The following is a 48,445-nucleotide window of genomic DNA, read 5'->3' as shown; positions in this document are numbered from 1 at the left end:
CTCACGCTCTTTTAGTGTAAAATGAGAATAATGATTCATCGTTCCTCCTGGTTGATTGGTTTTCGTCGACACAATTTTACCAGAAAACGGTGGATCATTTTTTGTTGCACTTAGATTGTAAATTCAAGGAATAAAAAAACCGGGCCCGAAGGTCCGGCGAAGCAAACGGCAGAGGCTGTTTGCTTTTTTTATTACAGTTGTTTCTTTTTTCGGCTCTCGATAAGAATGGGTACCGTAAGGCCCGTGACGATGCAGAGGATGCCGGCAATTTTATAAAGAGATAGGGTTTCGCCTAATAGGGTCACGCCCATAATGGTGGCGCACATGGGGTTTAAGGCGCAGAACATGCCGGCCCGCTCCGGGGTGGTGTGGCGTTGGGCCACGGGCTGCAAGGTAAAGCCGAAGCCGGTGCAGACGACGGCCAGCATGAGGATGACGGTCCATTCCACATGATTTTCGGGCCACCGCGGCGTTTCCGTGAGAAAGGTGGCGAGGGATGAGAGGATAAAAATCCACAGTACCTGCAAAAAGCCCAGTTGGAAGGGGTCGTCGGTTGCGGCGAAGCGAGCGGTGAGGATGATGACCGTGGCGTAGTTCAGCGCCGCAATGAGGGCGAAGATTTCGCCGCGGGTCAGGGCGATCCTGCCCGGGGTGTAAGTTAAAAAGCCTACGCCTATAATAGTGATCACCGCGCCGAAAATGGCGGACTTCTTCGGCAGGGTGCGTGTAATGAGGGCGACTAAGAGTGGCACGAGAATGATGGAGGTGTTTTCCAAAAAGGACACGGTGGAAGAGGGGGATGTTTTTAAGGCCATAAACTCAAAGGCCATGACGGCGAAAAAGACCACGCCTAAAATCGTGCCGTGAAGAAGGGTGCTCTTTGTCATGGGATAAAGCCGCTTGTGAAACAAAAGGGTCAGGAGGAGGACGGCGACGAAGAAGCGGACGGCCAAGAGATTAAACACGTCAAGGCCCTCCATGCCGATTTTAATAAAGTAGTAGCTCGTGGCCCGGGCGATGATAACGGCGGCCAGGAGTACGGATGCACTTTTTTCGCTCATGATTGCTTCTTTCTATTGATGGTAGACAGTGATGTCTCGGGTGAGGAAATAAAGAATGATGTTTCCTGCCACAAAAATAAGAGTGAGCAGGGCGGCGTAGACGAGGGGCGCCTTGGTCATGACGCCGACGCCGATGAGTAAAATGGCGAAGCTGACCAAAAGGCTTCCCAGGCCGGAGAAAAAGGATTGTTTTGAATTTTTCGCCAGCTCTTGGGGATTGGTCCAATCGTAATTGGCGAATTTCCAGTCGAAGAACAGGGAGATGCCGTTGATGAAAAGGGCGTAGGCCAAGGGGCCGAAGAGATAAAAGGGCCAATACACGAGGTCGGGCCGTAAGTTTATAATGAGGAGCAGCCAGGCAATGATATAGGCGGGAGCGATAAGGCTTGCGGCCATAAAAAGCTTCCCGAGAAAAACCGACTGCCCCTTTAAAGGCAGGGTGTAGGTGTTATATGCACTCGCGCCTTCCAGAGAAAAGCCGAAGCCCGCTAGGTTCATCATGCCGGCGAGGCCGATGAGAATCAAAAAGATCGCCGCGTCCGGGGAGACGAAGGACTGGCTTTCTAAAAAGCCGAGAAACATTTCTTTCACGGCGGGCACGAAGAGAATGGCCGCGAGAATTACCGGGAGCACCGTGCCGAAAAAGCTGTTAAAGGCCACGGCGCTGTTGGAGAAAAAGAGCTGCCGTTCTTTTCGAATGAGGGCGGCATATTTTCTGCGCACCTTGTAGTCGCCGCCTTTCACTGCCTTCACCGTGCCGCGAGGGGCCAAGCTTTCCCCGATGGTAAAAAAATGTTTCGCCATGTAGTTAAGAAAGGCGTAGTATATGATCCCTGTCAAAAGAACAAAGACGAGGATAAGCCACAAATGATGATTCAGGGCGAAGGATACGGGCCGTGCCGCCGCGGGCAGGCGATTGTAAAAGCCCATGAAGACGACGAGGTCTTTAAAGTCCCGTGCCAGCTCCGTGTAAAAGCCCACCATAAAGACGACGAAGAGGAGAAAGCCGAAAAAGCTCTTCACGCCCTTTGACAATTGAAGGCGACTTCCGCCTTTTGCCGAGAAAATGCGCAGAAAGCAGCCCAGGCATTCGCCTAACTGATTGGCGCAAAAAAATACGACGAGGACGAGGATGGCCTTAATCAAAGAGCCCGTGGCCACGTAAGTAAGAATCATGGAGGGTAGGGTAAAGGCCAAGACCAAGGGAAGACTGAACACGGCCGGGCCCGTGTTTTTTGAAATAAGGATGAGCCGCGTGTCCACGGGCAGGCTCCACAATGTGGATTGGTCAAAGTCGTTGAAGTAGATATTTCGAATTTGAATAAAGGCGATGATGGCGCTGGCGAGAAAAAACGCGAGGGCCATGACGTCCATAGAGGAAAGAGTCCCCGCATCGTTTAATACAACCGACACGGAAAAGGCGCCGGCCTCGCCTTTCGAATCCAAAATCGCCATGGAGGCGAAGATGGGCAAGAGCCCGCCGATCCAAAAGTAGCCCCAAAGGGAAAGGAGATAGATTAAAATGCCGAAGGCCTTTTTCTTTTTCCCCTGGGTGAATTGATTAAAGGTGCGCTTTCTTTCCAGTCGGTTTAAAAGCCTAAGCTTGTTCATGGCTTTGCATCCTTTCCATGAACAGATCTTCCAAGCTGCCCTTTTGAAGCACCTCTTCCGTGGGACCGAAAAAGACCAAATGGCCTTCGCGAATAATGGCCACCTTGTTGCACAACTTTTCCGCCACTTCCAAGACGTGGGTGGAGAAGAGAATCGTCGTGCCCTTTTCCGCCGCCATTTTCTTAAAGGTTTCCCGAATGGATTTCGTGGCCATGGGATCCAGGCCCACAAAGGGTTCGTCCAAGACGATGAGCTTGGGATCGTGGATCAAAGCGGCGATGAGAGCCAGCTTTTGCTGCATGCCGTGGCTGTAATTGTCGATGGACTCGCCCAAGCGATCGCGAATGGCGAAGAGGTCGGCGTAGTATTCGATGCGGTCTCTGCGGGTTTCGTAATCCAGCTCAAACATGTCGGCGATGAAATTTAAGTACTCGATGCCCCGCATGAATTTATAGAGCTCCGGATTGTCCGGCACGTAGCTGTAAAGTTTTTTCGCTTCCAGAGGTTCCTTTTCGATGTCGTGGTCGCCGATGAGAATCTTTCCGCCGTCAAAGGGAATGAGTCCTAAGGCGGATTTGATGGTGGTGGTTTTCCCGGCGCCGTTGGATCCGATAAAGGCGCAAATGTCTCCGGGGTCCAATTCAAAACTCACGTCGTGAAGAATTTGTTTCTTGCCGTAATATTTAATTAAATGCTGTATTTGAAGCATAGAACCTCCTTTAATTGCGAACGATTTTCCATTATTAGAATATAGTACGGGGCGCGGGATTGCAAGAAAAGAGGGGAGGCGAACGGTGATTTAATCGGTAAAATTTGTGTTATAATTTTCTTCTAAGGAGGAAGAAATGCATCAGTACAGGGGACGATTAATTTTGCACACGGGGAGCATGTTTTCGGGAAAGACATCGAGCTTGGAGCGGGAAGTGAAGCGCTTTCGCATCGCCGGCTACAACACGCTGGTCTTGAAGCCCACGCTGGATACCCGCTTCATTCACTCTGCCATAACGAGCCACGACAACACGTCGCTTGAGGCCGTGGTGGTGGAAGACATCGCCGGTGTGCTTGAGGCGGCGGCGGAGCACAGGGCCGACGTGGTGGCCATCGACGAAGTGCAGTTTTTAGGCGGCGCGACCGATGAAATTCTCGCGGCCTTCGACACCCTTTTAGACGAGGGTAAGACCGTGGTCTGCGCGGGGCTGGACATGGATTACGAGGCCCATCCCTTTGAGATCGTGAAGGAAATCATGGCCGTGGCCGATTACGTGGAAAAGCACCACGCCGTCTGCGCCCACTGCGGCAGCGACGCCTGGGTGAGCCACCGCACGTCGGGGGAAGGAGGCCGTGTGGTCATCGGCGCCACGGAAAGCTACGAACCGCTGTGCCGCGCCTGTTTTAAGCGGATACAAAATCGCGGCGAAAGGGGGAGAAAATGAGTGAGAAAAAAGTTGCGGTCTTCGGCGGCTGCAATGTGGATATTAGCGGAAGGCCCTACGAGCATTTGGATCTTTACGACTCCAATCCCGGGGCCGTGGAGTTAAGTCCCGGCGGCGTGGGACGAAACATCGCCGCCACCATCGCCCGCTTGGGCATCGAGACGGCGCTCATTACGGCTTTCGGCGACGACGACAAGAAGGCCATGATCCTGGCGAGGGCGCCGGAAAAATTATCCTTCGATCACGCTTTTACCTTCGAAGGGGCGTCAACGGGCAGCTACCTGGTGCTCTTGGATCAAGAAGGGGAAATGCACGCGGCAGTCAACGACATGGCGGTCATGGAAAAGCTGAGCCCCGAGAAAATAAAAGCGCGCCGCCAATTGGCCGAGGCGGCGGATTACGTCGTGGTGGATGCCAATTTGCGGGAAGACACCTTGGCGGAAATTTTCTCCTGGAACATGAAGGCCGTGGTGGACGGGGTAAGCGCCGTGAAGGTAAAGAAATTTGCCTCTTTTCTTAATCGCATTCATGTGTTAAAATGTAACGTTCTGGAAGCGCAGGTATTAAGCGGCCGGGGAAGCGACGATGTCGCCACTCAGGGCGCCGCTTTACGAAGCATGGGCGTGGAGTATGTGGTGATTACGGCGGGAGCCGACGGAGCCTACTTGTTTAAGGACGAGGAAATGCTCCACTACACCACCAGTCCCATGACCATTCGGGGAGCCACCGGCGCCGGGGATGCCTTTTGCGCCATGTTGACGGCAGAGATGGCGAAGGGTAAGACGATTGACCATGCCGTCGTCGGCGCCATGGCCGCATCGCGCATGGTGCTGAAGAGCGATCAAAGTGAACTTCCTTTCTTTGATGCAAAAGAATGGGAAAAAGAGAAAAAGGAGATTCATTATGAAAGAAACTAATTTGAAGCAGTACATGGACATCGCCCCGGAAGTACAAAAGGCATTGGATGAAAACAAGCCCGTGGTGGCACTGGAATCCACCATTATCTCCCACGGCATGCCCTATCCGAAAAATGTTGAAATGGCCAAACACTGCGAAGCCATTTTGAGAGACGCCGGCGTCACCCCGGCCACGACGGCCATTATCGGCGGCCGCATTAAGGTGGGCCTTTCCGAAGAAGAAATCGAATTTATGGCCACCTCCGACGACATCGTGAAGAGCTCTACGAGAGACTACGCCCACATCGTCGCCGAAGGGAAAAACGGCGCCACCACCGTGGCCACCTCGGTCTTGACGGCGCGCCTCGCAGGCATTCCCATTCTCGTCACCGGCGGCATCGGCGGCGTGCACCGCGGCGCGGAAACCACCATGGACATCTCCCGCGATCTTCAGGAAATTGCGAACACGGACATCGCCGTGGTCTGCGCCGGCTGCAAATCCATTTTGGACATCGGCCTTACCTTGGAATATTTGGAAACCTTCGGCGTGCCGGTCATCGGCTACGAAACGGAAGAAATGCCCGCCTTCTTTACCCGCCGAAGCGGCCACAAACTGGACTACCGCTACGATGACCCCACAGCCATTGCAAAGCTTATGAAGACGAAATGGGATTTAGGCATCGACGGCGGCATCGTCGTGGCCAATCCCATTCCCGAAGCCGACGCCATGGACGAAGATACCATTAACGCCGCCATCGAAAAAGCCTTGGCCGATGCGGAAAAAGAAGGCATCTTCGGCAAAGCCTCTACGCCGTTCCTGCTCCAACGGGTGCTGGAAGTTACCGGCGGCAGCAGTTTGGAAGCGAACATCGCCCTCGTTTACAACAACACGAAATTGGGCGCGGCCATCGCCAAAGCATACAGCGAAAACAAGTAAAAGAAATTGCCCGCAGCGTTGCGGGCTTTTTTATTGGGCGAATCTATTGACCGAGGCGAAAAGGGCGTTTATAATACGATTATTGTTTAGTAAATTAAGATTAAAGTTTAGTGGTGATTATGAGCATCGGACAAAAAATTCGTCGCCTGAGGCAGGTGCAGCAACTTACCCAAGAGGAGCTGGCCCAACGAAGCGAGCTCACCAAGGGATTTATTTCCCAGGTGGAGCGGGACCTCACCAGCCCTTCTGTGGCGACATTTATGGACATATTGGAAGCATTGGGCGTCTCGCCGGAGGCTTTTTTTAAGGACGAAGAGGAAATGCAAATCGTCTTTTCCGAAGAAGACGCCTTTACTTTTGATGACGAGGTCGCGGGCTACGGCGTGGATTACATCGTGCCCAACGCCCAGAAAAATTCCATGGAACCCACTTTGTGGCGCATCGCGCCCATGGGTTCGTCGAAAGTTCTCGGTCCATTTGAGGGCGAATTTTTCGCCTACGTCCTCTCCGGGCGATTGGATTTCTGCCGAGGTGACGACGTATTTTCCGTGGAAGAAAAAGATACGATTTACGCGCCGGGGGATGCGCCCTGTTTTTTCAGGAACCTTTCATCCGAGGAAGCGACAGTCCTTTGGGTGAGTAACCCGCCGAATTTTTAGGAGGTGACAGGGGATGCAGTTAATTGAAATTAAAAACATGAAGAAATCCTTCGACGATACGCAGGTGCTCGACGGCATCGATTTAAGCGTGAGAGACGGTGAGTTTTTGACCCTTCTCGGTCCCAGCGGCTGCGGAAAGACCACGCTATTGAGGATCATCGCGGGCTTCGAGACCCCCGACGAGGGGGAGCTTCTCTTTCATGGCAAAGACATGCTCCGCATCAAACACTACGAGCGGCCGGTGAACACGGTTTTTCAAAAATACGCCCTGTTTCCGCATTTAAATGTCTACGACAATGTGGCCTTCGGCTTAAAGCTGAAGAAATTGCCGAAATCCACCATCGACAGCCGCGTGACGGAAATGCTGGAATTGGTGAATCTGCCACAGGTAGCCAAGCGAAACATTCAGTCTCTCTCCGGGGGCCAACAACAGCGCATCGCCATCGCCCGCGCCCTGGTCAACGATCCGAAGATTCTTCTCCTAGACGAACCTTTGGGCGCCCTGGATTTGAAGCTCAGAAAGCAGATGCAGTTTGAGCTGAAGCGGATTCAGGAGCAGGTAGGCATTACCTTTATCTACGTTACCCACGATCAGGAAGAGGCCCTGAGCATGAGCGACACGGTGGTGGTCATGCGAGACGGCGCCATTCAACAAATCGGCACGCCCACGGACATTTACAACGAGCCGGAAAATGCCTTCGTGGCCAATTTTATCGGCGAAAGCAATATTATTCGGGGCCGCTTCGTAAAGGACAAATTGATTTCTTTTTACGGCAGGGAATTTCAGTGCGTGGATGAGGGCTTCGAAGAAAATGCGCCGGTGCAAATCGTCATACGGCCGGAAGATGTGGAACTGAAAGCCGGCCGCGACGATCTCCTTCAGGGCACGGTTACATCCATTGTGTTTAAAGGCGTGCACTACGAAATGATTCTGGACGTCTACGGCGAGAAGTGGAAGGTACAGTCTACCGTGGCGCGGGAGCCCGGCGCGGTGGTGGGCATTTACGTGGAGCCGGATAATTTCCACGTTATGGAGGACGAGGCATGAGGCGTTACGCATCGGCCTATATTTTCTGGGCCATTTTATTTATCGTTCTGCCCCTGATCTTGGTTGTATTTATGAGCTTTAACGGCGCCGGAAACATGAGCATGGGGGATTACCGCTTTTCCACGGAGCAATTCGCCCGTTTCTTTCAGCCCCTTTACCTGAGGATTTTGTGGCGCTCCGTGGTCTTGGCCACTTTGTCCACGGCGGCCTGTCTCTTGGTGGGCTATCCGGCGGCCTACGCCATTGCGAGCACCAAGCCCAAGACGAGCTCCATGTTGATTCTCCTCTTCGTCATTCCTATGTGGATGAATTTTCTCTTGAGAACCTACGCGTGGATCACCCTCCTCGGGCGAAACGGCGTCTTAAACAAAGCCTTTCACCTCATCGGCCTGGGCCCCTTCGACATGATGTACAATCAGGGCGCCATTTTAATGGGGATGATCTATAATTTCCTTCCCTTTATGGTGCTTCCCATTTACACGATTTTACAGAAAATGGACCGCTCCTATCTGGAAGCGGCGCAGGATTTGGGGGCGAGTCCGGCCACGGCCTTTTTGAAAGTCACCTTGCCCCTGTCTTTGCCGGGCATTTACAGCGGCATTTTAATGTGCTTTATTCCGGCCCTGTCCACCTTCGTCATTTCCTCCCTGCTCGGGGGAAACAAGTATTATCTCGTGGGCAATATTATCGAGCAGCAATTCAGGCTCACGGGCAATTGGGCCTTCGGCTCCGCCATTGCCGTGGTGCTTATCGTTATTTTGATCGTCATGTTATTTGTCTTCCGCCTCGTCGGCGAGAAGCGGCCGAAAGGAGGCAGCCGTGGGAAATAAAATCAGAAACGCCTATTTGGGCCTCATGCTTTTGTTTTTGTATCTGCCCATTGCCGTGCTCATCGTCTTCAGCTTCAACGACACGAAACTTCGCGGCGTGTGGGCGGGCTTTACCACTCACTGGTACACGGATCTGTTTTCCGATCCCATTATCTTAAAAAGCTTTTACACCACGGTCTTGGTGGCCATCGTGGCCACGGTCATATCCACCGTGGTGGGCACCCTCTCCGCCATCGGCATCCGCGCCTTTTCCAAGCGCAGCCAGGCCGTGATTTTAAACATCAACTACCTCCCCGTCTTAAACCCCGACATCGTCACCGCCGTGGCCCTTATGAGCCTCTTCGGCTTTTTGGCCATGGAGCAGGGCCTACTCACCATGATCCTGTCCCATATCGTCTTCTGTCTGCCCTATGTGATTCTCTCTGTTTTGCCGAAATTGGATCAGCTGGACAACAACATCGTGGAGGCGGCCTACGACTTGGGCGCCAAGACGTCGGAAGTGCTGCGCTACGTCATCGTGCCCCAAATCAAACCGGGCATCGCCACCGGCGCACTCATGGCCTTCACCCTGTCCATCGACGATTTCATTATTTCATTTTTTACCACGGGTCAGGGCGTGAGCAATCTTTCCATCACCTTGTACTCCATGGCGAAAACCGGGATCAATCCCTCCATGAACGCATTGTCCACCCTGCTCTTTGTGGCCGTGCTGGCCCTCTTGCTCCTTCTGAACAAGCGGGACATCGATCTGGTGGATTTTGAGGTGTAATATGAAGCGATTATCCATTCTTCTTTTAATTTCGATTCTGTTTCTTACGGCCTGCGGCAAAGCAGGGGACGAGAAAGAAACCATTCACGTCTACAACTGGGGCGATTACGTGGACATGGACACGATACGCCAATTCGAAAAAGAAACGGGGATCAAGGTGATCTACGACACCTTCGCCTCCAACGAAGACCTGTACGTGAAGCTGAAAAAATCCAACGATCCCTACGACGTCATCGTGCCCTCGGAATACATGATCGAGCGCATGATTCGCGAAGACATGCTCCTGCCCTTGGACTACGATCAAATCCCCAATATGAAAAAGCTGGACAAGCGGATTTTAAACATGGATTACGATCCCGGGAACAAATACAGCGTGCCCTATTTCTGGGGAACACTGGGCATCGTGGTAAACACCGATTACGTGAAAGAGCCCATCGATTCCTGGAGCGCCCTGTGGGACAAAAAGTATAAAAACGAAATCATCATGTACAACTCCCAGCGGGATTCCATCGCCATTGCCCTGAAATATTTGGGCTACTCCATGAACAGCCGCTCCATGAAGGAGCTGGAAGAGGCGAAGGAAGTCTTAATCGCGCAAAAACCCCTGGTCTACGCCTACCTGGCCGACGAGGGGCGAGATGTGATGAGCCAGGGCGACGCGTCTTTATCCGTCATGTACTCCGGGGATGCGGCCATGATGCGCCAAGAAAATAAATCCCTGGAATACATTATCCCGAAAGAGGGTACAAATATATGGTACGATTCCTTTGCGATTCCGAAGCAATCGAAAAATCCGAAGGGAGCCATGGCTTTTATCAATTTCATGTCCCGCCCGGACATCGCCGCGAAAAACGCGGAGCACAATGTGGGTTATGCTACGCCCATTCCCGAAGCCATCGCCCTCTTGCCCGAGGAACTCAGGGAAGATCCCGTGGCCTATCCGGATTTGGACAGACTGCCCCCTTTGGAGGTATATCGGGACCTACACGATTTTGTAGAAGTTTATGATAGAATATGGACGGAAGTCACGGCAAGGTAAGCCGGCAGTGAATAAAGGAGGACAAATCGATTGAAAACATATAATTACTTGATCGTGGGCGCAGGCATCGCCGGCGTCACGGCGGCCAAAGAGATTCGAAAACACGACAAGGAAGGAAGCATCCTTCTTTTGGGAAACGAGAAAGTACGCCCCTATTTTCGGATTCAACTCACGGCACTATTAGGGGACGACGCACCCGAGATTCCCTATTTAGATAAAGAAGGCTGGGAAGAAAAACTCGCCCTGGACGTGAAGCTGGGCGCCGAAGTCGTGTCCGTGGATTTCGATGCCATGACCGTTACCTTGGCCGGCGGCGAAAAAATTCAAGGGGAAAAAATCCTCTTGGCAAACGGCAGCCACTCCAGCGTGCCACCCTTTAAAAATAATGAATTAAAGGGCATCTTTACCTTGAGAAACTGGGACGATCTCATGACTATTCAAAACTATATTAAGGGCTTCAAAGAGACGAAACACATCGCCGTCATCGGCGGCGGCCTTCTCGGTCTCGAAGCGGCAAACAGCCTGAAAAAAAGCGGCCACGTCGTCGCCATTATTAACCGCAGCGAATACCTGCTCTCCAAGCAATTGGACCGTGAGCTGGGCATGATGCTCAACGAAGAAATGAAAGATTTGGGCTTTATGGTCTTTACCGAAAAGAGCACCAAGGCCTTTATCGGCGAAGACGAGGTGCGGGGCATCGAATTCGACGACGGCACGGCGGCGGACTTCGACATGGTGCTGATCTCCGCAGGCGTGCGCCCCAATACGGAACTGTTTAAGGATACGGGCCTTGAAGTCAACAAAGGCGTCATCGTAGACAGCCACCTCATGACCAACAAGGCCAATGTATGGGCTGCAGGGGACGTGGCGGAAGTGGAAGGCCGCGTCATGGGTATTTGGCCCGCCTCCCGCGCCATGGGCAAAGTGGCCGGCGCCAACATGGCCGGCGGCGACGGAACCTACGAAAACCCGAAGGCCCACACGAAATTGGATTTAGACACGATCCAAATCTTCTCCGCGGGTAAAATCGGCGAAGGCGACGTCTATTTCTACGACGACGGCGACATTCACCATCGCCTCTACGCAACGGACGGCAAAGTCACCGGCGCCGTTCTCTACGGCGACACGAGCGCCATGGGCACCTTCCGCAAATTGGTGGAAGCCCACGCGCCCATCGAAGAAGCTCTGGACGGAGCCTATCCCTTCAAATCGGAAAAAGAATAAAAAAATCCCCTTTCGGGGACGAAGCTCGGCGACGGCCGAGCTTTTTTCTTTGATCAGGATTTTATTTTCTTTTGCGGGATAAGGGCCGGTTTCAGTTGCAGGCGAGAGCCGATGCCGATGTAGACGAACACATAGAAGACGGCATAAAATGCTTGCCACTGCGGGCCCTTGTCGGCGTAGTGCACGATGGCCATAGGTACGAAGACGACGGTGGCCACGGCGAAGAGAGACGCCAAAAAGAAATTTACCTTAGGCAAAAAAACCGTGCTGTTTTTCTTTTTTAAGTCGTAGGGCTTTTTGTTTTTACGAATGGCGGTGATTTCCTTACTGAAAATCGGCACGCCGACAAACAGCACCGCGATCACCACGGCGATGCGAAGGAGTGCCGCGTTTTCCATGAGCTTGCCCGCTTCGTTGTAAACGGGAAAGAAGGGATGGATAAAGGCCAATACGATCATGGTGAGCATGGCCAGGTAGTCAGTCGCTTTCAGTATATTTAAGAATTTGCTTTTTTCTATCGTCATGTCAACCTCCGCTTTTAGTATAGCATAGCTGCCTTTTCGTGAAAAGGTTTTTCAATTTATCGGTGATAATTGCGAAAGTATATGGTATGATAAGAAAAAATCAGTACGCATAAGGGGGATGACCATGCAGAAACAATTGAAAAATGGAATTCTATTTGTTGTTTTTTTATTATTGTGCTTTCTACTTACGTTCACACCCCTGATGATGGACAAAGTGGATTTGTCGTCGGAAGAGGAAAAAAATGCCGCTTTCGACGGATTGATCTTCGACGATCCCACGCGCATCGACAATCTGCAAGTGACTCGCCGCATTGAAAAGGGGCCGAAGATCTTGTATCGCTACGATGTGAAATTCCAATATCAGGGAAAAGATACCAGCGTGCGCCTCTTGGGCGTGCCTGTTCGAAACGTGTATCTGCCCAAAGGCGCCAACGGCTCCAAGAGCAAGGTGAAGCTCAAAGGCGAATACGACAAGATCAACGGCGCGGTCTACGACAATCTGCAGATGAATACCGTGCTGGGAAAGGAGAAGCTCACGTTCCAACCCGCATCGGAAATGCGCATCCCCTTAAGTGAAGAGGTGGAAGACTACGCCTTTACCGTGGTCACCGATCCCGCCACGGTGGTGTCCTATACGGGGCGAACCATGGCCGACATCGGCGTCTTCTTGACCAACGGGAAGGTGGATAAATTCTCCGACGCCCTGGGCATCGAAGACAAGGGCCTGCACCCGGAAACGTCGACAAAAACACAGTCCGGCGTCTACATCAACACCTTGGAACTCATGGATCAAGGGGTTATGGGAAGAGCCCATGCGGTAAAAACCGTGGCCACCGTCCTCACGATTCTTTCCGTAGTCGCGGGCCTTGTGATTCTCCTTTTGGATCGACGGAAACTTTATCCCGTGGTTTACGGCGCCATGGTGCTCTTTGCCTTTGCCGCCCCTGCCCTTCGCTTGAAGGCGCCGACCAACGGAGGCATTTTTATCGCCATGCCCGTGGCGGCCTTTGTCGCCTACCTGCTCTTTAAGCTCATGACCAGGAGCAATTTGAAATTAAAAGCACTCGACTTCAGACAAGGCCTGGGGATGGCCCTAATCGTCTTTGTGCTGGCCACCTACATCTTCGCCGTACCCAAAGGATTCTATTTATAGGAGAGATGAGCGTACCTCGCGGTGCGCTCTTTTTTTCGGAAAACCTTCTCTCGTTGAATTTTTGTATGAAGCATATTATAATGAAGTCAGATCAAATAAAGGGGGAAATTATGAAAAAAAGATCGCTACTACTTGCAGTGATGATGCTGTCCATTTTCGTGCTTACGGCATGCGGCGGCGCATCCAACGACAAAGCAGCTAACGATAACAAAGCTGCCAACAATGCAGCTGCCGACGCCGGCGACAAAAAAGACGGCGAAAAATTAAAAGTCGGTTTCGTAACCGACGAAGGCGGCATCAACGACCAATCCTTTAACCAAGGTGTATGGGAAGGTCTGCAAAAAGTCCACGACGACTTCGGTTTCGAGGTATCCTACCAAGAATCCAAAGAAGCCAACGACTACGCGCCCAATATCGAAACCTTGCTTGAAGCAGGAAACGACGTCATCGTCGCCGCCGGCTTCAACTTAGGCGACGCCATGCTGGAAGCGGCAGAAGCCAATCCCGACGTACAATTCTTAATCGTAGACTACACCTACGAAAACGCACCGGACAACTTGGCAGGCATTCAATTTAAAGCGGAAGAACCGTCCTTCCTCGTCGGCTACATTGCCGGTCTTACCACCGAAACCAACAAAGTCGGTTTTGTCGGCGGTCAAGAATCCACGGTTATTCAAGTCTTTGAATACGGCTACAAGGCCGGTGTCGATCAAGCGGCCAAAGAAAAAGGCCAAAAGGTCGAAGTGGTTAGCCAATACGTCGGTAAATTCTCCGACGCAGCCAAGGGCAAGAGCATTGCAACCAATATGTATCAACAAGGTTGCGACGTTATCTTCCACGCATCCGGCGGCGCAGGCGACGGCGTCATCGAAGCAGCCAAAGACCAAGACAAATGGGTCATCGGCGTGGACCGCGACCAAAACGACATCGCTCCCGACAATGTACTCACTTCGGCTATGAAACGTGCCGACAGTGCCGTTTACAAAGTGCTCGAAAGCATGTCCAAGGGCGAAGACTTCCCCGGCGGCCAAAATCTGAGCTACGGTCTTAAAGACGGCGACACCGTCGACATCGCTCCCACCAGCGACAAGAACGTTAAACCGGAAATCCTCGACAAGATCAAGACGATTAAAGAAAAAATCGTTAAGGGCGAAATCAAGGTTCCGGCAACGGCAGAAGATTACAAAAACTTTGAAGCAAAATAAATTTGATCGCGAAAAAGAGGGCTCGGCCCTCTTTTTTTATGCCTTTTAAAAGCGACTGCCGATAGTGTATAATGAAGCCAATAGATGAAGGGGGAAAAGGATGGTTGAAAAGAAACTCGCGCCGGCAGTAGAGATGCGCGGGATAACGAAATTATTCGGCGATTTCAAGGCCAATGACGGCATCGATCTCGTCGTGGAAAAAGGCGAAATTCACGCCTTGCTCGGCGAAAACGGCGCCGGCAAGAGCACGCTGATGAATGTATTGTACGGCCTGTACAAGCCGACTTTCGGCGAAGTGAAGATCAACGGGGAAGTCGTGGATTTTCAGGGGCCGAAAGACGCTATCGGAAAGGGCCTGGGCATGGTGCATCAACACTTTATGCTCTTTCAACCCTTTACCGTGGTGGAAAACATTATCTTAGGAGAAGAGCCCACAAAGGGCGCGGTTTTGGACAAGAAAATCGCCCGTGAAAAAGTGGTAGAGCTTTCCAATCGCTACGGATTAAAAATTGATCCGGATGCCAAGATCGAAGATATTTCCGTAGGTATGCAGCAACGGGTGGAAATCCTGAAGGCCCTCTATCGCGATGCGGAGATTTTAATTTTCGACGAGCCCACGGCGGTTTTAACGCCCCAGGAAATCGACGAGCTCATCGCCATTATTAAGGCCCTGGCCGCCGAAGGCAAGAGCATCATCATCATTACGCACAAGCTGAAAGAAATTAAAGCTCTGGCGGAAAAATGTACGATTATTCGCCGCGGACAGCGCATCGACACGGTGGATGTGGCAAACACCACGGAGGCCGATCTCGCCGAAATGATGGTGGGACGGGCCATCAAATTTAATGTCAATAAAAAACCCGTGGAAGCCGGGGATGTGGCCCTTCACATCGAAAACCTTCACGTCAAAGACGTGCGTGGCGTGGAAGTGGTGAAGGGACTGAATTTAGACGTCAGAAAAGGCGAAATTTTCGGCGTCGCCGGCGTAGACGGCAACGGCCAAAGCGAATTTTTAGAAGCCATTACGGGTCTCAGAAAAATCGAAGCGGGCAAAGTGATCATCGAAGGAATAGATGTCACCAATGCCACGCCGAAAGCCATTCGCGAGGCGGGCATGAACAATATTCCCGAAGACCGAAACAAGCGTGGCCTGGTGCAGGAATTTACCGTGGCGGAAAACATGGTGCTTCACAGCTACGGCGAAGCCCCCTACTCTTCCAAGGGCATTCTGCAGGAAGGGGCCATTACCGCCCACGCGGATAAGTTAATGGAATCCTTTGACATTCGCCCGAGAAAGAGCCGCTATTTGGCCGGCGATCTTTCCGGCGGTAACCAACAAAAGGTCATTCTCGCGAGGGAAATCGACGACGATCCCGATGTGTTAATCGCCGCCCAGCCCACCCGGGGCCTGGACGTCGGCGCCATCGAAAACATTCACCAATTTTTGGTGCAACAGCGGGACAAAGGCCGCGCCGTGCTCTTGGTGAGCTTCGAACTCGACGAGGTTATGAGCCTGTCCGATCGCATCGGCATTATTTACGAAGGGGCCATTACAAAGACCTTCAACGAAGGGGAAGCGGATCAAAAGGAACTGGGCTACTACATGGCGGGAGGTGTGGACAGTGAATAAAAAAATGCTATATTATACCGGCATGTCCATCCTCTTGGGCTTGGTCGTCGGGGCCGTGATCTTCGCCCTGGTCGGAGTCAATCCTCTGGAGGCCTACAAGGTCATGATTTTAGGCGCTTTCGGCAAGCCGAAGTTCATCTCTTGGACCATTGTGGAAGCCGTCCCCATTATTTTAACGGGGATCGCCGTGGCCTTCGCCTTTCAAACGGGGATCTTTAACATCGGCGCGGAAGGCCAGTTCATTATGGGCAGCCTCGCCGCAGTCATCGCCGGGGTGGTACTTCACTTGCCGCCGGTGATTCACGGCATCGTGGCCCTCTTGGTCGGCATTGTATTCGGCGCTCTGTGGGGCGGTCTCGTGGGCCTGTTTAAGGCGAAGCGCGGCGTCAACGAAGTTATCTCGTCCATTATGTTGAACTGGGTTGCCTTTTACTTGAGCAACTACATGCTCACCAAAGCTTTCTTGAGAAAGCCCGACAGCAACTATTCATTTAATATTCAGCCCTCGGCGAGCATCCGCATTTTAAACGAGTGGAAGCGCTCCGAGGCCGGGCGCGCCGTGTTGAAGAACAACGAATTTCTCCGCGGCATCTTGAATCCGCCCATTCACTGGGGGATTTTCATCGCCATTATCGTCGCCGTCCTGGCCTGGTTTATTTTGAAAAAAACCACCTTGGGCTATCAACTGAAAGCCGTGGGCTTCAACCGCTTCGCGGCGGAATACGGCGGCATCGACATTAAAAAGAACACCATGATCTCCATGGCCATTTCCGGCGGCCTGGCGGGCCTGGCCGGTGCGGTACAGGTTTTAGGCGTGTCGCAAAACATCGGCCTTTTGGCGGCCCAACAGGGCTACGGCTTTAACGGCATCGCCGTGTCCTTAATCGCGGCCAACCATCCCATTGCCTGCATCCCTTCGGGGATACTGTTCGCGGCCTTAAGCTACGGCGGCGGCAAACTCAACTCCGCGTTGAAGACCCCGTCGGAAGTCATTAATATCGTCATCGGAATTATCGTCTTGTTTATCGCCATGCCGCAATTTATGGATTGGATTCGCACGCGCTTTGCATCGAAGAAAGAAAAAGGAGGGGAACAAATTGGATAATTTTATCATGGGCTTTGCCGGCATCTTAGGCATTACGCTCCTCTACGCCGCTCCTTTAATCTACACGGCCATGGGCGGCGTCGTCAGTGAAAACACCGGCGTCGTCAACATCGGCTTGGAAGGCATGATGACCATCGGTGCCGTTGTCGGCGCCACCGTGGGCTACTATGTAGGCAATCCCTGGATCGCTTTTCTCTGCGCCGGCCTCGGCGGCATGGGCATCGCCCTTTTGCACGGCATCGCCACCATCCACTTCGGCGCCGACCACGTGGTCAGCGGGACGGCACTGAACCTACTCGGGCCGGGCCTTGCGATATTTCTCGCCCGCATGTTTTTCGACGGCGCGGCCATGACCAAGCCCATTCCGCTGAAAAATAAAATGCCGCGGGTTTTAAGCAATGTCTTCCCCGCGGGGAGCGCTCCCGACATTATTTTCGGCCAATACATTACGGTCTACATCGCCTTTGTCGTCGTGGCATTGGTTTACTTCATCCTCTACAAGACGAAATTGGGCCTCAGGATTCGCTCCGTCGGTGAGCACCCTCACGCGGCGGAAACCTTGGGCGTGGACGTCTATAAAATCAAATACATCGGCGTCTTGACTTCTGGCTTTTTAGCCGGCCTCGGCGGCGCCAGTTTATCCCTCGCCGTGGTTGCCAATTTCCGGGAAACCCTGATCTCCGGTCAAGGCTTTATCGCTTTGGCGGCGGTGATTTTCGGCGGCTGGAAACCCCACACCACGCTTTTGGCCTGCCTCTTGTTCGGCGCGGCGGAAGGTCTGGTCATCTTCTTGGGCTCCACGTCCTTGACGGTGGCGCCGGATTTGTTGAACATGCTTCCCTATGTGATTACCATGTTCGCCATGGTCGTCTTTGTCGGCGAAGCCCGAGGCCCCAGCGCCAACGGGATTCCCTACAAGCGGAATAAGTAAAGGAGAAGAACCATGGATTACAAAGTTTACGAAGACGGCATAATCGCCCTGCGCTTGGATCCCGGCGACGAAATTTGCGAAAGCATTTTGGCTTTGGCGGAAAAAGAAGACATTCAGGCGGCTACGGTGACAGGCCTTGGCGCCACCGACGACGTAGTCATCGGAATTATGGACACGAAGGCGAAAAAATACAACGACATTCCGTTGAAAGAGCCCTTTGAGCTCACCTCATTGATTGGAAATCTTTCGAGAAAAGACGGCGCGCCTTACCTCCATGCCCACGTTAATTTGGGGAACACGGAAGGCCGCGTCTTCGGCGGCCACTTGCAATTGGCGGTGATTTCCGTGACGGCGGAAATTTTCATTCGCCCGATTAAAGGCGCCATCGACCGAAAGTTCAACGACGGTATCGGCGTGAACCAAATGATTTTTTAAGTCTTGAAAATCTTGTAAAAGAGTCGGGGGACCGGCTCTTTTTTCTTGCCGATAACGGGAGAAGAAGTGAATTGGTGAAAAAAATATCTAAAATTCTCCTCGCAGGGTGGCGAATCGCCCCCGCTGTGCTAAAATGAAGAAAGTAAGAAGTAGAAAGAGTTCCTTTTCCGAAAGGTTCGCCCTTGGGGAAGAGGTAGGAGGTGTCTATGAACGAAAAATTGGGAATTATCGCCATTATCGTCGAGACCGGCTCCGGTGAAACCATTAAGAGGATCAACGATCTCTTACACGAGGAGCGGGACATTATCGTAGGACGATTGGGCATTCCCTACCCGAAACGCGGATTGTCACTCATCAGTGTCGTCGTCGACGGCAAACAAGATAAAATAAACGCCCTGTCGGGAAAACTGGGCATGCTGGAGGACGTCACTGTACGAACCACCTTGGCCGGGGATCTATGATTCAGGGAATATTCAGAAAAGTAGATGAAGGCCGAGGCCTGGAGAGAGACGACATACGCTATTTACTCGAAAACCGCGAGGCGGTGGAAGAGGCGGTCTTTGAAAAGGCGCGAGCCATCACCGACCTGCACTTCCACAAAAAGATTTACGTGCGCGGTTTAATTGAATTTACAAATCATTGCCATAACAATTGCTACTACTGCGGCATTCGCCGGGACAACGACGAGGTCGAGCGCTACCGAATCACCCCCGAAGAGCTGGAGTCGGCTGTGGCCGTCGGTGCCGAGGCTGGATTTCAAACCTTCGTCCTCCAAGGAGGCGAAGACGCCTACTTTACCGACGAGCGCTTGGCGGATTGGGTGCGGCGAATCAAAAAGATTCAGCCGAGCTGCGCCATTACCCTCTCCGTCGGCGAGCGGAGCATGGAAAGCTACGCCCGATTAAAAGAAGCCGGCGCCGACCGCTTTTTGTTGCGCCACGAAACCTACGATCCCGCCCATTACAAGAAGCTGCATCCGAAAGAAATGGATCAGCAAAAGCGGATGAAGTGCCTGATGGACTTAAAGGCCTTGGGCTACCAGGTGGGAAGCGGCTTTATGGTGGGCAGCCCTTATCAGACCATTGATAATTTGGTGGAGGACTTTATGTTCCTCCAAGAATTTCAACCGGCCATGATCGGCATCGGGCCCTATGTGCGCCACCACGCCACGCCCTTTCGCGATTTCGAAAACGGCAGCGTGGAGCTGACGGCCATGTGTATCGCCATTTTGCGCTTGCTTTTTCCCACGGCAAACATTCCGTCTACCACCGCCATGCAGACCTTGGCCGAAGACGGACGCAACCGAGGCATTTTAGCCGGGGCCAATGTGTTTATGCCCAATCTGTCGCCGCCCAGGGTGCGAAAAAGCTACGCCCTATACGACAACAAGGCGGCCTTTGCCTTGGAAGCGGCGGAAAACTTAAGGGATTTAAAAGAGCAAATTGCCCAATTGGGTTATGAAATTGTTATGAGTCGAGGAGATTTTACGGGAAGGGAGAACCACAATGTACAATAAAATGTCTGCAAAGGCAGAGGAATTTATCAATCACGACGAAATTATGGCCACGCTGGAAGAGGCCAACGCCAATCGCACAAACCGCGAAATGCAAGAGGCGATTTTAGAAAAAGGCCGGAAGATGGAGGGCCTGGACCACCGGGAAGCGGCGGTTCTTTTAATGTCGGAGCTGGATGACATTCGGGAATCCTTCCGTCAATTGGCGAGAGACATTAAAAAGAAATACTACGGCAATCGCATCGTGCTTTTCGCGCCCTTGTATCTATCCAACTACTGCGTCAACGGCTGCGTCTACTGCCCCTACCACTACAAAAACAAAAACTTGGACCGAGTCAAGCTTACGCAGGAACAAATCGAAAAGGAAGTTATCGCCCTTCAAGACTTGGGCCACAAGCGCCTGGCACTGGAGCTCGGCGAAGATCCGGTGAACAATCCCATCGAATACGTCTTGGAAAGCATCAAGACCATTTACTCCATTAAGCACAAAAACGGCGCCATTCGCCGCGTCAATGTAAACATCGCGGCCACCACCGTGGAAAATTACAGAAAGCTGAAAGAAGCGGAAATCGGCACCTACATTTTGTTCCAAGAAACTTACCACAAGGAAAATTACGAAGCCCTGCACCCGACGGGACCGAAATCCAACTGGGCCTACCACACGGAAGCCATGGACCGCGCCATGGAAGGGGGCATCGACGACGTGGGCCTCGGCGTCTTGTACGGCCTGAACAATTATCCCTACGACTTCGTGGGCCAATTAATGCACGCGGAACACTTGGAAGCTTACAAGGGCGTGGGACCCCACACCATTTCCGTGCCCCGGATTCGCCCCGCTGACGACATCGACCCCGACGAATTTGAAAACGGCGTGCCCGATGAAATTTTCGAAGACATTATCGCCTTGATTCGCGTGGCCGTTCCCTACACGGGCATGATTATCTCCACGCGGGAAAGTCAGGAAATGCGCAAAAAGGCTCTGGAACTGGGCGTATCCCAAATTAGCGGCGGCTCCAAAACCTCTGTCGGCGGCTACGACGAATCGAGAGAGGAAGACAACTCCGCCCAATTCGACACCGACGACTGCCGCAGCCTCGATGAAGTCATCCACTGGCTCCTGGACTTAGGCTATCTGCCCAGTTTCTGCACGGCCTGCTATCGGGCGGGACGCACCGGCGAAACCTTTATGGAAGAAGTGAAGAGCTTCCAAATCGCCAAATTCTGTCAGCCAAACGCCATTATGACCCTGCAGGAATACCTCTCCGACTACGCCGCCGACGATACCCGCCAATTAGGCGAAGAAAAGATCCACGACTTCTTAAAGGATGTGGAACGGGACGATCTGCGGGAAAAAGCCGCTGAATACGTGAAGCGCATTCAAGGCGGCGAACGGGACTTTAGGTTCTGATATGGAAACGCAAAGAGGACTTCGGCTGCACATCGCCATTTTCGGAAAGACCAACAGCGGAAAAAGCACTTTAATGAATCTGCTTACGGAGCAAACCACCTCCATGGTTTCGTCGAAGCCGGGCACCACCACGGATCCGGTGTATAAGAACATGGAAGTGGACGGTCTGGGGCCGGTGACCTTTATCGACACGGCGGGCACCGCCGATGAAACGGAGCTCGGCGAAGCGCGGGTGGCACGCACCATGAAAGTGGTGGATGAAATCGACGGTGCCATTTTAATCGGCGAGGTGGGCGACGATATTCTGGAGCCTTTGGCGAAAAAAGATCTGCCCGTATTAAAACTCAATCGCCCCTTTCCCGAGCGGAATGAAATTTTAAATTCCCTTACGGCCCTCTTCAAGGAAAAAAAGAAGGCCCCGGGCCTTTTCGACGGCATGGACATGGGAGAACACCTGCTCTTCGTTATGCCTCAAGACGAATCGGCGCCGAAGGGGCGGTTGATCTTGCCCCAAGTACAGGCCTTGAGAGAAGTCATCGATAAGGGCCTTACCGCCACGATTTGCGATTTGGACACCATGGACGGGGCCATCGAAAAACTGGCCGAGGCGCCGGATTGGATCGTCACCGACTCCCAAGTTTTTTCGGAAGTGTATAAGAAAAAGCCGGCGGAATCCAAGATCACGTCCTTTTCCATCTTGTTCGCTCGCGCCAAGGGCGACATCGACATTATGGTTCAGGGAGCGAAGACCTTGCGCAGCTTGCCGCCCGATGCGAAGATCCTTATGGCGGAGGCCTGCACCCACGCGCCCAAGGAAGAAGACATTGGCCGGGTCAAAATCCCCGCCATGCTCAGAAAGCGCTTGGGCGAGGAGATCACCGTAGACTTTACCCGGGGATTGAGTTTCCCGGAAACTGTCGGCGATTACGATTTGATCATTATGTGCGGCAGCTGCATGTTTCAGCGGCCCGTGGTGCAGGCCCGGGTGGCCAAGGCCTGTGAAAAAAACGTCCCCGTCACCAATTACGGCCTGGTCATCGCCGAAGCCAAGGGCATATTGGACAAAGTCGATTTTTAAGAAGCGAACGAGTCGGTTTGCAAAATAAATATAAATACGAAGCGGTGAGCCGAGCGCTCGCCGTTTCTTTATGGGAAGAAATGTTGTGAGATGTTGCCGTGTTCGATATAATAGTTCCCAGAAGGATTACGAGTGAGGTGTAAGTGTGAATGTATCAATTATTTTAGCGGCAGGCGAAGGCACGCGGATGAAATCCGACATGCCCAAGGTGCTGCATAAAGTTGCGGGAAAAGCCATATTAAGTTATGTGGTGGACAACTGCATCGCCAATGCCATGGACAAAACCGTGGTCATCGTCGGACACAAAAAGGCCGACGTCATGGACTATTTTAAAGACGCGCCGCTCACGTTTATCGAGCAGACCATGGGCGAAGGTGTTCCCTACGGCACGGGCTACGCCGTCTACTGTGCCATGGACGAATTTTCCGACGAGGACAAGGTCTATATTTTAACCGGCGACACGCCCCTTTTTAAAGAAGAGACCATCGCCAGATTCAGAGCTTATGTGGAAAGCCATGACTTCGACGCCTGCGTGTTAACCGCCGTAGTCAGCGATCCCTTCGGCTACGGTCGTATCATTCGGGACCAAGATTCCACCATCGCGGGCATCGTGGAAGAAAAAGACGCCACGGACAAAGAAAAAGCCATTACGGAAGTAAACACGGGCATCTTTGCCTTTACCGGCCGGGCCTTGAAAGAAAACATCGGCAATCTAAGCTCCAACAACAATCAGAGCGAACTTTACTTAACCGATGTGATCCAAATGCTCAAAGACGACGGAAAGAAAGTCGGCGGATTTACCATTTGCGACGAAGAGGAAATGCTCGGCGTCAATTCCCGCGTGCAACTTGCCGCCTGTGAAAAAATCATGCGCCGCAGGATCAACAAGTACCACATGGAAAACGGCGTCACCTTCCTCGACGACGCATCGACCTTAATCGACAGCGGCGTCAAGATCGGTCGCGACACGATTTTAGGGCCGAGCATCCACCTGGTAGGTGAGACCACCATCGGCGAAGCCTGCGTCATTCAAGGCGCGAGCCGCATCGTGGACAGCACCGTTGCAGACGGCGCCGTCATCGACTCATCCGTGGTCGAAAAATCCGTCGTGGGCTCGGGCGTCACCATGGGGCCCTACGCCCACCTGCGCCCCAACTGCGTATTGGAAGAAAATGTGCACATCGGCAATTTCGTGGAAGTGAAAAATTCCCACATCGGAAAAGGCACCAAGGCGGGCCACTTGGCCTACATCGGCGACGGCGACGTGGGAGAAAATGTCAACATCAGTTGCGGCGTGATCTTTTGCAACTACAACGGCAAGGAAAAATTTCGCACCACCATCGGCGACAATGCCTTTATCGGCTCCAATGTCAATTTGGTGGCTCCCATCGCCATCGGCGAAGGCGCCTTTATCGCCGCCGGAAGCACGGTGTCGAAAAATGTGGAAGACGGAAGTTTGGCAGTAGAGAGAAGTGAACAGAGAATGATTCCCGGTTGGAACCGGAGAAAGGACAGCTAGTATGAAGAATCACGGTGAAGTCGTCGTTATTGCGGGCAATTCCAACCAGCCCTTGGTGGAGAAAATCTGTAAGATTCTGGGCATCGAACAGAGCGCCTGCGAGGTCAAGCAATTCTCCGACGGGGAAATCTCCATCGACATCATGGATTCCGTGCGGGGCAGAGATGTATTCGTCATTCAACCCACCTCGGGTCCGGTAAACGACCATTTAATGGAACTTTTGATTTTAATCGACGCCTTAAAGCGTGCCTCCGCCGGCCGTATCAACGCCGTCGTGCCCTATTACGGCTACGCCCGTCAAGACAGAAAAGTGCGGGCAAGAGAACCGATTACGGCGAAACTCGTGGCCAATTTAATGACCGTAAGCGGCGCGGATCGCGTCATCTGCATGGACCTGCACGCCGGTCAAATTCAAGGCTACTTCGACATTCCCGTCGATCACTTAACCGCCGTTCCCTATTTGGCAAAATACTTTAAAGAACACATCGACACATCCAATATTGTCGCCGTCAGTCCCGACTTGGGCGGCGTCACCCGCACCCGTAAATTTGCCGAAGAAATCAACGGCGCCCCCATTGCCATTATCGAAAAGAGACGGCCCAAGGCCAACGAAAACGTGGTAATGAACGTCATCGGTTCCATCGAAGGCAAAGACTGCATTCTCGTGGACGATATTATCGACACGGCGGGCACGGTCTGCAAAGCTGCCGACGCCCTGAAAAAATACGGCGCCAAGAAAGTCTATGGCTGCGCCACCCACGGCGTGCTTTCGGGACCGGCCATCGAACGCATCGACAATTCCGTTATGGAACGCTTCGTCATTACCGACACCATCGACTTGCCGGCGGAAAAACACATCGACAAGATCGACATCGTGTCCGTGGCACCGATTCTCGCCAACGCCATTACGCGGGTAAATACCGACCGCTCCATCAGCAAGATCTTCGAAGAAGTGTAAAATGCTTATCGTCGGTTTAGGAAACCCGGGGGATCGCTACAAAAACACCAGACACAATGTGGGCTTTATGGCCGTGGACGCCATTTCAGACGCTTTAAACATCCCCGTAAGCTCCATTAAATTTAAAGGCCTTTACGGGGAAGGGCGCGCCTTTGGAAAGAAGGTGCGTCTTTTAAAGCCCACCACCTACATGAACGAGTCCGGCCAATCGGTGAGGGCCTGTATGGATTACTTTAAAATCGCGCCGGAAGATGTGCTGGTCTTGGTGGACGACATCGACATCGCCTTCGGCACCATTCGGCTTCGTAAATCCGGCAGTGCCGGCACCCACAACGGGCTGAAGTCCATTATTTACCAAGTGCAATCGGATCAATTTCCCCGACTGAAAATCGCCGTGGGAAAGAAAAATCCCCACATGGACTTGGCCGATTTCGTCCTCAGCACCTTTTCCGGGGGTGAGGAAAAAATCATGGACGAAACCATCGAAAAGGCGAAGGATGCCACGCTTTTGTTTATAAAAGAGGGGCTCGATGCCGCCATGAATACCTATAACGGAAAGTAGAAAGCAGCTCCAAGGGGCTGCTTTTTAGGAGGCAAAATGACGCGTATTTACAATGAGCTTTTTTCAAAAGATCCCTCCTTTCGACAAGTGTCAGACGGCCTGAGGGAGGGCGAATTTCCCATCGGCTGCTACGGCTTGGCGGAGGCGGCCATCGCCCCTGTCGTGGATACGATCCGCAGGGATCAAGAGAGGCCCGTGCTTCTGATGACCTACGACGTGGCTCGGGCGAAGCGATTGGCGGAAGACTTGTCTTACTACGCCGAGGATGGCGTCTTTCAGCTCCAGGCTCGGGAACTGTTTTTCTTTCAGCGGGACGCGGGAAGCAACGAGCTTTTAAGCGCCCGATTGAAAACCCTTCAGGCCATGCTGGACGGCCGGGCGAAGATTGTGGTCACCACGCCGGAGGCCTTAGGCGGCATTTTCCTGAAGCCGGCCTATTTAAAATCTGCGGCCTTTTCCCTGGCGGTAGAGGATATGATAGATACCGACGCCCTCGTGGAAAAGCTTTTGGCATCGGGCTACAAGCGCGTGGATTTCGTCGAGGGCATGGGCCAATTTTCCATTCGCGGCGGCATCATCGACATTTTTACGCCCCAAGATTACCCCTATCGAGTGGAGCTTTTCGACGTAGAGGTGGATTCCATACGCCGCTTCGATCCTGAGACCCAGCGTTCCGTGGAGGACGTGGATGTGGCGGAGATCTTTCCCGTCCACGATGTTATTTTCGACGACGCCCTTAAAGACAGCGTAGCCGCCGCCATCGAAAAAGATCTGAAGAAAATAAAAAAACTGAGCCGCGTCTCCCAAGATCGGGCGGAAGAAAAATTCATGCCCCTTGTGGAGCAGCTGAAAGATCGCGCCTTTTTGTCCCACACGGATCTTTTGCTTCCCTACATTCCCGAAAAAGAGCGGGCTTCTGTCGTCGACTACTTTAAGGAATCGCCGTTGATTTTTGTCGACGAGCCGCGCCGCATGAGGGAAGTGGCTGAGAAGCAGGAGCTTTCTCTCGTCGACACCCTGAGCGATTTGGCCGAGGCAGGGGAGCTGTTAAAGTCCCATTTAAGCATACAAATTGACTACGACGTCATCGAGGGGGACTTGACGGCACGGGATGTAATTATCTCCAGCCACATCGTCCGCGCTCCGGGAAATTATCAGCTGAAGCGCATTGCCAATTTCAATGTGAAGACCGTCACAAGTTTCGGCGGCCGCATGCGCTACTTCAAAGAAGAAATTCAGCGCTACCTGGACAGAGACTACGCCGTCGTCCTCTTAGGCGGCAGCGAGGAGAAGACCCGCCGGTTGGAGGACACGGTGCGGGACATGGGCTTTGCGCCCGCGCCTCTTAAGGATGTCTTAATGCCCGGGGTGATACAATTTGATTCCGGTCACGTCCACGGCGGCTTCGAGATGGAAGAAGTGCGCTTCGTCCTCTTAAATGCCACGGAAATTTTCGGCGAAACGAAAAAAAGAAAGCGGCGGCGCAAGAAAAAAGACGTCATCGACTTGGGCAGCCTTTCCGTAGGCGATTACGTGGTTCACGAAATGCACGGCATCGGAAAATTTATGGGCACCACCAATCTGGAGGTGCAGGGCATACGGCGGGACTACATCAGCCTCTTTTACCAAGGGGGCGACAAGCTCTTTTTGCCCATGGATCAAATGGCTTTGATTCACCGCTACATCGCCTCCGACGACGCGCCGGTGAAGATCAATCGCCTCAACACCCAAACCTGGAAAAACACCAAGGCCAAAGCCAAGCGCAGCGTGGAAGAAATGGCAGAGGATTTGATTCGCCTCTACGCCAAGCGTGAAGACGTGGCGGGCTACGCCTTTACCGAAGATCAGCCATGGCAGAAGGATTTCGAAGCGGCCTTTCAATACGAAGAAACCGACGGCCAATTGGAAGCCACGGAAGAAATTAAAAAGGACATGGAAGAGGCCAAGCCCATGGACCGCCTGCTCTGTGCCGACGTAGGCTACGGCAAGACCGAAGTGGCCCTTCGCGCGGCCTTCAAGGCGGTGTTGGACGGCAAGCAAGTGGCCTTTCTCGTGCCCACGACCATTCTCGCCCAGCAGCACTACAACACCATGCGGGAGCGCTTTGCCAATTTCCCCGTGGACCTGGCGATCCTCTCCCGCTTCCGTTCGAAAAAAGAACAGGAAGAGGATCTGGAGCGACTGAGGATCGGCGCCGTGGACATTGTGGTGGGCACCCATCGCCTCCTGTCCAAAGACGTAAAGTTTAAGGACCTGGGCCTTTTGATTATCGACGAGGAGCAGCGCTTCGGCGTGCGGCACAAGGAGCGTCTCAAGCTTTTAAAAGAAAGCGTGGACACCTTGACCCTGACGGCGACGCCCATCCCGAGGACTCTGCAAATGTCCCTCGCGGGCATTCGGGACATGTCCGTCATCGACGAGCCGCCCCGGGAGCGCTTCCCGGTGCAAACTTACGTGGTGGAATACAATCCCATGATGATTCGCGAAGCCATATTAAAGGAGCTGGACCGAGGCGGACAGATCTACTTCGTCTACAATCGGGTGCGCACCATGGAAAAAATGCTCGGCGACTTACAGGACTTGGTGCCCGAGGCCCGCTTCGCCATGGCCAACGGCCAAATGAGCGAGCGGGAGCTGGAAAACACCATGCTCCGGTTTTACAATCGGGACATCGACGTGCTTCTCTGCTCCACCATTATCGAAACGGGCATGGACGTCTCCAATGCCAACACCATGATCGTGTGGGAGGCCAATCGCCTCGGGCTCTCTCAACTCTACCAACTGCGGGGGCGCATTGGCAGGAGCAATCGCATCGCCTACGCGTACTTTACCTACAAGCGGGATGCGGGCATTTCCGAAGTGGCGGAAAAGCGCCTCGCCGCCATTCGCGAGTTTACCGAATTCGGCAGCGGCTACAAAATCGCCATGCGGGATTTGGAGATCCGCGGATCGGGAAATATTTTAGGGGAGAGTCAACACGGCCACATGAACGCCATCGGCTACGATCTCTACATTAAGTTTTTGAAACAGGCCGTGCGTCGGGCGAAAGGCGAAGAGGACGCGGAAGAGGTGGACACCGCCCTGGACGTGTTAATCGATTCCTACATCCCCAAAAGCTACATTAAAGACGAGACCCAGCGCATGGAAATGTATAGAAAGATCGCCGTCATCACCGACGACGAGGACGAGCGGGATGTGATCGACGAGCTCATCGACCGCTTCGGCGACCCGCCGAAGGCCGTTCTTCAGCTGGTGCACCTCTCCAAGATTCGCCACCTGGCCTCCACCCTCAAAGTGGAAACCATTCAACAAAAGGGCGACGAGTACAGCTTCCACTTCGTCGAAGGCTACGAACTCGATCTGTCCCTCTTAAACGAACTCACCAGCGTCTTCGGCAAGCGATTGGTCTTTTCCATGGCCGGGGAATACAGCATTCGCCTCTCGGCGGAGAAAAATGCCCTGGACGATGTAGAAAAAGTCCTGGATCTTATGAAAATACACAAATCGCACACACGAAAGGCCTAGTTACTTGTTATAATGAAATGGAGATTTTAAAAGTAAGGAAAGGATGTTTATGACTATTAAAAACACGATGAAAAAAATCGGCGTCGTCTGCTTGGCGGCGACGGTTCTCTTAACCGGTTGCGGCAAAAAAGATGTCGCCGCCACGGTAAACGGCAAGCCCATCACCATCGAAGATTACGAACGGGAATACAAGATGCAGGCCCAACAAGCCATGGCTCAATACGGGGAAGATTTCCTCATGCAAAAGAGCCCCGACGGCAAACAAACCATGGGCGAAATCATGCGTCAAAACACCCTGGACAATATGGTTCGCTTCGAAATCTACAAACAAGATGCCGAAGAAAAGGGCATTAAGATCACGGACAAAGACGTGGATGCAGAATACAAGAAAATGGTCGATATGTACGGCGGCGAAGAAAAATTACAAGACGCCTTGAAAGAAAACAACTTAACCGCCGATCAAATGAGAGAATACATGAAGACCAACCTTCTCATGCAACAATACCAAGAAAAAATGCTGAAGGAATTGGAACCGACGGAAGAAGAACTGAAAAAGTACTACGACGGCCACAAAGACGAATTTAAAACCGCCGAAGCCAGCCACATTTTGGTTAAGACCAAAGAAGAAGCCGACGCCATTAAAAAAGAATTGGACGGCGGCGCCGACTTTGCGAAACTTGCCAAGGAAAAGAGCTTGGACACGGGAAGCGCACAAAACGGCGGCTCCCTGGGTCAATTCTCTCCCGGCCAAATGGTAAAGGAATTCGACGAAAAAGTATTCTCCATGAAGCCCGGCGAAATTTCCGATCCCGTGAAGACTCAATTCGGCTTCCACATTATTAAGCTTGAAAAAATTTCCAACGACTTCAAGGGCGCCAAAGACGCCGTGAAAGAAGCGGTCATTCAAGAAAAGTTCAAGGAATACAACGACAAGCTCGAGAAAAAAGCCAAAGTAAAACGCACGGTCAACACGGCGAAAGACATTCCCGTAGAACCGGCGAAAAAAGACGAAGCGCCCGCCGACAAGGCACAAGGTGAAAATGCCAAGGCACAAAATGAACAAGCCAAAGGCAATGCCAAGGACGCAAAGGAAGAAAAGAAGTAAATCAATCCACGAAAGAAACAGCCTGTCTCAGGACCGGGCTGTTTTTTATTTGCCTTCCGGAAACGAAGAAGGAAAAGGGCCTATAAATGGCTTCATTGGGCTAAAAAATCCTTTTTTAACTAGACAAAGGCCGCCGTGAATAGTACAATAACAAAGGTAAAAGGGGGACGTCATGGGAAAATTACGAATTGTCGGTCTCGGTCCGACCAATGAAAAGGACCTTACGGTAAAAGCCTTGGAGGCCATTCACGACGAGTCGAAAAAATTTCTCAGGACGGAAGCACACGACGCAGTCGCGTATTTTCGCTCCCACCACATTCCTTACAAAAGCTACGATTACCTCTACGAATCCCTGGATGATTTCGACGCCATCTACCGGACCATCGCCGATGACCTCATGGAGGCTTCGAAGGGCGAGGACATTACCTATTTTGTTCCCGGCCATCCCTTGATTGCGGAAAAGACGGTGGTCTATCTTTTGGAAAAGGACCCGAGCATCGACATCGTCGACGGATTGAGCTTTATCGAGCCGGTACTGGCGGCGGTAAAGAAAGATCCCATCGACGGCCTGAAAATCATTAACGGCGACGACTTTACGGATCTGGATCTGGACGTGCACGTGGACACCATCGTGACCCAAGTGTACAATCAACGGATCGTGCGGGAGTTGAAGCTGGCGCTGTCCGAGCTTTACGGCGACGAGCACGAGGTCTTCGTCCTCTCCCACGCCGGACACGAAGCGAAAGCCTTCAGGGAGAAGCGGCCCGTGTACATGCTGGATCGCTTCGACGATTACGGCTACGAAACCAGCCTGTATATTCCCGCCACGGAGGCGTACAAAGATGTAAGGGATGTCGTACGGTTGATTCGACGGCTTCGCGGCCCCGAGGGCTGTCCCTGGGACGGAGAACAAACCCACGAGAGCATGAAGGCCCATTTAATCGAAGAAGCCTACGAAGCGGCCTATGCCATCGACTGCAAGGACGATTTCGCCATGGAAGAAGAACTGGGCGATGTCCTGTTTCAAGTCATTTTTCACGCCGAATTGGCGGCGCAAGAAGGCACATTTACTTTGGCGAGCCTCACCGAAGCCCTGGTGGAAAAAATGATCCGCCGTCACCCCCACGTCTTTCAAGGCGGTGCGAGTGATTGGGAGGGCATGAAATCGAAAGAGCGGGGCAGTCAAAGTTTGGGAGAAAAACTTCGCCACTACGAGGGCTTGCCGGCCCTGATGCGGGGGCAAAAAACCGTGGCCCGTTTGCCGGAGGATGCACTGCATTCCGAGGCCTTCGAGGGCATGGACGAAGACAGCCGCCGAATCGTCGAAGGACTTATAAAACTGTTGATCGATGCCGAACATGCGGGAATCGACGCGGAGAGCACCTTGGCTGCGGCCTTGGGCCGACTCACCGACGCCCTTTCCCATGAAGGCGACGAAAATAAAAATCTTTAGGAGGCTATGATGAACAAATCTGAACTTATTTCCAATATTGCTGAAAAGAGCAACTTATCCAAAAAAGACGCTGAAAACGCATTAAACGCTTTCTTGTCCACCATCGAAGAAAGCTTGGCAGAAGGCGACAAAGTGCAATTAGTCGGCTTCGGTACCTTTGAAGTGCGCGATCGCAAAGCCCGCGAAGGCAGAAACCCGAGAAATCCGGAAGAAGTCATTAAGATTCCCGCATCGAAGGCTCCGGTCTTCCGCGCAGGCAAGGCATTAAAAGAATCGGTCAACAAATAATCCACGGGCCCTAAAGGGCCCTTTTTTTAAAGGAGAAGGCATGCGCATCGACAAGTATTTGAAAAACGCACGAATCATCAAGCGCCGCACCGTGGCCAAGGAAGCCTGCGACGGCGGCCGCGTCACCATTAACGGCAAGACCGCCAAGGCCGGCGACGAAGTGGCCGTGGGCGACATCGTCGCGGTGCAATTCGGCAACCGCAGCCAAAAGCTGCGCGTTTTAGACATTAAGGACAATGTTCAGAAAAAAGGCGCCGAAGATCTCTACGAAATTCTTTTCGACGATTGAAAAGATCGCCGAAACATGCGATACTAATAGTATCGAGGTGAGTGCATGGCAAAGGAAAGAAAAATTCACAGAGTTCCCGTCAAAACGGCCCGCTTGGCGATTATCGCCGTGGCCGTCCTTTGTGTGTTTATCAGTTTCGGAACGTGGAAGGAAACTCGCCAAAAAGAAGCCATTGTACGGGAAAATCGAACGAAGATCGAAACCCGCACGAGAGAAATCAAGGAAACGGGCGCGGCCATTCGAAACAGCGACAGCTTGGAATTTGCGGAAAAAGTGGCCCGAGAAGATCTGGGCATGGTTAAGCCCCGGGAAGTGATTTACGTGGACAAGGAAAAAGATCGCACAAAAAGTATAAACGAGGAGGATACAAGGTAATCTATGGCAATTGAAGTAGGAGCTATTTTAGAAGGCGTGGTCACGGGCATCGTGAAATTCGGCGCATTCGTACAACTCGACGAGGATCACAACGGACTGGTACATATTTCGGAAATTTCCGATGAATACGTCAAGGAAGTCTCGGATCATTTGTCCAAGGGGCAAAAAGTCAAGGTCAAGGTGCTCTCCATCGAAGACGGCGGAAAAATCGCCCTGAGCATGAAGCAGGCCCAACCGAAATCTGAACAACAAAAGCCCCTTCCCCAGGCGGTTCAACTAAACAGAGAAGTCCATAGATCCGATGCGTCCAGCTTCGACGACATGTTGAGCAAATTCATGAAGGTCAGCAATGAAAAGATTGAAAGCGCCAAGCAGCGTCGAAATGTAAGACAGGGTAAGACCAAGAGAAGATAAAGTATGCGTCGCCGAGCGACGCTCTTTTTTTGAACGGAGGCCTTTGTGGAAGATCTATTTGGCGGCATCATCCGTGAAAACACGAGTGTCCTCGCGGCCTTCTCCGGCGGGCCGGATTCCGTGTATCTACTCTATCTCCTGAAGGAGTATAAAAAGCATTGCCCCTTCGATTTAAAGGCGGCCCATTTGCATCACGGACTCAGGGCGACGGCGGACAGGGACATGGCCTTTGCAATGGATATTTGCAACCGCTGGGACGTGCCCCTCATCACTGAGCGGGCCGATGTGCTTACCTACGCCCGAGAAAACAAATTGGGCACGGAAGAGGCCGGGCGCGAATTGCGCTATGATTTCTTTCGCCGCAACAAGGCACCGGGCGGGCGCATCGCCCTGGCCCACCACCTGGACGATCAGGTGGAGACCATGCTTCTCAGATTGATTCGGGGTACGGGCCTAAAGGGCATGGAAGGCATGAAGGTGCTGGAAGGGGATCTCTTTCGCCCCCTCCTCGCCGTGACGAAAGAAGAAATCTTATCGGCCCTCGCCGAAAAAAACATTCCCTATGTGGTGGACGAGACCAATCTGGAGCCCACCTATACGAGAAATCGGGTGCGCCTTTCAATCGTCCCCGAGGCGGAGGCCATTAACCCGGCCTTTCGCCGCGCCATGGCGTCGTTTCGGACCATGGCGGAAGAAGACGAAAGCTATTTGGCGAAGGAGGCGGAAAAAATCTATGAGGCCCTTGGGGCGGAAGAGAAGGGAATCGTCACCCTCGCGAGCGACGTGTTTCGCGTTCCCGATGCTCTGCGCCGCCGGGCCTTTCGCCTGGCCGTCGAAAAAGTAAAGGGTCACGTGAAAAACATGGGCTACGACCACATCGCCGCCATCGACGAATTGGAGCAGGCGCAGACGGGAAAGGGGTTGGACCTTCCCGGGCTGCGCGTGGAAAAAACCTACGGCGGCATCGCTTTTTTTGTTCCCGAAGAGGAAGGACCGAGCGAAGGCGAGGTGGCCTTAAAGGAGAGCCGGGCGGAATTTATGGGCCATCGCTTTTACCTGGGCGAGGGAGACGATTTTATTTACGTCAAGGATCCTTCCGCCGTCGTGATTCGCACGAGGCGGCCCGGAGATGTGATTCGCCTGAAAGTGGGCCGCAAGAAAGTAAAAGATGTATTTATCGACGCAAAGATCGATCGCAGACGGCGCGACCGCTGGCCCATCGTCACGGAGGCGGGGGAAGTGGTATGGGTCGTGGGACTCAGAAAAGCTGAAAGGCAGGAGGAAAAATCATGGCAGAAACTCGCGTGGATTCCATTGAACGAGATGTAGCAGAAGTATTGGTGTCGAAGGAAGAGATTATGGCGGCGGTTGAGCGCATCGGCAAGGCCGTCACGGAAGATTTTCGCGGCGAAAGTTTAATCGTCATCGGCATTTTAAAAGGCGCCTTCGCCTTTATGGCGGATTTGATTCAGGCCATCGACCTTCCCATGGAAATCGACTTTATGGACGTCTCCAGCTACGGCACATCCACCACCTCCAGCGGCGAGGTGCGCATTTTAAAAGACCTCTCCACCACAGTGGAAGGCAAATCCGTCTTAATCGTGGAAGATATTGTGGACACGGGGCTCACTCTGAGCTATTTAACGAAAGTCATGGAAAGCCGCGGCGTGAAAAAAGTCGCCATCGCCACCTTGCTCACCAAGCCTTCTCGCAGAGAGCGGGCGGTGAATGTGGATTATGTAGGCTACGAAGTGGCGGATAAATTCGTCGTGGGCTACGGCATCGACTTCGCGGAAAAATACAGAAATCTGCCCTATGTCGGCGTATTAAAGCCGGAAGTATACGAGAAATAAGAGGCAAAATTATGATATACTGAAAGGTACGATAGAAAAGGAGGTTTGTACGATTGAATAGAAAATGGAGCGGCGTAGCCTTTTATCTCGTGCTTCTCGGCATGCTGATTTTCGGCATCTACTTTATGAATCCGTCTCAACGTTCGACGGAAGAGATCAGTTACACGAAGCTCGTGGAAATGGTTCAAAAGAATCAGGTAAAATCCATCGACTTAAAAGGTTCGGAAGCTCTGGTTACCAAGAAAAATAAAGACGTCGTCCGGACGAATATTCCTCCGGTCATCGGCGACTCTTTTTACGAACAATACTTGAAGGGGCCCGTCGAAAAGGGCGAGATCGCTTTGTCCTCCACGCCGGCCAATCCCCAAGGACCCACCATCGCCAGTTTTCTGCCCACATTTTTGGTCATGCTCTTTATGGGCTATTTGTTCTTCAGCTTTATGCGCTCCCAACAGGGCGCCGGCGGCCGAATGATGAATTTCGGCAAGAGCAAGGCCCGGGTCATGGACGACGAAGAGACGAAAAAGATCACCTTTAAAGACGTGGCGGGTCTGAAAGAAGAAAAAGAAGAGCTCTCGGAAATCGTGGATTTCTTAAAGAGCCCCAATAAATTCGTCTCCATGGGCGCCAGGATTCCTAAAGGCGTGCTCCTCGTGGGCCCGCCGGGAACGGGGAAGACCTATCTCTCCAAATCCGTGGCCGGCGAGGCGAAAGTGCCTTTTTATATTATGAGCGGTTCCGACTTCGTTGAAATGTATGTAGGCGTCGGCGCGAGCCGCGTGCGGGATCTCTTTGAAACGGCCAAAAACAACGCGCCCTGCATTATTTTTATCGATGAAATCGACGCCGTGGGACGCAGACGGGGCGCGGGCCTCGGCGGTGGCCACGACGAGCGGGAACAGACGCTGAATCAACTCCTCGTTGAAATGGACGGCTTCGGCACCAACGAAGGGGTCATCGTCATGGCGGCAACCAACCGCGCCGACATTTTGGACCCGGCCCTCTTGCGTCCCGGTCGCTTCGACCGCCAGATTTACGTGGGCCTTCCCGACGTGCGGGCGCGAAAAGAAATTTTAGAGCTCCACGGCAAGAAAAAGCCCCTGGCCGATGACGTGGACATGACCGTGGTGGCCAAGCGCACTGCGGGCTTTACCCCGGCGGATCTGGAAAATCTCATGAACGAGTCGGCGCTTTTGGCGGCTCGGGAAAATCTCAGGAAGATCCCCATGGCCATCGTCAACGAAGCCAGTATTAAAGTGGTGGCCGGTCCGGAAAAATCCAGCGCCGTCATTAAAGAGAAGGAGCGCAAGCTCACGGCGGTACACGAGGCGGGCCACGCTGTGGTCTCCAGAATGCTCCCGGGCTACGATTCGGTGCACATGATCACCATCATTCCCCGCGGGCGCGCCGGCGGCTTTACGGCCTTTTTGCCCGACGACGACATTATGCATTTCACGACGAAAACGGAAATGCAAAATGAATTGGTGAGCCTCTTAGGGGGACGAGTGGCGGAGGATTTGGTCCTCGGCGACATTTCCACCGGCGCCTCCAACGACATCGAGCGGGCCACGAAACTCGCCCGGGAAATGGTCACCACCTACGGCATGAGCGAAAAGATCGGCACATTAACCTACGGCAGCGATTCCGATTCGGTTTTCGTCGCCCGGGACATGAGCCACACCAAGGATTATTCCGAGGAAGTGGCCGCCGAAATCGACGAAGAAATGCGCCGCTTTGTCGGCGACGCCTACAACAAGGCGAAGGGTCTCTTAAAAGAAAATATGGACACCTTGCTTCGCGTTTCCGATGCCCTTCTGGATCGGGAAACCATTAGCGGCAAGGAATTCGAAATTCTCTTTAACGGCGGAAGCCTCACCGACGATCCCCTGGGAACCGGCGAGCGCATCGAAAAAGACGATCTTTCCGAGGAAGCCTCGGAGGCCTTAAACGAAGAGAAGTAGAGGAAAAGCATTCGGGAAACCGGATGCTTTTTTCTATGGAAAAAGGCATGGAGGAAATTGATGCAAAAAAATTGAGCAAGCGATGTGCTTGCTCAATAAAGTCCGATTTTGAATCACTCGATTCGAGCGTTTTTCTATCGGTTTAAACTTTCGTAGCGATCGAAGGCATTTGTTTCTTTTAATGCGGCCTCGGATCCCATGGCGACCATTTGCTCTTCCGCCATTAAGGCGTCCAGCATGTCGCCGTAGCCTCTTAGGTCCTCCACCGTGGTGGCCAGAGCCTGATTTCGAAGGGCCTCCAGCTCTTCCTTGCTCGTGCCGTTTAAGAAGCGTTTAAAGTCCAAGATGCCGTAGGCGGCCGGGGCCATGTGGGGATCAAAGGTATTCATCACCCCGATAATCATATCGGCTAAATCGCGATCGGAAAGCTCCAGGGCGCGGAGAAAATCCCCCATGCCGTCGTAGGCTGCGATGGTTTGGGCGACGTGGGGATCGCGGTAGGAGTAGGTGGCCACATTGCCGCTCTTTGCGATGCGAATGCCGGCACCGTAGGCGCCGCCCTTGGCACGAATTTCCCGGTGCAAATAGAGATTGCTGATCACATTGGCGAGGACCGCCATATCGCCGCTGTACGCTTTGTTCAGGGCCTTAAAATTGCCGCCCTTGGCGATGTAGTTGACCTGAGAGTTTAAGGTAAAGGCTTCCCGCACCTTTTCCGGCTGAAAGGCCACGGCATAATCTTCGGCGCCGAGATCTTTAAAGGACGCTAAGAAGGGCGCAATGGCTTTTTCAGCGGCGGGCAGATCGTCTTCTTCGGCGATGAGATTGGCCGTGAGGCGATCTTTCGCGAATAATTTTTCCGCCACGCGTTGAAGTTTTTTCCCGGCGGCATCGTAATCTTTTTCATCCACCAAGTCGCAGACGAAGTCGAAGAAGGAAAGGCCGTTCATGATGTCGTCTACATAGGCGCTCTCGCTGAAGTGGGTGCGAACGCGATTGGACACGATGAGGTGGCCCGATTGCAGGAGAGTGTTGGCGATGTCCGCCTTGAGTCCCTCTAAAATCGTCTTGAGCCTGTTGGCGTCCGTTAAGCGGCTCTTCGTGAGGATTTCATCCAACACGGCGTAGCCCCTTTCCAGTTGCCTCGGCAGGGCGCCGGTGGAGATAAAGAAGTAGGGTTTGTAGCCGTCGTTTGTTTCTTCAACCGGCGTGTCGAAGGTGAAGCCGCCGCCTGAAAGGAAGATTTCCGTTTCCAGGGCCGCCTCGTCGTAGTTTTCCGTGGCCACTTTCGTAAAGACTTCCCCTAAGAGGGAGGCATAGGCCAATTCCTCTTCCGACAAATGGCCCATGTCGAAGGCCAGATTCGTGTAGACGATGCCGTTGGTGTTTAAGGGGTTTTTCGTCGTGGTCACGCCGCAGGTTTCGGTGACGGTGCGGGGAATCTCCGTAATTCCGTCTGCCAGATCCTTTAAGTCGAGCTTCGGAATCGTGGCCTTGGCCTCGGCGGAATCCGGTGCCGTTTGATAGGCTCTGAGCGCCTCGACCAAGTTTTCGATGTCTTTTTTCTCTTCATCGGACAATGCGGCGAGATCCGCTTTTTGTTTTGCGGCCAGGGCGTCTTCTTCCTTTTTTTGCTTGCCCTTCTCCGGCGCCACGTTCATGAAGAAGCGGTGGGTGGGCTCGAGGAAAAATTCCCGGATCTTTTCTTGGTAATAGTCCGTGCCGATTTTTTCACGGAGCTTTTTCAAAAGAGGCAAGAGCTCCAAGCCGTCCAGGGGGCTTTGGCCATAGAGCCAGGTGTTTAAGGCGCCGATGTAGGAGATTAAATCGGCGTGGCTACCGCCGCCTCTTCGCACGGTAAATTCAAATTTCTCCAGCGTCGCTTCAAGCACATCTTCGTCGATGCCCTCGTCGGCGAGGCGGGCCAAGGTATCCGTGACGATGGATTTAAATTCCTCGTAGCGATTTTCCTCTGCGCGGTAGGCCACCACGGCAAAGTCCCAGGTGTTTGTGACGGAAAGTTCCGAATACACGTCTTCTCCGATGCCCGCCGCCTGCAGAGGCTTTTTCAAGAGGCCGTTTTCCGATTCGATCAACAGTTCCTGGAAGAAATTGCGCAACAAGAGATCCTCCGGCGTGGGATCCACCTTGGCGGTGAGGGCGAAGGCGAAGTAATTTTTCCCCGCGGGATCTTCTTCCTCGCTTAAATCATAGGTGGCTTGAAATTCCTGCGCCTCGTCGTAGAAAGCGTGGCCTTGAATGGCCGAGTCGGGATCCTCGGAATCGAAGCGGCTTAAATATTCCCTGTTTAAATAATCCAGGCGCTCGTCGAAATCTAGGTCCCCGGCCAGGAGAATGTAGCTGTTGGAGGGATGATAGTAGCGCGAATGGAAGTCCAAAAAGGCGTCGTAGGTGAGCTCGGGAATGTTTTTCGGATTGCCGCCGGAATCGTGGGAATAGGTGCCCGTCGGGTGGAGCTTTTCCCGAATCATGTCGCTGATGCGATTGTTGGGATCGGAGTAGACGCCCTTCATCTCGTTAAAGACCACGCCGTTTGCCACGAGGCGGTCTTCTTGAATCTCCGGATGCCAGCCTTCCTGGTAAAAGATCTTGGGATTTTCCTTCATGGCCGGATAAAAGACTGCGTCCAGATACACGTCCATCAGCTGATTAAAGTCCTTTTCATTTCGCGAGCTGATGGGGTAGAGGGTCTTGTCCGGATAGGTCATGGCATTTAAAAAAGTCTGCACGCTGGATGCCACCATGTCCATAAAGGGCTCCTTCGTCTTGTATTTTCGCGATCCCGACAGGGTGGAGTGCTCCACGATGTGGGCGACGCCGGTGGAATCTTCCGGCGGCGTTTTAAAGCCGATGGAGAAGGTTTTGTTGTGGTTATGATTGTCGATAAGGAGGATTTCCGCCCCCGTACGATTGTGTTTTAAAAGAGAAACCTCGCCGTGTAATTCGTCGATGGTTCGCTTTTCGATTAATGTATACTTTTCGTTCATAAATTCACTCCTATTCCAATGATTCATACCCGAAGCGGGCGGTGAAAATCAAAAATAGCGTTAAGATTCGTGCGCATCGGTCCCACTCGCTCTACGTCCATCGATAATGTATGCTATAATTCTAAAGAATGATGGGAGGACAAACATGAAACTACGAGAAGATTTGTCTAAACGCGGTCCCATTCGCGTCGCCGTCGTCGGCGCCGGCTTAATGGGATCGGGATTGGTTGCACAATTAAAAACAATTCATAATATAGACGTGATCCTCTGGTCGTCGAGACGAGAAGAAGGCCTTTTAGACAAGGCGAAAGAGGTAGGCTTAAACGAAGATGCTTACGCCTTTACCCGCGATAAAGATGAGGCGGAGGCCCTTCTGGAAGAAGGGAAGATGATCCTTACCACGGACAATTCCCTGGCCTGGCGACTGGACGAGGTGGATGCCATTTGCGACTGCACCGGCAACACGGAAGCCGGCGCCTGCATCAACGAAAACGGACTGGAGGCCGGCAAGCACATTATCAGCTTCAATGTGGAATGCGACGTGCTCCTCGGGCCCTATTTCTTGGAAAAGGCGAAAGAAAAGGGCCTGTGCTACACGGGCACGGCGGGAGATGAGCCCGGCGCCATTATGGAGCTGTATAATTTCGCGATATTTTTAGGTTTTCGCGTCGTCGCTGCCGGCAAGGGAAAAAACAATCCCATGAATGTGGAGGCCACGCCGGAGGCATTAAAAGCCGAGGCGGAGAAAAAAGGCATCAGCCCCCGCATGCTTACCTCCTTTGTGGACGCCACCAACACCATGGTCGAGCTCAATGCCGTGGCGAACGCCACGGGGCTCTTGCCCGATGAAGGCGGTTGCGTGGGCATGCACGCCACCATAAATGATTTAAGCAAAAAACTTCGCACGAAAGATTTAGGCGGGGAGATGAACCGTCCCGGCACGGTCAATTTCGTTCACGGCATCGCCCCCGGCGTCTTCGTCTCCGTGGAAAGCGACGAGCCGATGATTCGGCGGGAAATGCCCTATTTGTCCATGGGCGACGGGCCCAATTATATTTTTTATCGGCCCTATCACCTGACAAATATCGAAACTCCTTTGACAATAGCAAGAGCTGTTATGTATAATGAAGCCACCATTGCACCGGAGGTAGGTTATGTGGCCCACACCGTGGCCGTGGCGAAGAAAGACATGGAAGCGGGAGAAGCCATTGAAGGCATCGGATCCGCCACCTGCTACGGCACCTTGGTAGAGGCCGAGCGGGCCTACGAAGAAAATCTGCTTCCCATCGGGCTTATCGTCGGCGAAACGAAATTGGCCCGACCTGTAAAAAAAGGCGCGCCCCTGCGCCTGGACGATGTGGTTTTAGATAAAAGCAGCACTTTAGTAAAATTATTTAATCGCGAACACGGTCGCTTTTACGCTTTACCGAAAAATATAAACATGGTATAATATCGTACCTGATCATAAAAGGAGGATGTGACATTGTGAAGCTGACACAGGAAATTGACTACGCCTTTCGTATTATTGCCCATTTGGCGGCGAACGAAGGCCAAGTGGTTGGTGCACCGACCATTGCCGAGGCCATGGGCGTACCTTCCAGGTTTACTTTGCGTATCTTGCGAAAGTTGAATATTGCCGGGCTGACCAAGTCACGGCGCGGCGCCAAAGGCGGCTACAGCCTGAACCGTCCGGCTGAATCCATTTCGCTCTACGATATTATTTTGGCCATTGACGGTCCCATCGAGTTAAGCCGCTGTATGCATGCAAACGACCCTTACTGCAATCGGTTCAATTCCGAAGAAATTCAGGGATGCAAATTTCACCACAGCATTTACGGCCTGCAAGAAGACATCGTGAGCCGTCTCAAGGACATGACAATTACAAATTTTATCGATTAATAGAAGCCGAAGACTTTTACTCCCTATTCACAGAGAGGCACAGAAGCTGAGACGTGCCATTACAGTGAAAGTCGCATCACCTTCCTTAGAACCCTACGGGTCGTTCGCCGCGTTAAGGCTTTGAGTGATAGAATCCTATAAGTAGGGTGGTACCGCGTATAAAAGCGTCCCTTCGTCAACCGACGGAGGGGCTTTTTTTATAGATTATTTGAAAAAGGAGAGAATTATGGCAAAGTTTAAAACACTGTCCCAAGATATCGCCGACGTGCGTGAAAAACGCATCGTCGACTTCTGGCAAGACATGGATCTGTTGAAGCGGTCCGTGGAAATCCGAGAAGGCAAGGACGATTTTATTTTTTACGAAGGGCCGCCGACGGCCAACGGCAAACCGGGCATTCACCACGTCATGGCGAGAACCTTAAAGGACTTGACTTGCCGCTATAAGACCATGCAGGGCTATCGGGTGAACCGAAAAGCCGGCTGGGATACCCACGGTCTGCCCGTGGAAATCGAAGTGGAAAAGAAGCTGGACCTTCACAATAAACAAGACATCGAAAAATACGGCATCGAAAAGTTCAATAAGAAGTGCCGGGAATCGGTCTTCGAATACGAAGGCTTGTGGCGGAAGATGACCGCCCGCATGGGCTATTTGGTGGATCTGGACGATCCCTACATCACCCTGAACAACACCTACATCGAAAGTGTCTGGCACATTTTAGATAAAATGTTTAACGACGGCCTTATCTACGAAGGCCACAAGATCCTACCCTACTGCCCCCGCTGCGGCACCGGCCTCGCATCCCACGAAGTGGCCCAAGGCTATCAGGAAGACAAGACGCCTACCATTACCATGAAATTCAAGGCCGTGGACGAAGATGCCTACTTCCTGGCGTGGACCACCACGCCCTGGACCGTGCCTTCTAACGTGGCACTGGCCGTGCATCCCGATGTGGATTACGCGAAAGTAAAATACGCCGACGGCAATGTCTATTACCTGGCGAAAAACCTTTTGGACAAGGTGCTGAAAGATGAATACGAAGTCATCGATGTGCTCAAAGGCAAGGATTTGGAAGGCCGCCGCTACGAACAACTCATCGACCAAATTCACGTGGACGGCAACGCCTTTGTCGTGGTCCTCGCCGATTACGTCACCACGGAAGACGGCACGGGCATCGTGCACACGGCGCCGGCCTTCGGGGAAGACGACTATCAAACGGGCCGCAGAAACGACCTGGCCTTCGTAAAACCCGTGGACGACGACGGCAACTTCACCGAAACCCAGTGGAAGGGCCAATTCGTCCACAGTGTCAACGAAGAAATCATCGACTACCTGAAAATGCAGGACAAAGTCTTCAGCAAGGAAACCATCGTCCACAACTATCCCCACTGCTGGCGCTGCAAGACGCCCTTAATCTACTACGCCCACCCCTCCTGGTACATCGAAGTCACCAAGATGAAAGATCAATTGGTGAAAAACAACAACGGCGTCGATTGGTACCCGGATTTCGTCGGCGAAAAGCGCTTCGGCAACTGGCTTGAAAACTTAAACGACTGGGCCATCTCCCGGTCCAGATACTGGGGCACGCCCTTCCCGATCTGGCGCTGCCCGGATTGCGGCAAGCTCCGCAGCATCGGAAGCATCAAGCAATTGGTGGAAGAATCCATTGAAGACATCGACGAAACCATCGAGCTGCACCGCCCCTATGTAGACGATGTGCATCTCAGGTGCGAATGCGGCGGCGCCATGGAAAGAGAAACCGACGTCATCGACTGCTGGTTCGACTCCGGGGCCATGCCCTTCGCCCAATGGCACTATCCCTTTGAACACAAAGAGGACTTCGACACGTTGTTCCCCGCCGATTTCATCAGCGAAGGCATCGACCAAACCCGCGGCTGGTTCTACTCCCTCTTGGCCATCTCCACCTACATGACCGGCAAGGCGCCCTACAAGAGCGTTCTGGTCAACGACCTGATCTTGGATAAAGACGGCAAGAAGATGAGTAAATCCCGCGGCAACACCGTATCGCCCACAGAACTCTTTGAAGAATACGGCGCCGATGCCGTGCGCTGGTACCTCATGTACGTTTCCCCGCCGTGGACGCCGACGAAATTCGACGAAGACGGCCTTCGGGAAGTCAACGGAAAATTCTTCCGCTCCCTGAGAAACATCCACAATTTCTTTACCATGTACGCCAATATTAACGACGTGGATCCCAGAGAAATCACCGACGTCACCTACGACGAAATCGACCGCTGGATGCTCTCCAAATACAACAGCCTCTTGAAATCCGTCATCGAAAACATGGAAATTCACGAAGTGACCAAAGTGGTTCGCGACATTCAGGATTTCGTGGCGGAAGATCTGTCCAACTGGTACATCCGCAGAAACAGACGCCGCTTCTGGGACGAAGCGGACACGCCGTCTCGGGACGCGGTCTTTAAGACGACCTACGACATTCTTCTCGGCATCGCAAAAATGATCGCCCCCTTCGCGCCCTTTATCGCCGAAGAATTTTACCAAACCCTCGACGGCGGCGAAAGCGTCCACTTAACGGATTATCCCACCGTGGATGAGATGGCCATCGACGAAAAGCTGGAAGAAAAAATGGCCATTGTCCGTCAATTGGTTACCTTGGGCCGCGCCGGTCGGGAAAACGCCAAGATCAAAGTGCGTCAACCGCTGGGCGAAGTCTTGGTGGACGGGGACTTAAAACCCATTATCGGCGATCTTACCGATTTGATTAAAGAAGAGCTCAATGTGAAAGAGCTCGTCTTCTCCGACGACCTGACCGAATACATGACTTACAGCTTAAAGCCCAACTTCCAAGAAGTGGGCAGAAAGTTCGGTCCCAAGATCAAGGACTTCCAAAAGAATCTAGCCGCAAGCGATGCAAAGGCCCTTTACGACGAGCTGAAAAAGGGTAGCATCACCATGAACCTAAACGGCGAAGATACGGAAGTGAGCTTGGCTGACGTCCTCGTGGATATTTCCTCGAAAGAAGGCTTCGACGTCTGCATGGAAGACAATCTCTTTGTCATCCTGGATACGGAACTCACCGAGGAATTAATCGCCGAAGGCTACGTCCGTGAATTTATCTCCAAGGTTCAGAAACAAAGAAAAGCCAACGACTACGAAGTTACCGACCACATCGCCATCGCCTACGACGCCGAGGGCGACGTAAAGGCCGCTTTGGAAGAGGCGAAAGAACAAATCATGGAAGAAACCTTGGCGGAATCCATGGAACTGAAATCCGTGGATGCGAAGAAAACCGACTTAAACGACGGCACCATCGCCTTCGTCCTCGAACGCATCTAAGGCATGAAGTTCTATATTCTGCGCCACGCCGAAACGGAGTGGAACAGAGAGGACCGGATTCAGGGGCAGATGGATTCGCCCATTACCCGGGAGGGAGAAGAGGCCATGGCCGCCATGGCGGTGCGCCTCGCCTCCGTGCCCTTCGATTGCTGCTACACCTCGGATCTTCCCAGGGCGCGGAAAACGGCCGAAGGCTTGCTAAAATTCCGCTCCGTGCCCATAATAGAAGAAGAGGCACTGCGGGAATTGCCCTTGGGCCCTTGGGAAGGGATGCTCTTTAAAGACATACTGACCGATCCCCTGGCCCAAGCCTATTTAAAGGCACCGGAAACCTATCATCGCGAAGGCTTTATGGATTTTTACGATCTCTACGATAAGCTTCGCGCCTTCATCGGGCGGCTCGAGCAATCGGGCCATGAGCATGTGCTTATCGTCGGCCACGGCGTGAGCATACGGGCCCTCTACCATGTCGTGGAAGGGGTGGCGGTGAAGGATTTCTGGTCCCGGCCCATTGCCGCGAGCATGGGACTCGGCATCTGCGCCTACGAAAAGGGCGCCTGGCACGTGCTTCGTCGAGCCGATAGAGAAGATGGATTGTCTTATTGAGGTGTTCAATGAAAAAATTATCTTTAGCCAATACGCCGACGCGCATCGAACAGGTGCAGCTGATGGATGCGGATCTGCCGGTGAATCTATTTGTAAAACGAGACGACATGACCGGCGTATCCGTGACGGGAAATAAAATCAGAAAACTGGAATACTTGCTTCAACAGGCCCTGGACGAGGGAGCCACGGACATCATTACCACCGGCGCCGTGGGAAGCAACCACGCCCGGGCCACGGCCATGGCCTGCGCCCGATTGGGCTTTCAGTGCCACCTGCTTTTGGTGGGGCCCGAAGACGCCCCCGATGAAGGAAATCTCTTCTTGGATCGCCTGGCCGGTGCCGAGGTGCGCTTTATCAGCCAAGAAGAATACGACGCCCGTCGCGACGAAGTGATGGGCGCGTGGAAAGAGGAACTGGACGGGGAGGGAAAAAATACCATGATTATTCCCATGGGTGGCTCTAACGGCCTCGGCAGCTTCGGCTACGTGGACTGCTTCGATGAAATTCTCGCCCAGGAAAAAGACATGGGCATCACCTTCGATGCGATTGTCTGCGTGGCAGGAAGCGCCGGGATGCTTGCGGGGCTCGCCTACGGGAATGCCCTTCGCGAATCGAAAAAAGAAATTATCGGCTTCTCCGTCGCCGCGCCGGCCTTCGTCATCGAGGAGAAATTGCTTCCCCGCATCGCCTCCGAGATGAACGAATTAAAGGGCACAAATCTCGCCGTCGAGGCAACGGTCATCGACGACTACGTTGGCAGGGGCTACGCCTTGAGCCGAGAGGAAGAGCTGGAATTTATTTGGGACTTCGTCTCCCAAACGGGCATTATTTTGGATCCCGTCTACACGGGAAAAGCCATGTACGGCACGGTTTCTGAAATCCTGAACGGCCGTTGGGAGGAAAAAGAAAATATCCTCTTCATCCACTCCGGCGGCGCCTTCGGATGGACGAGCGAGCAAATCCGCGCCCTGTTGCGAAAAGAATAAACGAGAGAAACGAGCTTCGGCTCGTTTCAGAGTGATGACAAAGGGAGGGAGAATCATCCGATTCACCCTTCCTTTTTTTGTGTCTTGAATTTACAATCTAAGTGCAACAAAAAATGATTCACCGTTTTCTGGTAAAATTATGTCGACGAAAACCAATCAACCAGGAGGAACGATGAATCATTATTCTCATTTTACACTAAAAGAGCGTGAGTTGCTAAAGCATTATATGGATATCGGCTTAAATCAATCTGAGATAGCCATCAAATTAGGACGCAACAAGTCGTCAATTTGCCGTGAGTTAAAGAGAAACTCTTTACAAGGTAGTTATTTACCTTGTGATGCACAGGCACTTTACACCACTAGAAGAAAAGCATGTCGTCCCCAAAAGAAGTTAGACGATGCCGTCCTTTTCCAAAAGGTAAAGTCTCTATTCTTAGAGCATCAGTGGTCTCCGGAACAGATCGCTGCCCGATTAAAATACGAAGAGAGTGTTTATAGCATTAGCTTCACTACAATCTATCGAGCCATTTATTCCGGCCTTTTTGACGAGCCGAATCTCTCTAGGGGCAATAGAGGATGTATTAGAAAATTAAGACATCGCGGAAAAACAAGGCATACCAAGTCCTATGAAGAAAAACGCGGTAAAATCCCAATCACCAATCCCATATCCGAACGACCGGATGCGGCTGAAAAAAGACAGCGCTTAGGCGACTGGGAAGCGGATACGGTGGCAGGTAAAACTGGCAGGGCCTGTCTACTCACATTGACTGACAGGAAAAGTCGCTACCTACTTTGTCGGAAAATTCCAAAGAAGAACGCCCAATGTGTTAAGCAAGCCATGATTGAACTGTTGAAAGATGAACCCCTTCAAAGCATCACGCCCGATAGAGGGAAAGAATTTTCAAAACATCCAGAAATTTCACAGCAACTTTCTCTCGTAGAATTCTATTTTCCGTTGCCCCATCACCCATGGCAAAGAGGAACCAACGAGAATACAAATGGACTATTGAGAGAATACTTTCCAAAAACAAAAGATATTGACCAGTCGGATAGCTACATTGAAGCGAAAATAGAAGAGATCAATCGTCGCCCGCGTAAATGTTTAAACTGGAAAACGCCTTATGAGGTTTACCATTCAGTAGAGTTGCACTTGACTTGACAATTCAAGGTGCAAAAAGATAGCACTTGTTTTCCCTATCGCCTAAAATTAAATCACCACAAAATAATAAAGGGGGTCAAACAAGTGCAAAACAATATTACCACATTACTTTTAGGAATCCAAGATGTCGAGGTCACCGGTGTTTCAGAAGAAAGAAGCCACATTACCATTGACTGCAAACCCGTCCACGATCGGGTTTGTCCTCACTGTGGCTCATCCCACGCCTGGGTCCACGATCACCGGGAGCAAGTGCTTCGAGACGCACCGATGCGCCGAAAGCACGTGTTTCTTCGCGTCAAGAAGACGCGCTATGATTGCAAGGATTGCGGCGCGCGCTTTGAGGCACCTCTTTCCTTTGCCGCCAAGGGCAAACAGATGACAAAGCGCTTAATCGCTTATGTGGTGGACGCCTTCCGGGATATCCGATCCGTGTCAGAGCTGGCTAAGGAGGTGGGGATCTCAACGACGAGCATTTTCCGCATCGTCGCTTGTTTGTTTGTGCCCCGTCAACGGCTGCCTCGCGTCTTTTGCATCGACGAGTTTAAGGGCGATAGCGGCGGAAGCAAGTACCAAACCACCTTGGCCGATGGAGAGGCCCATCGAATCATCGATATTCTTCCGACGCGCTACGGCAAGGATTTAGCCGCTTATTTCTCTTCCATTGATCGAGCGGAACGACG

General features: G+C 52.5%; 44 protein-coding genes. 39 read left to right on the top strand and 5 right to left on the bottom strand.

Annotation, left to right across the window (positions count from 1 at the left end):
• Positions 1–191: 191 nt before the first annotated feature.
• Genes OCV31_RS08500 through OCV31_RS08490 form a run of 3 tightly spaced genes read right to left on the bottom strand, consistent with a single transcriptional unit; the run spans position 192 to position 3,381 of the window.
• A complete protein-coding gene (locus OCV31_RS08500) occupies positions 192–1,061 on the bottom strand; it encodes a DMT family transporter (RefSeq protein WP_148474311.1) in 870 nt (289 codons plus the stop codon).
• Between the two features lie 12 nt (positions 1,062–1,073).
• On the bottom strand, positions 1,074–2,672 hold the full coding sequence (locus OCV31_RS08495) for a hypothetical protein (protein WP_148474309.1): 1,599 nt from the start codon (positions 2,670–2,672) through the stop codon (positions 1,074–1,076).
• Positions 2,659–3,381 (bottom strand): ABC transporter ATP-binding protein, encoded by a 723-nt coding sequence (locus tag OCV31_RS08490; protein WP_148474307.1) that lies wholly within the window; start codon positions 3,379–3,381, stop codon positions 2,659–2,661. The genes OCV31_RS08495 and OCV31_RS08490 overlap by 14 nt, the downstream gene beginning before the upstream one ends.
• A 136-nt stretch (positions 3,382–3,517) precedes the next feature.
• On the opposite strand from OCV31_RS08490, the gene OCV31_RS08485 reads away from it, so the two are divergent.
• From OCV31_RS08485 to OCV31_RS08445, 9 genes are all read left to right on the top strand, one after another.
• The gene (locus OCV31_RS08485) at positions 3,518–4,105 is read left to right on the top strand and encodes a thymidine kinase (RefSeq protein WP_148474305.1); all 588 of its coding nucleotides are present in this window, start codon (positions 3,518–3,520) and stop codon (positions 4,103–4,105) included.
• The gene (locus tag OCV31_RS08480; protein ID WP_148474303.1) at positions 4,102–5,022 is read left to right on the top strand and encodes a carbohydrate kinase family protein; all 921 of its coding nucleotides are present in this window, start codon (positions 4,102–4,104) and stop codon (positions 5,020–5,022) included. The genes OCV31_RS08485 and OCV31_RS08480 overlap by 4 nt, the downstream gene beginning before the upstream one ends.
• A complete protein-coding gene (locus OCV31_RS08475) occupies positions 5,009–5,938 on the top strand; it encodes a pseudouridine-5'-phosphate glycosidase (RefSeq protein WP_267303910.1) in 930 nt (309 codons plus the stop codon). Before OCV31_RS08480 ends, OCV31_RS08475 begins: the two co-directional genes overlap by 14 nt.
• Before the next feature lie 119 nt (positions 5,939–6,057).
• Positions 6,058–6,597, top strand: coding sequence for a helix-turn-helix domain-containing protein (locus OCV31_RS08470; protein ID WP_148474301.1), 540 nt, complete (start codon positions 6,058–6,060; stop codon positions 6,595–6,597).
• Between the two features lie 13 nt (positions 6,598–6,610).
• Positions 6,611–7,645, top strand: coding sequence for an ABC transporter ATP-binding protein (locus OCV31_RS08465; RefSeq protein ID WP_148474299.1), 1,035 nt, complete (start codon positions 6,611–6,613; stop codon positions 7,643–7,645).
• Positions 7,642–8,475, top strand: a complete 834-nt coding sequence (locus OCV31_RS08460) for an ABC transporter permease (RefSeq protein ID WP_148474297.1) — start codon at positions 7,642–7,644, stop codon at positions 8,473–8,475. The genes OCV31_RS08465 and OCV31_RS08460 overlap by 4 nt, the downstream gene beginning before the upstream one ends.
• Positions 8,476–8,500: 25 nt before the next feature.
• Entirely contained in the window at positions 8,501–9,244 is a 744-nt protein-coding gene (locus tag OCV31_RS08455) for an ABC transporter permease (RefSeq protein ID WP_148474313.1), read from the top strand.
• 1 nt (position 9,245) lies between these two features.
• Entirely contained in the window at positions 9,246–10,283 is a 1,038-nt protein-coding gene (locus tag OCV31_RS08450; protein WP_148474295.1) for an ABC transporter substrate-binding protein, read from the top strand.
• A gap of 30 nt (positions 10,284–10,313) precedes the next feature.
• Positions 10,314–11,507, top strand: coding sequence for an NAD(P)/FAD-dependent oxidoreductase (locus OCV31_RS08445; RefSeq protein WP_148474293.1), 1,194 nt, complete (start codon positions 10,314–10,316; stop codon positions 11,505–11,507).
• Between the two features lie 53 nt (positions 11,508–11,560).
• Here OCV31_RS08445 and OCV31_RS08440 read toward each other — a convergent pair whose 3' ends face one another.
• On the bottom strand, positions 11,561–12,031 hold the full coding sequence (locus OCV31_RS08440; protein WP_148474291.1) for a hypothetical protein: 471 nt from the start codon (positions 12,029–12,031) through the stop codon (positions 11,561–11,563).
• 202 nt (positions 12,032–12,233) lie between these two features.
• Here OCV31_RS08440 and OCV31_RS08435 point away from each other — a divergent pair, with 202 nt between their 5' ends.
• The 23 genes from OCV31_RS08435 to ftsH all read left to right on the top strand — a co-directional run bounded on the left by OCV31_RS08435 (position 12,234) and on the right by ftsH (position 36,791).
• Positions 12,234–13,184 (top strand): hypothetical protein, encoded by a 951-nt coding sequence (locus OCV31_RS08435; protein WP_267303909.1) that lies wholly within the window; start codon positions 12,234–12,236, stop codon positions 13,182–13,184.
• Positions 13,185–13,294: 110 nt separating this feature from the next.
• Positions 13,295–14,389, top strand: coding sequence for a BMP family lipoprotein (locus OCV31_RS08430; protein WP_148474287.1), 1,095 nt, complete (start codon positions 13,295–13,297; stop codon positions 14,387–14,389).
• Positions 14,390–14,489: 100 nt separating this feature from the next.
• Positions 14,490–16,019, top strand: coding sequence for an ABC transporter ATP-binding protein (locus OCV31_RS08425; protein ID WP_148474285.1), 1,530 nt, complete (start codon positions 14,490–14,492; stop codon positions 16,017–16,019).
• On the top strand, positions 16,012–17,124 hold the full coding sequence (locus OCV31_RS08420; protein WP_394800654.1) for an ABC transporter permease: 1,113 nt from the start codon (positions 16,012–16,014) through the stop codon (positions 17,122–17,124). Before OCV31_RS08425 ends, OCV31_RS08420 begins: the two co-directional genes overlap by 8 nt.
• Positions 17,117–18,055 carry an ABC transporter permease gene (locus OCV31_RS08415; RefSeq protein WP_148474283.1) on the top strand — a complete coding sequence of 313 codons (939 nt, stop codon included), beginning with the start codon at positions 17,117–17,119 and terminating at the stop codon, positions 18,053–18,055. The genes OCV31_RS08420 and OCV31_RS08415 overlap by 8 nt, the downstream gene beginning before the upstream one ends.
• Positions 18,056–18,067: 12 nt before the next feature.
• A complete protein-coding gene (locus OCV31_RS08410; protein WP_148474281.1) occupies positions 18,068–18,490 on the top strand; it encodes a PPC domain-containing DNA-binding protein in 423 nt (140 codons plus the stop codon).
• Between the two features lie 206 nt (positions 18,491–18,696).
• Positions 18,697–18,951 (top strand): TM1266 family iron-only hydrogenase system putative regulator, encoded by a 255-nt coding sequence (locus OCV31_RS08405; RefSeq protein ID WP_108831150.1) that lies wholly within the window; start codon positions 18,697–18,699, stop codon positions 18,949–18,951.
• Positions 18,948–20,006, top strand: a complete 1,059-nt coding sequence (gene hydE / locus OCV31_RS08400) for a [FeFe] hydrogenase H-cluster radical SAM maturase HydE (RefSeq protein WP_148474279.1) — start codon at positions 18,948–18,950, stop codon at positions 20,004–20,006. The genes OCV31_RS08405 and hydE overlap by 4 nt, the downstream gene beginning before the upstream one ends.
• The gene (hydG, locus tag OCV31_RS08395; protein WP_148474277.1) at positions 19,996–21,411 is read left to right on the top strand and encodes a [FeFe] hydrogenase H-cluster radical SAM maturase HydG; all 1,416 of its coding nucleotides are present in this window, start codon (positions 19,996–19,998) and stop codon (positions 21,409–21,411) included. Before hydE ends, hydG begins: the two co-directional genes overlap by 11 nt.
• 1 nt (position 21,412) lies before the next feature.
• Positions 21,413–22,489: a GTPase gene (locus OCV31_RS08390; RefSeq protein ID WP_148474275.1), complete on the top strand. Its 1,077-nt coding sequence runs from the start codon at positions 21,413–21,415 to the stop codon at positions 22,487–22,489.
• 145 nt (positions 22,490–22,634) lie between these two features.
• Entirely contained in the window at positions 22,635–24,008 is a 1,374-nt protein-coding gene (gene glmU, locus OCV31_RS08385; protein WP_148474273.1) for a bifunctional UDP-N-acetylglucosamine diphosphorylase/glucosamine-1-phosphate N-acetyltransferase GlmU, read from the top strand.
• Position 24,009: 1 nt separating this feature from the next.
• A complete protein-coding gene (locus OCV31_RS08380; RefSeq protein ID WP_148474271.1) occupies positions 24,010–24,966 on the top strand; it encodes a ribose-phosphate diphosphokinase in 957 nt (318 codons plus the stop codon).
• A gap of 1 nt (position 24,967) precedes the next feature.
• A complete protein-coding gene (gene pth, locus OCV31_RS08375) occupies positions 24,968–25,528 on the top strand; it encodes an aminoacyl-tRNA hydrolase (protein WP_148474269.1) in 561 nt (186 codons plus the stop codon).
• Positions 25,529–25,564: 36 nt separating this feature from the next.
• Positions 25,565–29,053 carry a transcription-repair coupling factor gene (mfd, locus tag OCV31_RS08370; RefSeq protein ID WP_148474267.1) on the top strand — a complete coding sequence of 1,163 codons (3,489 nt, stop codon included), beginning with the start codon at positions 25,565–25,567 and terminating at the stop codon, positions 29,051–29,053.
• A gap of 49 nt (positions 29,054–29,102) precedes the next feature.
• On the top strand, positions 29,103–30,158 hold the full coding sequence (locus OCV31_RS08365) for a peptidylprolyl isomerase (RefSeq protein ID WP_267303908.1): 1,056 nt from the start codon (positions 29,103–29,105) through the stop codon (positions 30,156–30,158).
• Between the two features lie 172 nt (positions 30,159–30,330).
• On the top strand, positions 30,331–31,611 hold the full coding sequence (locus tag OCV31_RS08360) for a MazG nucleotide pyrophosphohydrolase domain-containing protein (RefSeq protein ID WP_148474263.1): 1,281 nt from the start codon (positions 30,331–30,333) through the stop codon (positions 31,609–31,611).
• A 9-nt stretch (positions 31,612–31,620) separates the two neighbouring features.
• Positions 31,621–31,899: an HU family DNA-binding protein gene (locus OCV31_RS08355; RefSeq protein WP_148474261.1), complete on the top strand. Its 279-nt coding sequence runs from the start codon at positions 31,621–31,623 to the stop codon at positions 31,897–31,899.
• 40 nt (positions 31,900–31,939) lie between these two features.
• Positions 31,940–32,188 (top strand): RNA-binding S4 domain-containing protein, encoded by a 249-nt coding sequence (locus OCV31_RS08350; RefSeq protein WP_148474259.1) that lies wholly within the window; start codon positions 31,940–31,942, stop codon positions 32,186–32,188.
• A gap of 45 nt (positions 32,189–32,233) precedes the next feature.
• The gene (locus tag OCV31_RS08345) at positions 32,234–32,563 is read left to right on the top strand and encodes an FtsB family cell division protein (RefSeq protein WP_148474257.1); all 330 of its coding nucleotides are present in this window, start codon (positions 32,234–32,236) and stop codon (positions 32,561–32,563) included.
• Between the two features lie 3 nt (positions 32,564–32,566).
• Entirely contained in the window at positions 32,567–32,977 is a 411-nt protein-coding gene (locus OCV31_RS08340) for a S1 RNA-binding domain-containing protein (RefSeq protein WP_108831162.1), read from the top strand.
• Positions 32,978–33,022: 45 nt separating this feature from the next.
• Positions 33,023–34,306 (top strand): tRNA lysidine(34) synthetase TilS, encoded by a 1,284-nt coding sequence (gene tilS, locus OCV31_RS08335; protein ID WP_148474255.1) that lies wholly within the window; start codon positions 33,023–33,025, stop codon positions 34,304–34,306.
• Complete coding sequence (gene hpt / locus OCV31_RS08330) at positions 34,267–34,830, top strand: hypoxanthine phosphoribosyltransferase (RefSeq protein WP_199909573.1); 564 nt, start codon at positions 34,267–34,269, stop codon at positions 34,828–34,830. Before tilS ends, hpt begins: the two co-directional genes overlap by 40 nt.
• 53 nt (positions 34,831–34,883) lie before the next feature.
• A complete protein-coding gene (ftsH, locus tag OCV31_RS08325) occupies positions 34,884–36,791 on the top strand; it encodes an ATP-dependent zinc metalloprotease FtsH (RefSeq protein WP_148474253.1) in 1,908 nt (635 codons plus the stop codon).
• A gap of 134 nt (positions 36,792–36,925) precedes the next feature.
• Here ftsH and OCV31_RS08320 read toward each other — a convergent pair whose 3' ends face one another.
• The gene (locus OCV31_RS08320) at positions 36,926–39,799 is read right to left on the bottom strand and encodes an insulinase family protein (RefSeq protein ID WP_267303907.1); all 2,874 of its coding nucleotides are present in this window, start codon (positions 39,797–39,799) and stop codon (positions 36,926–36,928) included.
• Positions 39,800–39,944: 145 nt separating this feature from the next.
• Here OCV31_RS08320 and OCV31_RS08315 point away from each other — a divergent pair, with 145 nt between their 5' ends.
• From OCV31_RS08315 to OCV31_RS08285, 7 genes are all read left to right on the top strand, one after another.
• Positions 39,945–41,249 (top strand): NAD(P)H-dependent oxidoreductase, encoded by a 1,305-nt coding sequence (locus OCV31_RS08315; RefSeq protein ID WP_148474249.1) that lies wholly within the window; start codon positions 39,945–39,947, stop codon positions 41,247–41,249.
• A 35-nt stretch (positions 41,250–41,284) separates the two neighbouring features.
• Positions 41,285–41,698, top strand: coding sequence for an RrF2 family transcriptional regulator (locus OCV31_RS08310; RefSeq protein WP_148474247.1), 414 nt, complete (start codon positions 41,285–41,287; stop codon positions 41,696–41,698).
• A 226-nt stretch (positions 41,699–41,924) separates the two neighbouring features.
• Entirely contained in the window at positions 41,925–45,014 is a 3,090-nt protein-coding gene (ileS, locus tag OCV31_RS08305) for an isoleucine--tRNA ligase (protein WP_148474245.1), read from the top strand.
• A 3-nt stretch (positions 45,015–45,017) separates the two neighbouring features.
• Positions 45,018–45,620, top strand: a complete 603-nt coding sequence (locus tag OCV31_RS08300; RefSeq protein WP_148474243.1) for a histidine phosphatase family protein — start codon at positions 45,018–45,020, stop codon at positions 45,618–45,620.
• A gap of 8 nt (positions 45,621–45,628) precedes the next feature.
• Positions 45,629–46,606: a 1-aminocyclopropane-1-carboxylate deaminase/D-cysteine desulfhydrase gene (locus OCV31_RS08295; RefSeq protein ID WP_148474241.1), complete on the top strand. Its 978-nt coding sequence runs from the start codon at positions 45,629–45,631 to the stop codon at positions 46,604–46,606.
• A 172-nt stretch (positions 46,607–46,778) separates the two neighbouring features.
• Positions 46,779–47,765 carry an IS30 family transposase gene (locus tag OCV31_RS08290; RefSeq protein ID WP_148474238.1) on the top strand — a complete coding sequence of 329 codons (987 nt, stop codon included), beginning with the start codon at positions 46,779–46,781 and terminating at the stop codon, positions 47,763–47,765.
• Positions 47,766–47,849: 84 nt separating this feature from the next.
• The coding region (locus OCV31_RS08285) for a transposase family protein (protein ID WP_267303906.1) at positions 47,850–48,445 on the top strand (596 nt) is incomplete at its 3' end.

It is taken from the genome of Aedoeadaptatus acetigenes, from assembly GCF_025566985.1.
In the GTDB taxonomy this organism is placed as follows: Bacteria; Bacillota; Clostridia; order Tissierellales; family Peptoniphilaceae; genus Aedoeadaptatus; species Aedoeadaptatus acetigenes.
Note: the sequence above shows the minus strand (reverse complement) of the source record. Positions and strands in the feature narration are given on the sequence as shown.

Excerpts from the sequence above, each read along its gene's own strand:
- OCV31_RS08320 (WP_267303907.1), bottom strand. The coding sequence starts at position 39,799 with ATGAACGAAAAGTATACATTAATCGAAAAGCGAACCATCGACGAATTA.
- OCV31_RS08300 (WP_148474243.1), top strand. The coding sequence starts at position 45,018 with ATGAAGTTCTATATTCTGCGCCACGCCGAAACGGAGTGGAACAGAGAG.
- OCV31_RS08495 (WP_148474309.1), bottom strand. The coding sequence starts at position 2,672 with ATGAACAAGCTTAGGCTTTTAAACCGACTGGAAAGAAAGCGCACCTTT.
- OCV31_RS08425 (WP_148474285.1), top strand. The coding sequence starts at position 14,490 with ATGGTTGAAAAGAAACTCGCGCCGGCAGTAGAGATGCGCGGGATAACG.
- hydE (WP_148474279.1), top strand. The coding sequence starts at position 18,948 with ATGATTCAGGGAATATTCAGAAAAGTAGATGAAGGCCGAGGCCTGGAG.
- OCV31_RS08390 (WP_148474275.1), top strand. The coding sequence starts at position 21,413 with ATGGAAACGCAAAGAGGACTTCGGCTGCACATCGCCATTTTCGGAAAG.
- OCV31_RS08480 (WP_148474303.1), top strand. The coding sequence starts at position 4,102 with ATGAGTGAGAAAAAAGTTGCGGTCTTCGGCGGCTGCAATGTGGATATT.
- OCV31_RS08405 (WP_108831150.1), top strand. The coding sequence starts at position 18,697 with ATGAACGAAAAATTGGGAATTATCGCCATTATCGTCGAGACCGGCTCC.
- OCV31_RS08340 (WP_108831162.1), top strand. The coding sequence starts at position 32,567 with ATGGCAATTGAAGTAGGAGCTATTTTAGAAGGCGTGGTCACGGGCATC.
- OCV31_RS08435 (WP_267303909.1), top strand. The coding sequence starts at position 12,234 with ATGATGGACAAAGTGGATTTGTCGTCGGAAGAGGAAAAAAATGCCGCT.
- OCV31_RS08360 (WP_148474263.1), top strand. The coding sequence starts at position 30,331 with ATGGGAAAATTACGAATTGTCGGTCTCGGTCCGACCAATGAAAAGGAC.
- OCV31_RS08460 (WP_148474297.1), top strand. The coding sequence starts at position 7,642 with ATGAGGCGTTACGCATCGGCCTATATTTTCTGGGCCATTTTATTTATC.
- OCV31_RS08485 (WP_148474305.1), top strand. The coding sequence starts at position 3,518 with ATGCATCAGTACAGGGGACGATTAATTTTGCACACGGGGAGCATGTTT.
- OCV31_RS08475 (WP_267303910.1), top strand. The coding sequence starts at position 5,009 with ATGAAAGAAACTAATTTGAAGCAGTACATGGACATCGCCCCGGAAGTA.
- ileS (WP_148474245.1), top strand. The coding sequence starts at position 41,925 with ATGGCAAAGTTTAAAACACTGTCCCAAGATATCGCCGACGTGCGTGAA.
- OCV31_RS08470 (WP_148474301.1), top strand. The coding sequence starts at position 6,058 with ATGAGCATCGGACAAAAAATTCGTCGCCTGAGGCAGGTGCAGCAACTT.
- OCV31_RS08430 (WP_148474287.1), top strand. The coding sequence starts at position 13,295 with ATGAAAAAAAGATCGCTACTACTTGCAGTGATGATGCTGTCCATTTTC.
- OCV31_RS08410 (WP_148474281.1), top strand. The coding sequence starts at position 18,068 with ATGGATTACAAAGTTTACGAAGACGGCATAATCGCCCTGCGCTTGGAT.
- hydG (WP_148474277.1), top strand. The coding sequence starts at position 19,996 with ATGTACAATAAAATGTCTGCAAAGGCAGAGGAATTTATCAATCACGAC.
- OCV31_RS08295 (WP_148474241.1), top strand. The coding sequence starts at position 45,629 with ATGAAAAAATTATCTTTAGCCAATACGCCGACGCGCATCGAACAGGTG.
- OCV31_RS08380 (WP_148474271.1), top strand. The coding sequence starts at position 24,010 with ATGAAGAATCACGGTGAAGTCGTCGTTATTGCGGGCAATTCCAACCAG.
- OCV31_RS08465 (WP_148474299.1), top strand. The coding sequence starts at position 6,611 with ATGCAGTTAATTGAAATTAAAAACATGAAGAAATCCTTCGACGATACG.
- hpt (WP_199909573.1), top strand. The coding sequence starts at position 34,267 with ATGGCAGAAACTCGCGTGGATTCCATTGAACGAGATGTAGCAGAAGTA.
- pth (WP_148474269.1), top strand. The coding sequence starts at position 24,968 with ATGCTTATCGTCGGTTTAGGAAACCCGGGGGATCGCTACAAAAACACC.
- OCV31_RS08365 (WP_267303908.1), top strand. The coding sequence starts at position 29,103 with ATGACTATTAAAAACACGATGAAAAAAATCGGCGTCGTCTGCTTGGCG.
- OCV31_RS08455 (WP_148474313.1), top strand. The coding sequence starts at position 8,501 with ATGCTTTTGTTTTTGTATCTGCCCATTGCCGTGCTCATCGTCTTCAGC.
- mfd (WP_148474267.1), top strand. The coding sequence starts at position 25,565 with ATGACGCGTATTTACAATGAGCTTTTTTCAAAAGATCCCTCCTTTCGA.
- OCV31_RS08500 (WP_148474311.1), bottom strand. The coding sequence starts at position 1,061 with ATGAGCGAAAAAAGTGCATCCGTACTCCTGGCCGCCGTTATCATCGCC.
- OCV31_RS08490 (WP_148474307.1), bottom strand. The coding sequence starts at position 3,381 with ATGCTTCAAATACAGCATTTAATTAAATATTACGGCAAGAAACAAATT.
- OCV31_RS08345 (WP_148474257.1), top strand. The coding sequence starts at position 32,234 with ATGGCAAAGGAAAGAAAAATTCACAGAGTTCCCGTCAAAACGGCCCGC.
- OCV31_RS08440 (WP_148474291.1), bottom strand. The coding sequence starts at position 12,031 with ATGACGATAGAAAAAAGCAAATTCTTAAATATACTGAAAGCGACTGAC.
- OCV31_RS08355 (WP_148474261.1), top strand. The coding sequence starts at position 31,621 with ATGAACAAATCTGAACTTATTTCCAATATTGCTGAAAAGAGCAACTTA.
- OCV31_RS08315 (WP_148474249.1), top strand. The coding sequence starts at position 39,945 with ATGAAACTACGAGAAGATTTGTCTAAACGCGGTCCCATTCGCGTCGCC.
- OCV31_RS08350 (WP_148474259.1), top strand. The coding sequence starts at position 31,940 with ATGCGCATCGACAAGTATTTGAAAAACGCACGAATCATCAAGCGCCGC.
- OCV31_RS08450 (WP_148474295.1), top strand. The coding sequence starts at position 9,246 with ATGAAGCGATTATCCATTCTTCTTTTAATTTCGATTCTGTTTCTTACG.
- OCV31_RS08290 (WP_148474238.1), top strand. The coding sequence starts at position 46,779 with ATGAATCATTATTCTCATTTTACACTAAAAGAGCGTGAGTTGCTAAAG.